Genomic DNA, 57,020 nt, shown 5'->3' with positions numbered 1-57,020 from the left:
CGCCGGCATCTCCGGCGGGCTGGCTGCGATTGTCGTCCGAGCGTGCATGGACAACCAGAGCGCGGCCGCGAATCGCCGTCCTCTTGTCGTCGAGGGAGACGAAGCTGTTGAAAATCTGCGCACGCAGCACACCGTCCGCACTCACATATTGGTTGGGCATGTCACCGGCATGCGGCCCGTGTGCGGCAAGAAAGCCGTGCTCGGCGCCCTCGTTTCCGTCGACGAAATGCTTGCCGGCGGATTCGAAACCGTCCGCCACGTCACATCGTCCCATTTCGTGAACGTGGAACGCCACCCATGTATCCTTGGGAAGGCCGCTGACTTCCATCTCGATCAGCACACCCTTGCCGCCGGACGTCAACGTGGCCCGTCCGGTATCCGTGCCATCCTTGCCGACGAATTCCGCCGTCGCTGTCTGCGACGATTGTTGCGCCGAGGCAGCGGCCGCCAGCCCCACCGTAGCGGCGAGCGCGAATATCACCCTGGTCATCATCGATCCTTCCTCGCTGTCGGTTTGAGGGGCAACGCGCGGTTGCCCATCTCGTTCCGCGGCAATTCCGGGAAGCCCGTTGGCCGTCAACGTCAGATCGAAATGTCCAGCCCGATGTCGAGCGTCGGCGCCGCCATGGTGACCTTCGACGTCGAGATGTAATCGACGCCGGTCTCGGCGATTGCCCGGATCGTCTCGATCCTGACATTGCCAGATGCCTCCAGCCGCGTCCGGCTCGGATCGCCGGGATAGGCGGCGGCATCCAGCCGCCAATGTCCGGCATTGAGAGCCACCGCCTCGCGCAGGAGGTCCGGACCCATGTTGTCGAGCAGGATGACGTCGGGCGCGGCCGTCAGTGCCTCGCGCATCTGTGCCAGCCCGTCTACCTCGACCTCGACCTTGACCAGGTGGCCGCAATAGGCGCGGGCCGCGCGGATGGCGCCCGCGACGCCGCCGGAGACGGCGATATGGTTGTCCTTGATCAGCACCGCGTCATCGAGGCCGTAGCGATGATTGGAGCCGCCGCCCAGGCGAACGGCGTATTTCTCCAACGCGCGAAGGCCGGGAATGGTCTTGCGGGTGCAGCAGACCTTGGCCGCCGTGTGAGCGATCTCGTCGGCGAACTTCGCCGTGTAGCTGGCAATCCCCGAGAGGTGCATGAGGAAATTGAGCGCGACCCGCTCCGCCGAAAGCACGCCTCGGGCGCGGCCCGAGATCCGGGCGAACGTGGTGCCCGGCGCGACGCGATCGCCGTCCTCAACCAACGCTTCGAAGCGGATCGAAGAATCGACGAGGCGGAAGGCCGTGCGCGCCAGTTCCAGCCCGGCGACGACGCCCGCCTCGCGCACGCTCATATTCGCCGTCGCCGTCAGATCGAGGCCGATTGTCGCCAAAGTGGTAATGTCGCCGGCTCGGCCGAGGTCTTCGAGAAGCGCCGATTTCACCTGCTCCTCGACCAGAAGGGCGGGCAGTTCCGGACGTAGGGCGACGGTCATGATCTTCTTTCCGATTTCGTCGTTGTCTCTGCGGCAATGACAGCCGGCCTCAAGCCGGCTCCGTCTCGGCTGCCTCGGCGGCGAGGCGCTCCGCCTGTGCGAGCGTCAGATAGGTGCGCCGCTGCCATTCCGGGCGTTCGGCCGGGCAATCGGCGCGGAAATGGCCGCCGCGGCTTTCGGCCCGCTGCAGGGCGGCGACCGCGATGAGCTTGGCCGTGGTGATGATATTGGCGAAGCGCAGCCGCGTATTGACCCGCTCCAGTTCGGCGATCTCGCGGATCGCGTGCAGCAGGCTTTCGCGCGTGCGCACCACGCCGACGCACTCGCTCATCAGACCGCGCAGCCGCCTGAAGGGTGGGCTGTCCTCAACGGTCACCGGATCGTCATTCTCGCCGGCATTGTCGCCCCATTCCGTGAGCTTCGGTGCGGGGAGCGTGCCCTTGATGTTTTCGGCAATCCGGGCCGCGAAGACGACCGCCTCGAGCAGGGAGTTGGAGGCAAGCCGATTGGCGCCATGGACGCCGGTCGAGGTCACCTCGCCGGCCGCCCAGAGGCCATCGATCGAGGTGCGGCCCTCCCCATCCGTCAGCACGCCGCCCATGTGGTAATGGACCGCCGGCGCGACTGGGATCGGTTGCGTCACCGGATCGATGCCGGCCGCCATGCAGGAAGCGTAGACGGTCGGGAACAGGTCCGGGAAGTCCCTGCCGACCGCCTTGGTGCAGTCGAGAAAGGCGCCGCGCCCGGCCTTCACTTCGTCAAAGACGCCGCGGGATACGACGTCACGCGGCGCGAGCTCGCCATCCGGATGGATATCGAGCATGAAGCGGCGGCCCTTCGAATTGACGAGGATCGCACCGTCGCCGCGCAGAGCCTCGGTCGCGAGCGGCGCCGGATCCTTGCCGATATTGATAGCGGTGGGGTGGAACTGCACGAATTCCGGATCGGCGATGATGGCGCCTGCCCGTGCCGCCATGCCGACGCCCTGGCCGCAGGCTTCCCAGGGATTGGTGGTGACGGCGTAAAGGTGACCGACGCCGCCGGAGCAAAGCACCACGGCGCGCGCCGGAAAGGATACGCGTGTCTTCGACTGGCCGGCATCCGGCCGCGCCACGACGCCGGAGATGAAGCGGCCCTCGCGCACCAGCTCCTCGACCACATAGCCTTCGATCACGCGGATCGACGGGGTGTTGCGCACCGCGGCGATCAACGCCTCCATGATCGCCTTGCCGGCCATGTCGCCCTTGACGCGCACGATGCGCCGCTCGGAATGCGCAGCCTCGCGCGACAGGATCAGCTTGCCCTCGAGATCCCGGTCGAAGGGCACGCCGTATTCAAGCAGGTCGTGGATGCGCGCCGGGCCTTCGGCGACCATCATCCGTGTCATCTTCTCGTCGACGATGCCGGCGCCGGCGGCGACCGTGTCGGCGACGTGTTTCTCGACGGTGTCGCCCGTGCTCATTGCCGCGGCAATGCCGCCTTGTGCCCAGGCGGAGGAGGCGCCGTGGCCGATCGGCGCGGCGGCAAGAATGGTAACGGGCCGCGGCGCCAGCTTCAGCGCGCAGAAAAGCCCGGCAAGGCCGCCGCCGACGATGACGATGTCATCGATCCCGTTAAAGGACTGCGGGCGGAAATGATCGGTCAGCATGGCTCGGTAACTCCTCCAACGGCCTGCACGGGTGCCCGGGCGCGATTACTGCTTGAGGTTCACCATGCGCTCGACTGCAAGGCGCGCGCGACCGGCGATCGCCGGATCGACCAGGACCTCTTCCGTCATGTTGAGCAGGCTGTCGAGGATCTTCGGCAGCGTGATACGCTTCATGTGCGGACAGAGGTTGCACGGCTTGACGAAATCGACGCCTTCGACTTCCGCCTGGATGTTGGACGCCATCGAGCATTCGGTGACGAGCAGCACGCGCTGTGGCCGCTTGTCCTTGACATAGTTGATCATGCCGGAGGTGGAGCCGGAGAAGTCGCAGACTTCGATCACGTCCGGATGGCACTCCGGATGGCCGATGATCTCGATGCCCGGATTGGCCTCCTTGTAGGCGAGTAGCTCGGCCGCCGTGAAGCGCTCGTGGACCTCGCAATGGCCCTTCCAGGTCAGGATCTTCTTGTTGGTCTGGCGGGCGACGTTCATCGCCAGATATTCGTCCGGAATGCAGAGCACCGTGTCGGACTCGAGGCTTTCGACAACGGCGAGCACGTTGGACGAGGTGCAGCAGATATCGGTCTCCGCCTTCACGTCGGCGGACGTGTTGACATAGGTGACGACCGGTACGCCGGGATAGCGCTGCTTAAGCAGGCGCACATCGGCGCCGGTGATCGATTCGGACAAGGAGCAGCCGGCTTTGGCGTCGGGAATCAGCACGGTCTTTTCCGGATTGAGCAGCTTCGACGTCTCGGCCATGAAGTGGACGCCGCACTGGACGATGATTTCTGCATCGACCTTGGTGGCGTCGCGGGCGAGCTGCAGCGAATCGCCGACAATGTCGGCAACGCAGTGGAAGATGTCCGGCGTCTGGTAGTTGTGCGCCAGGATGACGGCGTTACGCTCCTTCTTTAGCCGGTTTATCGCATGCACGTAGGGCGCATAGGCGGCCCACTCGAATGCAGGGATGAAATCCTTGACCTTCGCGTAGAGAGGCTCGGTCTCGCGGGCGATCGCCGACGTGAAGGCGAGGTCCGGCTTGTCGATGACGCCGAAGCGTGCCGCAGCGCTCACGAACGCCGGCGCAGCAGACGCATTCGTGCGAAGGTCAAGACTGGTCATCGGGCTCTCCTCTCTCGCCGTTTTCCGGCCTGCCAATTATGCTCAATCTGAGCATAATTGGGTCAAAACAAAAGCGGCTGAGCCGCGGCGACTGATTTAGAAAGTTTTGTGACAGATTTCAAGGCATGAATGTCGCGCCCGAGACATCTCGGGCGCGACATTCATATTCAAGCCATGGCTGGACGGGCGACGCCCCTCTCCTCGATCGGACAATGAACGATGGCCGCGAAGACGCCGAGTGCGACACCAAGCCACCAGACCGGATCATAGGACCCGAAGCGGTCGTAGAGATAGCCGCCCATCCAGACGCCGAGGAATGAGCCGATCTGGTGCGAGAGGAAGACCACGCCGCCCAAAAGGCCAAGGTGGCGCGTGCCGAACATGATCGCCACGAGCGCGTTGGTCGGCGGGACCGTCGACAGCCACAGCAGGCCCATGACTACCGAGAAGATGACGACCGATGTCGGTGACTGAGGCAAAAGCAGGAAGGCGGCAACGGCGACGGAGCGCCCAAGGTAGATCCACACCAGGAAGTAGGGCTTCGAATAGCGCTGGCTGATGAAACCGGCCGACAGCGAACCGATGATATTGAAGAAACCGATCAAAGCGAGGGCGATCACCGCATAGCGCGCATCGATGCCGATGTCGCCGAGATAGGCCGGGAAATGCGCGGTGATGAAGGCGACCTGATAGCCGCAGACGAAGAAGCCGGAGACGAGCAGCAGGTAGCTCCTGTGCCCGAAGGCTTCCTTCAAGGCCTCGCCGACGGTCTGTTTGGAAAGCGCTTCGGCGTGTCGCCCGGACGAGGCATTGCCGCGCAACGGAATGGCGAAGAGCGGTACCAGCAGCATCAGGAAGCCGAGATAGACGAGACTGTCGGACCAGCCATAGGCGGAGATCAGCCCCTGGCTCAGCGGCGCGAAGAGAAACATGCCGGCCGAACCCGCCGCCGTGCCGATGCCGAAGACGAAGGAACGATGATGGGGCGCGACGTTGCGCGCAAAGGCCGACAGCACGATACCGAAGGAACCGGAAGCGACGCCGAGACCGACCAGCACGCCGCCGCCGACATGCAGCCAGATCGGCGCGCTGGCGAAGGCCATGATGAAAAGGCCGCTGGAATAGAGCAGTCCCGAGAGCGCCAGCATGCGCCAGGTGCCGAACTTGTCGGCCAGCGCCCCGAAAAACGGCTGGCCGAGACCCCAGCAGAGGTTCTGGATCGCCATGGCGAGACCGAAGGTCGTCCGGTCCCAGCCGGTGTCGGCGAGCATCGGCAATTGGAAGAAGCCCATGGCCGAGCGCGGACCGAAGGTCAGCATCGCGATGATGGAGCCGGCGGCAATGATCAGCCAAGGCAGGTGGTCGGTTGAACGCGTAGCGGCTGGGGTGGCAGCAGACATGGAAAGCTCCGATTTTTTGAGGGGCCATCCTATGTCGCTCCCCAATCCGCGCAAAGCCAAATTAATTGACGGGACAATCACAGGAATTGATAGCGGACCGCCTGGCTTCAGCTCAACCGGTGCCGCGAAGTTTCATCGGCCAGCGCTCCGTACGCCGTCGCACGATGCTCGCCTCGTCGCCGATCCTGATAGTTCCCTCGCCCCTTGGCACGGCATTCCAGCCGAAGAGCACCCCCGGCACCCGGCGGTCAGCGGACATGCGCTTTTCCGCCAGCCCTTGAATCGGGTTGCCGCCGATGCGTTCGCCGGTCGTCTGGTCCTGCGTGGTCACGATGCATCGAGCGCAAGGCTTGACGAGATCGAAAGCAATGCCGGCTATCTCCAGGGTCTCCCACAGGTCCTCGGCCCAGGGATCGTCGCAATCGATGAGGATGTTCGTGCGAAAGCGCTCCATGCCGACCGGCTCCTGCCCCTTCTCGACGAGCGTGCGATTGAGGTCTGCGAGCGACCCGGTCGTGGTGATCAGCACCGGAAAGCCGTCGGCAAAGCCGACCGGCGCGGCAGTGCCGGCCCATTCGGCGCCGACGAAGCGTTCGGCCTCTTCGTCCATATGCACGAGCTTCACCGGTCGGCCGAACCAGGCCGACAGCGTTTCGTTCACGTCATCACCGGCAACGGCTGCATTCACGTCGCTCGACCAGACGCGGACATCGAGCCGGCTATCCGGATCGAAGCGCACGGACAGTTGGTTGCCGTTCATCTTCAGGTGCAAGCCGCCTTCGATATGCGTCGCGTCGACCTGGGCAAGCACCTGCAATTCGCGTTGGGTGATGAAATGGCCATCGGGCTCGACCAGCATGAACCGTCGGTCGCCCGCCAGCCCGTCGAGATTGACCGTTACCGCCGTCTGCGGCACGGCGCGACCGCTTTTCAGGGGATGGATATTGAGACCGGTGACTTTCATCGCGTCTTTCCAAGTTCAGAGATCGATTCAGGCGGTTCGCGAGCTGATTCATCGCGCGGCCGCAACTTACTGAAAATCGGTCTAAATTTCATCGAGCAGCATGGCAAGCACGCTGCGAAGCCGGCTTTGCCGCTCCAGGGCATAGCGACGCCCCGCCGAAGTCTGGAAACCGTCTGCGAGGCGGAAGAGTTTCGTCTCGAAATGGTCGATTGCAAAGGCCTTATCGTCGAGCGGTCTGTCCTCTGCGAGGGGATCGAGTGGATCGTAGAGGCCGCTTCCCATGCGGCCGGCGATGTAGAAGCAGCGGGCGGCGCCGACCATGCCGATCGCGTCAAGCCGATCGGCATCCTGCAGGATTTTCGCCTCGAGCGTCTCGGGCGCGATATCGGCCGAGAAGCTGTGGGTCAGAATGGCATGGGCAACGGCCGAGATTTCCAGCGTGCGCCAGCCGAGGCCGTCGAGAATTTGCCATGCCTTTTCGGCGGCGAGCCGCGATGCGCCAGCCCGCAAAGGTGAGTTCTTCTCGACGGCGACGCAATCGTGCAGCAGGACGGCGGCCGCGAGTTGCCGGCTGTCGCCGCCCTCCTCCGCCTGTATGCGGGCCGCATTCTTCCAGACGCGGATGAGGTGCGCGGCGTCGTGGGACCCATCGTCGCTGGAGAAGGCATGCGGCAGGAGCTGGCCGGCAAGCTCCTCGTGCGGCGCGAAGGCGGCAGCCAAGGCGGCGAGGCGCGTCATGCCCTGCTTGCCCCCTCGCCCATATTGTCGGTCGCAGTCGAAACTGCGGCCGGGGGATCAGCCGCACCGTTGCCGCTGCTGGAAAGTATCCTTTGGTAGAAGAGCCCGATGCCGATCAGCACGCCGCCGAGGCCGATGAAGGAGAGTGCCCGCAGGAAGCCCTCGAGATTCGACATGTCGACGAGAAAGACCTTGAGCACGGCAATGAAGACCAGCACGGCCGAGGCGATGCGGATGCTCTTCGTGTTGAAGCGTGAGCCGACAACGAGCAGCAGAACGCCAAGCACCAGCCAGACCACCGAATAGGTGTAGGTCTCTCCCTGCAGGAAGCCTTTCCAGTCGGCCACGCTTTCGCCCTGCCAGAAGCGGCGCACGCTCAAGGTGGCCCAGGCGAAGGCAAGCACGGCGCCGCTGACGGCAAGCGCCACCACATAGGGCTGCGGACGCCGGTCGCGGGCATACCAGGCAAGGCCGGCATAGCCGATGGCGGGCAGCAGATAGCCGATGAAGAGGAGGTCGAAGAACGGGATTCTGCCGAGCAGCTCGCCGCTGAAATAGGGGTTAAGCCCGACGAGATGCGCCGAGAGCACCGACAGCATCGAGAGCACGCCGAGTACCATCCCGCCGTAGCGGAACACCGGGCTTGGCGATCTGCCGTCGAGCGTCATGAAGATGCCGGAAGCGCCGATCGCAAGCAGCGTGTAGATCGCCTGCTCGCCAAGGCTCGGAACGGAGCTGTCGAGAACGCCGCCATTCATCGCATGGCGCACCAGGATCGCGAGCGTCAGCAGCACGAAGAGACTCGCGAGCGCCTGCAAAAGGTTGCGCAGGCGCAAATCCGCGGAAGCGCGCAGGAAATAGGCGCAGCCGACGAGCAGCAGTGCCGGAATGCCGTAGCCCGGCAGGAGTGCATTGAAGACCGGCGTCGTTCCAAGGCTGCCGGGGCCGACGATGGTCGGCTCCCAGGCGATCCGCGCCAGTACGACGATGGCGGCGGCAACGGTCACCCAGGGCAGGACCGGCCAGGTGCGGAGACGCGTCGCAAAGGTGTAGCCGGCGCCGAGGAACGCGATTGCAAGCGTCGTCACCAGCCCGTCCGTCCACGCATGCAGGCCGATGACGAAGAGTCCGAGGGAACCCAAGGCGAGCAGCCCGATTGCGAGATCGAGTTCGCGTCCCTCGGCGTTGCGGCGGGAGAGCCATTCGACGAGGCCGAGGAGGAACAGGCTGCCCGCAAAGGCGGAAAGCCCATGCGGCAGGTCGAATGCGAAATTGCCGGTCATAAGGAACGACATTCCGATGAGAGTGCCGGGCACGACGGCAGCGATGCCGGCCCAAAGAATGGCAAATTGCCGATGCTCCGCGAGGCGCGAAAGCACCGCCGAGGCGAGCAGCAGGAAGAGCGCCGCGAGCACCATCGCCGTCAGCATGGCAGCCCGCCCCGGAACGACGATCTCCGGCGACGCCAATGTCGGGTCGAGATAGGCAAGGACGCCGCTGAGTGCGGTCAGCGTCCACGTCCCGACGACGGCAGCAAGAGACGCGAGCAACGCCGGATAGGCCGCAGTGGCCCGCAGGGCGCCGATGCCGGCGAGACCCGCGGTGACGACGACGAATTCGGCGATCGGGAATCGCGCCGCCTCGACCGCCGGGCTGATAAAGAGAAGCGCAAGGAGTGCCGCCACGATTGCCGCCGACAGCGAGATCGCCGCATGGGGCGGCGTGAAGAGCGTCTCCCAAGGGCCCCGAGCCGCGGCTGGCGATGCGATTGTTTCCGCCGTTGCACCGCTCGCGCGCTCGACGCCGCCGGGCCAGATCAAACCGACGCCGACGACCATCACCAAGAGCGCGGCGGCGACCGGCGGGGCCTCGAAAGGCGCGGCCAACGCGATATAGGCCAGTCCCCAAAGGCCGAGGCCGGCATTTGCGAGCGTCGGCACGATCGTCCAGCGGCGCAGGCGCGAGGCGGCAAGCGTCGCGAGCCAGGCGACCGAGAGAAACGCGAACAGCACCCACGGCCGCGGCTCGCCGCTGGAGACGAAGAGAGGGGTCAGCAACGACGCAAGCAGACCAAGACCGGCAAGCGCCTGGCCATGCAGCAGCGAGAGACCGACTGTCGCCAGCGAAATCAGCGCCAGCAGCGCGAAGGCCGGCGCCGTCCCAATGTAGCCGTAGATGCCATGCGCCGCATAGACGACGCCGAACAGCGTAACGGCGCCGGCTGCGGTCAGCACGCCGGGAATCATCGCATTGCGGAACCGGTCGGAAATCGTCGGCACCGCCCGGCGCCGGATCACTTCACCGGCGGCCCCGAGCACAAGGCCGAAGACCGCAGCGAGCGTGAGCCGGACCGTCGGGCTCAAAAGCCCGGCCTCGATCGAGTACTGCACCAGGAAAAAGCCGCCGAGCGCCAGCGCAAGTCCGCCGACCCAGACAGGCCAGCGTCCGCCGATACGGCTCTCGAGGCTCTCCGCAGACCGCGCGGCTGCGGGTTCGGCAGTCGCTACAACGGGAGACTCGCTGCCTATCTCGGCGCCCGCCGGGGCACTGCCGAAAATCTGCGCCCCCTCGCGCGCCTGCGACCACGGCCCCTGCACCGCCTCTTCGCCGACCTCTGGCACAGTCGCTGCCTCGCCCTCTGTTGGCGCAGATGCCGCAGGATCGGACACGACCTCTTCAGGGGCCTGCGTCGCGAGTCGGGCGATCTCCGCCTTCAGGCTCTCGATTTCGGCGTCCAGTCGGTCTGCGGTCCTGCGGCCGCCGAGAAAGGCGGCAAGCGCCAGGACAAAGGCAACCAAGGCGATAAGCTCAAGCATGGGTCCCCCGACACCACGACGACTCGTGAACGATTCGCACAAGTTATCGCGGAATGCCAGCGGAGACATCCCGCTTGAACTTCCCCTTCCTCGCAACCGGAGGTTCTTTGCGGTAAATGTCTTTCGGGGGAGAAGAGCAGCAAGCTCTTCATCGAACTGTCGCAGAACTGTCATGGGCTAGCTGATAGAGCGAGGATGGACGCCGACCACAGGCGGCGCTTCGATCGTTCAAATGGGGAGTGACCATGGACAAGCATCTCGGCTCGACGGAAGAAACCGAATTCAAGACGCTGACGGAACAGAGGGAGGAGCTGGAAGATATCGGCCAGAACTGTTCCACTAACCCGACCATGGGCGACATCATCAACCGTCGCTTCTCGCGTCGGTCGTTCCTTGGCGGATCCCTTGCGGTTGCCGCCATTTCGACGACGGTCAGCCCGCTTGCGCTGCTTTCGGCCGATGAAGCTCGCGCCGAGAGCGCGTCCCGCTTCGACTTCAAGGAGATCGAGGCCGGCGTCGACGAGAAGCATCACGTCGCTGAAGGCTACGACGCCGACATCCTGTTGCGTTGGGGCGACAAGATCTTCGCTGACAGCCCCGAATTCGATCCGCTCAAGCAGACCGCCGAAGCGCAGGGCCGCCAGTTCGGCTACAACAACGACTATGTCGGCTTCATCCCGCTGGACGGGAGCCCAGACCATGGCCTGCTGGTCGTCAACCATGAATACACCAACGCCGAGATCATGTTCCCGAACTTCGCCCGCGTCGAAAAGGTGACGGAGGACGGCAAGGAAGAGGACAAGGTCGTTCTCGGCGAATACACCAAGGAACTGGTCGACATCGAAATGGCCGCCCATGGCGGCACGGTCGTCGAGATCCGCAAGGTTGACGGCAAGTGGCAGCCGGTTCTCGACGGCAAGTACAACCGCCGCATCACGGCAAATACCGAAATGCAGCTCTCCGGTCCGGTGGCCGGCCATGACCGCGTCAAGACCGTAGCCGACCCGACCGGCAGGAAAGTCTTCGGCACCATCAACAATTGCGCCGGCGGCGTCACCGCCTGGGGCACCTACATGATGGCCGAGGAAAACTTCAACGGCTATTTCGGCGGCGAGCTCGCCGAGGATCATCCGGAATTCAAGCAGCTGAAGCGTCTCGGCGCGCCCGGCAGCCAATATGAGTGGTCGAAGTTCTACGAGCGCTTCGACGTATCGAAGGATCCGAACGAGGCCAACCGCTTCGGCTGGGTCGTCGAGGTCGATCCGCTCGACCCGACCTCGGTGCCGAAGAAGCGCACCGCCGTCGGCCGTTTCAAGCATGAGGGCTGCGAATCGATCGTCAACAAGGATGGCCGCGTCGTTCTCTATAGCGGCGACGACGAGCGTTACGACTATGTCTACAAGTTCGTGACGAAGGGCACCTACAATCCGAACGACCGCGCCGCCAACATGGACCTCTTCGACGAAGGCACGCTCTACGTAGCGAAATTCGACGAGGACGGCACGGTCACCTGGATGCCGATCATCCATGGCGAGGGCCCGCTGACGACCGAGAACGGCTTTGCCTCGCAGGCCGACGTCCTGATCAACACCCGGCTTGCCGCCGATGCGCTCGGCGCCACCAAGATGGACCGGCCGGAAGACATCCAGCCCAACGCGAAGACCGGCAAGGTCTATGCCATGCTGACTAACAACACCAAGCGAAAGGAGGAAGAGGCGGACGCTGCCAATCCGCGCGCCAAGAACGCCTTCGGCCACATTGTCGAGATCTCCGAAACGGATGGCGATTTCGCTTCGACGAAATCCAAATGGGACATCCTGCTGAAATGCGGCGACCCGAGCGTTGCGGAAGTCGGTGCTTCCTTCTCGACGGCGACGACGAAGAACGGCTGGTTCGGCATGCCGGACAATTGCGCGATCGACTCGGACGGCCGCCTGTGGGTATCGACCGACGGCAATAACGAGAAAGAGACGGGCCGCACCGATGGCGTCTGGGCGATCGAAACCGAAGGCGAAGGACGCGGCACATCGAAGCTGTTCTTCCGGGTTCCGGTCGGCGCGGAAATGTGCGGCCCAAGCTTCAACCCGACGAGCGACACCTTCTTCCTCGCCGTTCAGCACCCGGGCGATGCCGGCCTTGCCACTTACGAGAAGCCGGCAACGCGCTGGCCCGACTTCCGCGACGACATGCCGGTGCGCCCGGCAGTGGTCGCCGTGACCAAGCAGGGCGGCGGCAAGATCGCCTGATGCATGCCGCCCGAAAGTGCTCAGCGGTTTCGGGACAACGACATGCATAGAGCAAAGACCTGAAGCGCGTTGCACGGCTCCGTCCAAAGCGACGCGCTCTAAGGCCGAATTGCCGGTTCGGGTGCCGCATTGAACGTGCGGCACCTGTTTCGCATCTCATGCTGCCGGGGGCGGGACCGGCTTCAGCGCCTTCAGTGTCGCATGGACGAAACCGTCTCGCGCCGAGGAAACGTCGACGCCGCGCGGTTCATAGACGTGGCGATTGAGGAAATAGGCCGTCAGGCGAAAGGCCGCGGCGAGGCTGTCGTAATCGGCCGCGCTGTCCCCTCCCGAGAGGAAATCCGGAAGCGCAAGCATGCGCTCCGCATAGGGTGCGCCGGCCGCACGGCTGACGGCGCGACCCGTTTTCGGCGACACGTAGACAAGTTCGGCCCGGCCGCCGGTCGCAGCACATTCGGAAAGATCGAGGCCGAAGCCGAGATCGTTCAGGACCGCCAGTTCAAAGCGCACGAACAATTCGCCGGCGTCGGCCGGGTCCTCGAGGTGGTCAACGATCACGGCGAGCGCCTCGTAAAGATGGGGATGCGGATCGCGCTCCGGCAGCAGCCGCAGCAGGGCGCCAAGCGCCTGGATGCCGTAGACCGAGGTCGCCGCCTCCATCAGTCTGGCGGCGCGCAGTTCGAGCGGCTCGATGCGGAACTCGCCGAGATGTTCGTCGAGCCTGGCTCGCCAGGTGACTTCCACCGAATTGCCCGGCTGCAGCACCGGCTGCATCGTTCGCGAGCGGCCGGAGCGCACGAGCCCAAGATGCCGCCCATGCGCGGACGTCATGACCTCGGCGATAACAGAGCTTTCGCCGTGCCGCCGGATGCCGAGAATGATGGCCTGATCGCTCCATTGCATGGAAAAGGCATACACCCGCTGCGGAAAGCGGATCAAGCGAAGATGGCGCGTAAATCGGGCCGCGCCTCTGGGCCACCCAGACCAGCGACCGTCGCCCTTTCCGGGACCTGTTCGCCGCACTACAATTCTATCATTGTCCAGCCGAATCGCGGCCAGCCTTCCTGTACGAAGCGGCTGCCGTCCCCACGGACAACCACCAGGAGTGTTTGGAGTATGTGTGTTTCCCACCTCGTCCAGCCTCTCACGCTCCTCCTTGTTCTGGCCGCGCTGGCGGGCTGTGCGACGAGTACCGCGCAGCCGCCCCGGCCGCGGGGACCGGATCCCTATTTCACGGCGATGTACGGACCGCAGCCGGACGAGGCGTTCCCCTTGCCTGCCACCGACATAAGCAAGGTCGATCCGCGCTTCCTGCGGCAGCAGGTGCCCTACGTCACCCACGAGCCGCCGGGCACGATCGTCATCGACACGCCGGACCGATACCTCTATCTCGTGCAGGGCGGCGGCATGGCGCTGCGCTACGGGATCGGCGTCGGCAAGGCGGGGCTGGAATTTGCCGGCGAGGCGCGCATCGGCCGCAAGGCCCAATGGCCCCGCTGGATACCGACCTCGGACATGGTCGCCCGCGAGCCGGAACGCTATGGCCCGCTTGCCGACGGCATGGATCCGGGCCCGACCAATCCGCTTGGGCCACGAGCGCTCTATCTCTATCAGGATGGCAAGGACACGCTGTTCCGGATTCACGGCACGACCGAGGCCTGGTCGATCGGCAACGCCGTTTCGAGCGGCTGTATCCGGATGTTCAACCCGGACATCATCGATCTCTATAACCGCGTGCAGGAAGGCACCCGAGTGGTGGTGATCCAGGCGCAGTCGCCGATGGAACCGGCCATGCCGCCGGTCGATGCTCCTCCCATGCAGACGCCCGCCGAAGAGGCACCGCTGGCATTCTGAGACGCTACCAGGCGTCCGGCTCGCGCACGAGATGGACGATATTGGCCGAATTCATCACCCAGCCGCCGCGAAAGGCCTCGCCCAGATCCTCGACCGCATCGCAGCGCACCGCGCCGTTCGCGACGAGATGGCTCAAGGCCGCTACGTGATCGTCGGTGAACAGTTCCAGCCAGACTTCAGCCTGGCTCAAATGCGGCATCTCGTCGATCCAAAGCCGATTCGGCCCGAGTATGAAGCCCTTGGCCGGCAGTTTCTCGTCGAATGGCGGCAGACCGACGACGTCCCGGTAGAAGGCCAGCACGGCCTCGTATTCATGGCTCGGCACCTTCATAGCGATGTTGATGCCGCCCTTCATCTCCACTGACATCACGCGATCCCCTACACCTGCGGCTCGAGCGCCGGCTTGCCGGAGAGCTCGCTGACATAATAGCCCTCTCGGAGGTTGATGCCGTACTCGACCCAGGCCTTCATGCAGGCGAGCATCTGCGACCATCCCTCGCAGTTAAGATACGAGCTCTTCTGCCCCTGCTGGTTTTCGCGCCAGCCGCTTTCGGCAATGGTCACCATGGTGGCTCCGTCCTCGAGCGGCTGGAATCGCATTTCGACTCGCGTCTGGTATGGGGACTCTTCCTTCGCAACCATTGCGCCCCAGCGGAAGACGATCCGTTCATGGGGCTCGACCACCTCCACCTCGACCGGGACTTCGCCCCACCAGGTCACCGTGGCGCCGGCGACCAGCGGACCGCTGACGCCGCCGAGCGTCACGAAATAGCGGCTGAGCTTGTCGGGATTGACGACCGCGTCGAAGACCTCCTCGACGGGACGGGCAATGCGCCCGTTCACACGAAATTCGAAAGCCATGACGACCTCCTCTCGATTGTCTTCGGGCATAATATGTTATAAAAATATAACATGTCAATTGATTCGAAGGACGACGCGGTTTTCAAGGCCCTGGCCAATGGCCGGCGCCGTCAGATTCTCGATGCGCTGAAGGAGGCGCCCCGCACGACAGGCATGCTGTGCGAGCGATTTTCCGATCTCGACCGCTGCACCGTGATGCAGCACCTGAAAGTGCTGGAGGAGGCAAATCTCGTTCTGACCAGGCGCGAAGGGCGGGAACGATGGAACCATTTGAATGCCCTGCCAATCCGAGCCATTCACGACCGCTGGATCAGCCAGTATTCCGGCCATGCGATGTCCGTGCTCACGGCCCTGCAGCAGCAACTCGACGGTGAGCCGGAGTGACGGTTTCGTCTTTCCATTGCCCGGCTTTCTTCGTATGAACGATCGAGTTCAAGAAGACCGGGGGCATTTCCGTGCGTTACCTCATTACCGGCACCGCGGGCTTCATCGGCTTTCATGTCGCCAAGCGGCTGATCGACGATGGGCATTTCGTTGTCGGCTTCGACGGCATGACGCCCTATTACGACGTGACGCTCAAGGAGCGCCGTCACGCCATCCTGGAGCGCTCCAACGGCTTCAAGGCCGTGACCGCGATGCTCGAGGACCGCTCCGCGCTCGACCGCGCCGCAGAGCTTGCGGAACCGGAGGTCATTATCCATTTGGCCGCGCAGGCGGGCGTTCGCTACAGCCTTGAAAATCCGAAGGCCTATGTGGACGCCAACCTTCTCGGGTCCTGGAACGTGCTCGAGCTTGCCAGGGCGATCGGCCCGAAGCATTTGATGCTGGCATCGACCTCGTCGATCTACGGCGCCAATGAGAAGATACCCTTTGCCGAGGCCGATCGGACCGACGAGCCGATGACGCTCTATGCGGCGACGAAGAAATCGATGGAGGTGATGGCTCACAGCTACGCCCATCTCTATAAGGTGCCGACCACCGCCTTCCGGTTCTTCACCGTCTATGGTCCCTGGGGCAGGCCCGATATGGCGCTCTTCAAATTCGTCGATGCCATCCTTAACGGCCGGCCGATCGATATCTATGGAGAGGGCCGGATGAGCCGTGACTTCACCTATATCGACGACCTGGTCGAAGGCATCCTGCGGCTTTCCCACGTGGCGCCCTGCGAAGCCAATCGCGTCGGCCCGGAACTGGCGCAGGACACGCTTTCCCGACAGGCGCCGTTTCGCGTCGTCAATGTCGGCGGCGGCCAGCCGGTGGAGCTGATGACCTTCGTCGAGACTGTCGAGAAGGCCGTCGGCAGGCCGGCTATGCGCAACATGCTGCCGATGCAGATGGGCGACGTGCCGCGGACCTACGCCTCACCGGATCTGCTCGAGGCGCTGACCGGCTTCAAGCCGACCATCGACGTCGAGGAAGGCGTCGCTCGTTTCGTCGAGTGGTATGAGCAATATTATCGCCCTGCAGCGGCCCACGCCTGAGGACAACCGAGCGATTCGTCGCCTTGGAAAACGCCCCTGTCATTTGCAGGTCGAAAAACGGTCCTATTTGCCTATCAATGGATGCGTAGCTCCCAAGGCTCGATAAGGACTCAACAACAAAGGAAGAGCGGATGAAGATTACGATGATTGGCGCCGGCTATGTCGGCCTCGTTTCCGGCGTTTGTTTCGCGGATTTCGGCCACGACGTCGTCTGCCTCGACAAGGACGAGAGCAAGATCGCGGCGCTTAAGAAGGGCGAGATCCCGATCTTCGAGCCGGGGCTCGACCATCTGGTCGCCAGCAACGTCGCTGCAGGGCGCCTGCACTTCACCACCGACCTCGCGCCCGCCGTTTCCGGCAGCGACGTCATCTTCATCGCCGTCGGCACGCCGTCGCGCCGCGGCGACGGCCACGCGGACCTCTCCTATGTCCATGCCGCCGCACGCGAGATCGCTGCCAATCTCAATGGCTTTACCGTCGTCGTCACCAAGTCGACCGTCCCGGTCGGCACCGGCGACGAAGTCGAACGCATTATCCGCGAAACCAATCCGGAGGCGGACTTTGCCGTCGTGTCCAATCCGGAGTTCCTGCGTGAGGGCGCGGCGATCGATGATTTCAAGCGGCCTGACCGAATCGTCATCGGCCTTGCGGATGACGACCAGCGCGCCCGCGACGTGATGACCGAAGTCTATCGCCCGCTGTATCTGAACCAGGCACCGCTGGTCTTCACCTCGCGCCGCACCTCGGAACTGATCAAATATGCCGGCAACGCCTTCCTGGCGATGAAGATCACCTTCATCAACGAGATGGCCGACCTTTGCGAAAAGGTGGGCGCCAATGTCCAGGACGTCGCCCGCGGCATCGGGCTCGACGGACGGATCGGCGCCAAGTTCCTGCACGCCGGCCCCGGCTACGGCGGCTCGTGCTTCCCCAAGGACACCCTGGCGCTCGTCAAGACCGCACAGGACCACGACAGTCCGGTACGGCTGGTCGAAACCACCGTCGCGATCAACGATAACCGCAAGCGGGCCATGGGACGCAAGGTGATCACTGCGGTCGGCGGCGACGTGCGCGGCCGCAAGATCGCCGTGCTCGGCCTCACCTTCAAGCCGAACACCGACGACATGCGCGACAGCCCGGCGATCGCCATCGTCCAGACGCTGCAGGATGCGGGCGCCCAGGTCACGGGCTACGATCCGGAGGGTATGGACAACGCGCGCAAGGTCATCGAGGGTCTGGACTATGCGAGCGACCCCTATGATGCGGCGGCGGAAGCGGATGCCCTAGTGATCGTCACCGAGTGGAACGAGTTCCGGGCGCTTGACTTCAAGCGGCTGAAACGGACGATGAGCACGCCGCTGCTCGTCGATCTGCGCAACATCTACCGCAAGGACGAGATCGCCCGGCACGGCTTCACCTATGCCAGCGTCGGCCGGCCGGACTGATCGGCGAAGAGACTGAAACGGGGGCGGGAGAAAGATATGCATCTCCTGCTCCCGCTCTTGCGGTCCGGGTCTGGAAAGGTGGTTCGGGATTGGGATTTCGCGCGTTGGCGCGCGCGCCATCACGGATGGCGGAAACAAGGTCGGCCGCTGAAAGTTATCTGGCTCCTAGGCCTTCGGGCCAACGGGAATAATCGTCTCCCAGCTCTTGCCGGCCAAGATCACGCAGCTTCGGCCTGACACGTCGGTTATGACCAGGGTCCACGTGCCGTTGTCGGCGGCGTAGAGTTCCATTACTGCCTGCTGATTGACCATTCCGAATGCGGCCTGCTTCTCGGAATATTGCTTGGCGAGGAACTCAATCACCTGCGCGCGTTCGGCGCAATTCACGACGCCCTGCGCGCCTGCTGTCTGGGGATATACGGTTAACGCCGCCGCCAAGAGGACGGCTTGCGGAAAGACGCGGATTGCATTGCATGCCACGATGCACCTCCTTCGCCGGAATTCCCGGCGGAAGAGGGTTTTTCCGCTGACCTGTTCCGCCGAAGTCCGGCATTCCTATGGTCGGCATCAGCCACGAAGAACATCGCGTCACCGCCGATGAGCACGTAACGATCCTTGATGCCGCGCCGTTCCACGCAGGGCTATTTTTTCTTCATCGCCTCCATCAGCGCCGCGCCGAAGGCGCCCTGAGCAGGTACCTGCGATTTCTGCGGCCGCGCAGCCGAATTGCGGTTGATGGCGCTCGATGACGGCCCCTTCGCCTCCCGTCCGGTTTCGGCGCCGCCGTCCTTGCGCATGCTGAGCCCGATGCGTTTGCGCGCCACATCGATTTCAGTGACGCGAACCCGCACCACGTCGCCGGCCTTCACCACCTCATGCGGGTCCTTGACGAAGCGATCGGCAAGCTGCGAGACGTGGACGAGCCCGTCCTGGTGCACGCCGATGTCGACGAAGGCGCCGAAGGCCGCGACATTGGTCACCGTCCCTTCGAGCTGCATGCCGACCTTCAAATCCGTGATGTCGTCGACCCCCTCGGCGAAGGTCGCCGTCTTGAAGCTCGGGCGCGGATCGCGGCCCGGCTTCTCCAGTTCGGACAGAATGTCCTTCACCGTCGGCAGACCGAATCGTTCGTCGACGAAGCTGCGCGGATCGAGTTTCTTCAGCGCCGCACTGTCACCCATCAGCGAGCGCACGTCCCGGCCGCAGGCAGCGACGATCTTCTTGGCCACGCCATAGGCCTCCGGGTGCACGGCCGAGGCGTCGAGCGGCTCGGAACCGTTGGTAATCCGCAGGAAGCCGGCGCATTGCTCGAAGGTGCGGGCACCGAGACGCGGCACCTTGAGGAGTTGCTGCCGATTTGCGAAGGCGCCCATCGCATCGCGATGCGCCACGATCGCTTCGGCCGACGACTTGCCCAGGCCGGAAACGCGCGCCAGCAAGGGTGCCGATGCGGTGTTGAGATCGACACCGACGGCGTTCACCGCATCCTCGACGACGGCGTCCAAAGAACGGCTGAGGTGCGACTGGTCGACGTCGTGCTGATACTGGCCAACGCCGATCGATTTCGGTTCGATCTTGACCAGTTCGGCGAGCGGGTCCTGCAGCCGGCGGGCGATCGACACGGCCCCGCGCAGCGAAACGTCAAGGTTGGGAAATTCCGCCGCCGCCGTCTCCGAAGCGGAATAGACGGAGGCGCCCGCCTCGGAAACGATCACCTTGGTGGGCTTCGGCGCCGGCATCTGGGCGAGCATATCGGCGACGAGCTTCTCCGTTTCGCGGCTGCCGGTGCCGTTGCCGATGGCAATCAGTTCGACCTTGTGCTTGCGGACGAGCGCCGCGAGTTCGGCCTGCGTACCGCGAATGTCGTTCTTCGGAGGGAACGGGTAGACTGTCGTCGTATCGAGCAGCTTGCCGGTGCCATCGACGACCGCGACCTTGACGCCGGTCCGGATGCCGGGATCGAGACCCATGGTCGGCCGCGAGCCGGCCGGTGCCGCAAGCAACAGGTCCTTGAGGTTGCGCGCGAAGACGCGGATCGCTTCCTCCTCGGCGCGTTCGCGCAGTTCGCGCATGAGGTCCAGCGACAGAGAAAGAGACAGCTTGACGCGCCAGGTCCAGCCGATCACCTCCAGCAGCCATTTGTCCCCGGGCAGGTGCCCGCCGACCTCATAGGCGGCAGCGATCATGCGCTCGACCGGCTTTTGCGGAGATGCGGCCTCCTGGTCGACGACGATGTCGACCGAAAGGACTTCTTCGTTCCAGCCGCGCAGCATCGCCAGCGCGCGGTGGCCGGGTGCCGTTGCCCAGCGTTCCGAGTGATCGAAATAATCGGAGAACTTCGCCCCCGCCTCCTGCTTGCCCTCGACGACCTTCGCCCGCAGGAACGCCGCCTCGCGCATGTGATTGCGCAAGCGGCCCAGCAGGTCGGCGTTCTCGGTCATGCCTTCGGCGATAATGTCGCGGGCCCCGTCGAGCGCCGCCTTCACGTCCGGCACTTCGGCGGAAAGGAAGGCCCCCGCCCGGTCGGCCGGCGCGATCGAGCGATCGGCAAGGATCGCCTCGGCGAGCGGCCCGAGGCCGCGCTCCCGGGCAATCTCCGCCTTGGTCCGCCGTTTCGGCTTGTAGGGCAGGTAGATGTCTTCGAGTTCCGCTTTGGTTACGGCGGCGGCGATCTTGCCTTCCAGCTCGTCGGTGAGCTTGCCCTGGCCACGGATCGACTCGAGAATGGACGACCGGCGCGCTTCGAGCTCCCGCAGATAGGTGAGCCGTTCCGCGAGCGTGCGCAATTGGGTGTCGTCGAGACCGCCGGTGACCTCCTTGCGGTAGCGGGCGATGAAGGGCACCGTCGCCCCGGCATCGAGGAGTTCGACGGCGGCGCCAACCTGGGCGGCAGTCGCCTTGATCTCGCTTGCGATGATGGCGGCGATGGGTTTTGCGGTCATGTCTGCGTTCCGTCTGATGTTTCCAAGCCGGACCATACTGACGCAGACCATGAAGGCCAAGTGAGGGCGGTTGAGCGCTCGTTCGCACTCCACAGAAGATGGCAGCGCCGAACATCCAGCAGGCGAAGCGGAATGCCCCCTCCTCGTGTTTAACCCGAGGACTACCCCTCTCCCCGCCCGCGGGGACAGGGAAGTCTAAGACGGCGCCGCGCGTCCCTTCTCCCCGCCTGCGGGGAGAAGGTGGCCGGCAGGCCGGATGAGGGGCAGAAAAACACCGCGCGCCCCGCTACACCGCGACGAGCTCCAGCCGCGAGCGGGTTTTCTCGAACTCCAGCAATTCGCGCTCCTTCGCTTCGATGTAATCGCGCGAGACCGGCACGGCCCCCAGCGACGGCGAGAGCTGAAGCTGGAAGATGAAGTGCTTGTCGTAGAGGAAGGCGGTTTCGGAGGCGGCGAGATAGAACTCCCACATCCGGAAGAAGCGCTCGTCATAGAGCTTCACCGCTTCCTCGCGCCGCGCAACGAAGCGCTCGCGCCAGGCGCGGAGCGTCCAGGCATAGTGCAGCGGCAGGATCTCGATGTCCTTGACAAGCAGGCGCGTGCTCTCGACCGGCGGCAGGACCTCGGAAAGCGCCGGGATGTAGCCGCCGGGGAAGATATACTTTTCGATCCAGGGATTGGTCGCCCAGGGCTTGTAGACCTGGCCGATCGAATGAAGCAGCATGACGCCGTCGGATTTCAGCAATTCCTTCATCTTGCGGAAGAAATTGCCGTAGTTGCCGATGCCCACATGTTCGAACATGCCGACGGAGACGATCCGGTCGAATTGCCGCCCCTGCAGGGTACGGTAGTCCTGCAATTCGAACCGCACGCGATCGGACAGCCCGCGTCTGGCGGCGCGTTCGCGCGAGACCTTCAGTTGCTCCTCGCTGAGCGTGATGCCGGTGACTTCGACGCCCGTCGCTTCGGCGAGGTACATAGCCAAGCCGCCCCAGCCGGAACCGACCTCCAGCACCCGCTGGCCCGGTTCGAGCAGCAGCTTCGCGGCTATATGGCGCTTCTTCGCGCGCTGCGCCTCGTCGAGCGAAATGCCCGGCGGATGGAAATAGGCGCAGGAATATTGCCAGTCCTCGTCGAGGAAGAGGTTGAATAGCTTGCCGTCGAGATCGTAGTGATGGGCGACATTGTAGCGGTTGCGGTTGACCGGCAGCCGGCTTTTTAGCTGCTGACGAAATACGTGCCCGAGGGCGACGATGGAATTGAGGAAGGTCGCCGCTTTTTCCACACCGTTGCTCTTGATGATCGACAGGACGTCGAAGATATCGCCCTCTTCGATGACAACACGGCCGTCCATGTACATTTCGCCGAATTTTAGGCCGGGGTCGTACAATATGGCCTTTTCCGCCTCAGCGTCCGTTATATGCATGGCCGCGGGCTTCCCCGTGCCATCCCCAAGAACAACTTTCTTTCCCGATGAAAAAATGACCGTCAGAGTTCCCTTCTGGACAAGACGGCGAAGCAACTTCAACAATGCTGCATTCATTTCCAACCTCAGCGCCAGACCTATACGGGCATATCCGTTCTTCCGCATGGAGCGGGCGGTTCGGTTGGCCTCCGGAAAGTGCGCGCGCCGGGACGGCGCCGATTGAGTCCGGAAGCAGCGAGAACCGGCTCGGGCGAGCCTCACGGCCTCCGGCGGGCTGGCGCCGTGCAAAAGCACGGGGCTGCAACCGGGATGTCGTCAGGCCAGCCTCTTGAGGCTCCTATCCATCAGAACTTACATTAACTTAGCGGCGTTCGGCGGTTAATCAATGGGGTTGTGCTGTGGCCCCTCAAGGCTTTGCTTCCTTAGTACATCGGGAGAAAATATAACGCCTGCCGGAGCGCATCGCCGGCGAGCAACCCGCTACGTGCCGAAAACCCCGAGGCCGGCAAGACGGGATCGATCATGCGGGCGATCGAAGTCGATCGCCGGGCCCGCCGGCACGATCCCGGCGGGATTGATGTGCTGGATACCGTAATATCCGCGCTTTATATCGTCGATCCGGACCGTTTCACGGATTCCCGGCCACTGATAGAGCTCGCGCAGGTAGTTGGAGAGGCAGGGATAATCCTCGATCCGGCGGATATTGCATTTGAAGGCGCCGTGATAGGCGACGTCGAAACGGACGAGGGTTACGAAGAGGCGAATGTCCGCCTCGGTCAGATATTCACCGGCGAGATATCGGTTCACGTCGAGATGTCGCTCGAGTTCATCGAGCATGCCGAATAGGCTTACGACGGCCTGGTCATAGGCGGCCTGAGTCTTGGCAAATCCGGCCCGGTAGACGCCGTTGTTGACACACGCGTAGATCGGCTCGTTCCAGCGATCGATGGCGGTGCGGAGCGCCGCGGGGTAGAGATCGAGGCGGTTGCCGGTCAAGCGGTCGAAGGCCGAGTTCAGAATGCGAAGGATATCGGCCGACTCGTTGTTGACGATCCGGCCTTCCTGCATGTCCCAGAGCACGGGGACGGAGACCTTCCCGGAATAGCCCGGGTCGCTCGCCGTATAAAGCTGGTGATGATAGCGGACGCGCCCCACGCGGGTGCCCGCATCCACAGGTTCGTCATAGATCCACCCGTCCTCGCCGAGCACGGGATTTGCGGCCGTAAGCCCGACGATCTCCTGAAGTCCCTTGAGGTTGCGCATCGCGATCGTCCGGGATGCCCATGGGCAGAGATAGGAGACAAACAGCCGGTAGCGCCCCGCTTCCGCGGCGAATGACGGCTGGCCGTCCGGCCCGGATCGTCCGTCAGTGGTGATCCAATAGCGGAAGCGGGTCGGCTCGCGATGGAACGCGCCGTCCTTCATCTCGCTTGCGGCGACATCATTCTTGACCCATTTTCCCTGGACGAGCTGCGGCACCTAAGTTCTCCTGCGGCATTGCATTGGGCGGTTCGGGAGCCTACCTCCCATAGGGCCTGCTGCCGGTCAATCACGCGCGGAGGTGACGGTTTGTTCGCAATCCGCATAACGGGGAGCGTGGCAGCGCAAGTGCAGGAGCGCCGCTGTGCCGAGCAGAGCGCGGTGCGAGAGGAGGATTCACGATGAGGAAACTCGCCGTCATCGCCGTCGTCGCGGTCATCATCGTCGCCATCATCTGGCTCCTCAACACATCCTATCTGGTGGCACCGCCGGCCGGAGCCGCGAAGGTTCTCGCCCATCGCGGCATTCATCAGGTCTTCAGTCTGGACGAGGTGGGCAACGACACCTGCACGGCTGAGCGTATCGAACCGCCGCGCCATGCCTATCTCGAGAACACGATCGCCTCCATGCGCGCAGCACTCGACAGCGGCGCCGAGGTGATCGAACTGGATGTCCACCTGACTCCCGACCGCCAGTTCGCCGTCTTCCACGATTGGACGCTCGACTGCCGCACAAATGGAGCGGGCGTTACGGAAGAGACGCCGATGTCCAAGCTGAAGACGCTCGATATCGGTTACGGCTACACGGCGGACGGCGGGAAGACCTTTCCCTTCCGCGGCCAGGGAGAAGGCCAGATGCCGACGCTGGGGGAAGTTTTCACCGCCCTGCCCCACGGCCGGTTCCTGATCAACTTCAAGAGCGAGCGGCGCGAGGAAGGTGCGACCCTTGCCGTCATGCTGCGGTTTCACCCGGAGTGGCGCAAATTGATCTTCGGGGTTTACGGAGGCAGAGCGCCGACGCAGGAGACCCTGCGGCTGGTCGGCGGGCTGAGGGGCTACGACCGGCAATCCACCATGGCCTGCCTTGGCCGCTATGCCGCCTATGGCTGGACCGGGATCGTGCCGGAGGCCTGCCGCGATACGCTGATCGTCGTACCCGCCAACTACGCGCCTTTTCTGTGGGGCTGGCCTTACCGGTTTGCTGCCCGAATGCAGGCCGCCGGAAGCGAGATCATCCTGCTCGGGCCCCATCACGGCGGCGACTTCACATCCGGAATCGACAGCGCCGAACAGCTCGCCCTCGTTCCGGAGAATTTTTCCGGCTACGTCTGGACCAATCGGGCCGAGACGATCGGACCGCTTCTGAACAAGAGGCTCGCCGCCTCGAATGACCAAAAATAGCCGCTACGTTGAGCGCTTATCGCGGAAAATCGAGTCCCATCTCGCGGAAACGCTCCGGATCGTCGCCCCAGTTCTCGCGCACCTTGACGAACAGAAAGAGGTGCACGGGCTGTTCCAGGATCTCGGAAATTTCCTTGCGGGCCGCGGTCGAGATCGCCTTGATCGCCTCCCCGCCCTTGCCGAGCGCGATCTTCTTCTGACTGTCGCGCTCGACATAGATCACCTGTTCGATGCGCACCGACCCGTCCTTGCGCTCTTCCCATTTCTCCGTCTCGACGTGGGACGCGTAAGGGAGTTCCTGATGTAGGCGGAGGAACAGCTTCTCGCGGGTGATCTCGGCCGCGAGCTGGCGCATCGGCAGATCGGAGATCTGGTCCTCCGGATAGTACCATGGCCCCTCCGGCAATGCGGCCGCAAGGTAGTCCATAAGGTCGCCGCAGCCGGAGCCGGTCAGCGCGGAAATCATGAAGGTACGCTCGAAGGGAACGACTTCGTTAGCGGCGGCCGCAAGCTTCAAGAGGTCCTCCGGGCGAACCCGGTCGATCTTGTTAAGGACCAGGATCTTCGCTTGGGGAACATCCTTCAGGCCCTCGAGGATCGTTTCGGCGTCGCCCTTCAGCCCGCGCTCGCTGTCGATCAGCAGCATGATCAGGTCGGCATCCTTGGCGCCGCCCCAGGCCGTCGTCACCATGGCCCGATCCAGCCGGCGGCGCGGCTTGAAGATGCCGGGTGTGTCCATGAAGACGATCTGGGTCCTGTCATGGATGGCAATGCCGCGGATGATCGCTCGCGTCGTCTGCACCTTGTGGCTGACGATCGATACCTTCGCGCCGACCAGATGGTTCACCAAGGTCGACTTTCCTGCATTCGTCGCGCCGATCAGCGCCACGAAGCCCGAGCGGGTCGCCGTGCTGCCGGCGCCCGTGTCCTGTTGCTTGTCCGTCATAGCTTCCGTCAATTTCCGGCAGACCGTTTCTGCCAAACACCTTCGCGTTCCAACAATCGCATGGCAGCGATCTGCTCGGCCCCGCGCTTCGAGCGATCGGTCCCCGTTTCCGGCCCGATCCCGTCGACCTCTACGGTCACGGTGAAGCGCGGATCGTGGTCGGGACCGGAGCGATCATCCGTCCTGTATCTCGGCGCCACCCCGAACTTGGCGTGCGCCCATTCCTGCAATTCCGTCTTGGCGTCCCGGCGGGCACCGTCAGCGCTTGCTGCGCGATCGGTCCAGTGCCGCAGCACGAAGCGACGCGCCGCCTCCAGCCCGCCATCGAGATAGATCGCGGCGATCAGCGACTCTACCACATCGGCCCGCACATTCATCATGTGCTTGCCGGTGATCTTCTTCACGTCGGAGCCGGTGCGAATGAATTCGTGCAGCGACAGCTCGTCGGCAACCCGGGCGCAGCTCTCGGCGCTGACGAGTTGGTTCAAGCGAACCGACAGCTCGCCCTCATTGGCGTCGAGGAACGTCTGGAACAGGAGTTCGGCGACGCAAAGTCCGAGGACGCGGTCGCCGAGGAATTCAAGCCGCTGATAGTTGCTCGCGCGCGCATTGCGGGCGCTGGAATGCGTCAGCGCGCGGTCGAGGCGTTCCTTCTCGGCGAACTGATAACCGATCGCGGTCTCGAGCCTTGCCCGATCCTCCGCGCTCAGCGACCGTCCCTTCATCATTCGACGACCTTGAACAGCCGGTCGTAACGCAGATTCGCCGGCCAATTCCAGATTTTCAGGAAGGACGTGTCGTTGCCGAGAGAGAAGAAGATCATGCTGGCACGACCGACCAGGTTTTCCGCCGGCACGAAACCGACGTCGAAGCGGCTGTCGGAGGAATTGTCCCTGTTGTCGCCCATCATGAAGTAATGGCCTTCCGGCACCAGGAATTCGCGGGTGTTGTCTCCGCTGGAATCCGGGAACTGGTCAAGCGTGTCATAGGTCACACCCGTGTCCATCGTCTCGCGGTAGACGGGCACGTCGCCGCCGGTGTCATAGTTGTCGTCTGCCCGGAAGGTTCCGTCCGGGACCCGATCGACCGGCTTGCCGTTGACATGGAGGACACCGTTCCTGACCTGAATGCGGTCCCCCGGCAGGCCCACGACACGCTTGATATAGTCGATGTCCGGATTGGGCGGAAAGCGGAACACGACGATATCGCCGCGCGTCGGCTCGCTTGCAAAGATCCGGCCGCTGAAAAGATCCGGCGAAAAGGGCAGCGAGTATTTCGAATAGCCGTAGGCGAACTTGTTGACGAAGATATAGTCGCCGACGAGCAAAGTCGGCATCATCGAGCCGGACGGAATCGTGAAGGGCTGGAAGAAAACGGTGCGAATGACCAAAGCCAAGAGCAGCGCCTGAACAATGACCTTCACATTCTCCCAGAGGGCGCTCTGGTGCGTTTCTGTCTTTTCTTCCACGCTCAGTTCTTCCTTGTCGTCCTGCCGCGCAACCGCACATTCATGTGTTCACCGGGCCAGGTCGCTTCAAGCGATTGCCGGAGCGGCGCTATCCCGGCAGTGCTCTAAACCGTTCCCTCGGCGGGGGCAACCGGCAGCGCCTCGATAATCACGAAAGCTTGTGCAAGCGGGAAGTCGTCGGTGATCGTCAGATGAATGGCGGCGCGGTGCCCAATGGGCAGCATCTCCTGAAGGCGGGCCGCCGCACCGCCGGTCAGTTGCATCGTCGGCTTGCCGCCCGGCATATTGACCACACCCATGTCCTTCCAGAAAACCCCTTGCGCGAGGCCGGTGCCCAACGCCTTCGAACAGGCCTCCTTGGCGGCGAAGCGCTTGGCATAGGAGGCCGCGCGGTTCTTGCGCGCATCCGATTTGGCGATCTCGATGTCGGTGAAGCAACGGTTGACGAAGCGCTCGCCAAATCGTTCGAGCGAGCTTTCGATGCGGCGAATATCGATGAGATCGCTGCCGATGCCGATGATCATGACGGGTATCCGGCTTTCTGCAGCCGCTCCCGCCGCCGGACCTGGAATATCCGGGCGGTCTGGAAGGCAAGCGGGTAAAAGATCAAGGCCCCGGCGAGCGCGAGGGCCAGCGAGCCGACGAGCACGGGCTTGAGCACGGGCCCCCAGAGTTCGGCAAGCTGCATTTGCTCGATCAATCGGGCGATCTCCGCCGAGCCGACGCCCGGACCGGCCTGCGGTCCCGTGAGCGCAACGCCGATCTCGTAGGAAACGGTCAGGATCACCGGAATGGTGATCGGATTGGCGAGTGCAGTGGTGATGACCGCTGCGACGAGATTGCCGGAGAAGATCCAGGCGAGAATGACTGCCAGAACTATATGCAGGCCGAACAAAGGCGTGCATGCGGCGGCTGCGCCAGCGGCTACGCCGACGGCAATCGAATGGGGAGAAGAATTCAGGCGGAGTATGCGCAGGGCGATATAACGCGGACCGCGCGAGAGCCCCTTGCGCGGCCAGAAGAAAGCGCGAAGGCGTTCCGAAATCGTGACCGGTTCTCTGCGCCTAAATAGCATTCTGTCGTCGCATCTTGTAACCGCCGATCGGCGCCCCTGTGATGGGCGCAAGATAGGCGTCAGACCCGCAAGGCGCAAGGTTGACGGGCGATGGGTGGAGTGCCCCTTAGAGCCATTCAGCATATGCATAGCTTGAAAACAGGCTTCCCGCATCGACAGACGGTGGTCCAAGCCGCTCCGCCACCCGGATCGATGGGATCCGGAAAACGCGTCAGCATGGGGTCACCTGCGGATCAGAAATCCTTGCGGAACAGACCGCGGTCGATCTGACGCTGACGGTATTCGAGGTCGATGCGGTCGATCGAGCCGTTCAGATAGGCGATTTCGCGCTCTTCGATGGTGGGGATGTGCAGGGCACGGGTGATTTTCTTCAACTGCTTGAACATGGCAAACCTCTTCGTTTACCTCCCGATCGAATAAGTAGTTTAGCGATCGGTGTTCTACCAGCGCCATGATCAACCGGCAGCCATGCACGCAGCGCATGACCTGCCGATTTTATGCCTCGCATTGCTCGCCAAGGAGGCAAGAAGCGGAGGCCTAATCGAAAAGCCGCTTGACCAGAGAAATGCTCGGCAACTCCTTGAGCTGCGTCATCAGGTGATTGAGTTGACGCAGGTCCCAGACCTCCAGATCGAACTGCAACTCGCTGAAATCGGCGGCAACCCGCCCCATGGAAAGCGAGCGGATATTGACGTCGCTGGTGGCGATCGCCTGGGCGATCTCTGCCAGCGTGCCAGGTTCGTTGAGGGCGCTTACGGCGATCCGCGCCATGAAACGGTTATTGTTGGCCTCGTCGAGGTCCCAGCGAACGTCGATCCAGCGCTCCGGCTCCTCGTCGAATTTCTGCAGAATCGGTGACTGGATGGGGTAGATGGTGATGCCCCTGTCCCGATCCATGATGCCAACGATGCGATCGCCGGGGACGGCCCCGGCGGGACTGAAATGCACCTCGGCATTGCCGGAAAGGCCGCGGATCGGCAGCGCTTCCGGGCCCTCCACCTGCCCCGCCGCGGCTGCCTCCTTCGACCGCTCCGGCAACTTGAAAACCATGCCGGCGGCGCTGCGCATGTTGAACCAGCCGTCATCGGCACTCGGCTTGACGGTTACCCGTTCGTCCTGGTGATCGGGGAAGACGGCGCGCAGCACGTCGAGCGAGGAGAGCTCGCCTCGGCCGACGGCGGCGATCGCATCCTCGACTTCCTTCTGGCCGAGCCGGTGCAGCACCGGCTTCAGCCCTTCGCGCGAGAAGGTCTTGCCGGCCCGTTCGAATGTGCGCTCCAGGATGCGGTAGCCGAGACCCGCATATTGCTTGCGGATGGCGGCACGAGTGGCGCGCCGGATCGCCGCGCGTGCCTTGCCGGTGACGACGATCTCCTCCCAGGCGGGTGGCGGCACCTGGATGCCGGAACGGATGATCTCCACCTCGTCGCCATTGTTGAGGCGGGTGACGAGCGGCATGATGCGGCCGTTGATCTTGGCACCCACGCAGGTGTCGCCGATATTGGTGTGCACGGCATAGGCGAAATCGATCGGGGTCGCGCCGCGCGGCAGCGCGATCAACTGCCCCTTGGGCGTGAAGCAGAAGACCTGGTCCTGGAAGAGCTCGAGCTTTGTGTGCTCGAGAAATTCCTCGGGATTGTCACCCTCGGCAAGCGATTCGATCGTGCGCCGCAGCCAGGCATAGGCGTTCGACGTCGGAGACCGTGTCGGATCGCCCGTGAGGGCGTCGCGATCCTTGTAGAGCGCATGGGCGGCAATGCCGTACTCGGCGATCTCATGCATGCGCCTAGTGCGGATCTGCAGCTCGATGCGCTGGCGCGAAGGCCCGATGATCGTCGTGTGGATCGACTGGTAATCGTTCTGCTTCGGCGTCGAAACATAGTCTTTGAAGCGGCCGGGAACGACGCGCCAGCGGGTATGCACAATGCCGAGCGCCCGATAGCAGGAGGGGATATCGTCGACCATGATGCGGAAGCCCCAGACATCCGACAGCTGCTCGAAGGAAAGCGATTTCGACTGCATCTTGCGGAAGACGGAATAGGGCTTCTTCTGACGCCCCTTCACCTGAGCATTCCGCAAGCCCTCGGCCTGAAGCAGTTCGCTCAGTTCCTCCTCGATCTTCTTGATCAAGCCTTCGTTGCGCTGGGAGAGCTCCTCCAGCCTCCTCGTGACGGTTTCATAGGCCTCCGGATTGATATGGCGGAAGGCGAGGTTCTCGAGCTCCTCGCGCATGTCCTGCATGCCCATGCGCCCGGCCAGCGGCGCATAGATGTCCATCGTCTCCTCGGAGATCCGGGCGCGTTTTTCCGCCGACATGTGGTCGAGCGTGCGCATATTGTGCAGCCGGTCGGCGAGCTTCACCAAAAGCACACGGACATCGTCCGATATCGCCAACAGCAGCTTGCGCAGGTTCTCCGCCTGCTTGGCCTTCTTGGTGACGAGGTCGAGCTTCTTGATCTTCGTCAGGCCTTCGACAAGCGCGCCGATATCCTCGCCGAAGAGTTCGTCGATCTCCTGCCGCGTCGCCGTCGTGTCCTCGATCGTGTCATGCAGCAGCGCAACGGCGATCGTCGATTCGTCGAGATGCATCTCGGTGAGGATCGCCGCCACTTCCAAGGGGTGCGAAATGTAAGGATCGCCGCTTGCCCGCTTCTGCTGCCCGTGTTTTTGCATGGCATAGACATAGGCCTTGTTCAGCAAGGCCTCGTTCACGTCGGGCTTGTATTTCTGCACGCGCTCAACGAGCTCGTATTGGCGCATCATTCGCAGGCGGCTCCATGGCAGTCAGACAAACAAAAAGTGCGCCAATCATATGAGTGGCGCACTGCTTCGAAAACACGTTTGGAACGGCTGTTCGCGAACGGATCTCAGTAGTCGTCGCTCTTTTCCGGCGGTACCAGGCCTTCGATGCCGGCCAGTAGCTCCTCTTCCGACATGCGGTCGAAGGTCAAAGCCTCCGGCTGGTCCTCGTCTTCCGCAGCCTCCGCAAAAGCGGCGGGTTCCGACTGGGCGATCGCGGCCGCGTCGGGCTCGGGCTCGTCCACTTCCACATGCTTCTGCAGGGAATGGATCAGATCTTCCTTGAGATCGCCCGGCGAAAGGGTCTCGTCGGCGATCTCGCGCAGGGCGACGACCGGATTCTTGTCGTTGTCGCGGTCGACCGTGATCGGGGCGCCCTGAGAGATCAGGCGTGCGCGGTGGCTGGCGAGCAGGACGAGTTCGAAACGGTTTTCGACCTTGTCGATGCAGTCTTCGACGGTGACGCGGGCCATGGCCTTGTCCTTTGCGAGAGCGCGGCGGCTGCCGCGGCGGGATTAACGACACGAAACCGGAACGCCGCAACAGGACGGCACTTGCAGCTCCGATTTCTGGAATTAGTCGCCCGGATACAATCAAAACAGCACAAGTTCAAGTTTTTCCTGCACCCGCCGCTCACATCATTCCCGGCCGCATGATAGAATACGACATATCCGCGATGCGGCCGAGGTCCACATATATGGATTGTATTTTGGGAGGCGCCAGCCGAAATCTCCACCAGCAATCGTAAATTGAAGTGTGGATGAACTGGAGCAACTGCTAAAACTTGCTATATGCACCGTACGCCGCTTGGATTAATGCGTGGCATAACTTACATTATTTGCAATATCAGCAATTATTAATGTAATGCGCCTATTTTCTGCGCGCCTTCTGCGGGGGCAGACGGCTATAATGCGCAGGGCATGGAAAAGGAAATTACGATGTTCGATCCTCGCGAAAAAATCGCTCTTTTCATCGACGGCGCCAATCTCTACGCCGCCTCGAAGAGCCTGGGCTTCGACATCGATTACAGAAAGCTGCTGAAGGCATTCCAGAAACGCGGTTACCTGCTGCGCGCTTACTATTACACCGCACTTATCGAAGACCAGGAATATTCCTCTATTCGCCCATTGATCGACTGGCTTGATTACAACGGCTACAAGGTCGTCACCAAACCGGCGAAGGAATTCACCGACTCGCTCGGTCGGCGTAAGATCAAGGGAAACATGGATATCGAGCTGGCGATCGACGCGATGGAGCAGTCCGAAACGGTCGATCATCTGGTGATCTTCTCGGGTGACGGCGATTTCACCACGCTTGTCGAGGCGCTGCAGCGCAAGGGACGCAAGGTCTCGGTCGTCTCGACGATGTCGACGCAGCCGCCGATGATCGCCGACGACCTGCGCCGCCAGGCCGACCACTTCATCGATTTGGCGACGCTGAGGGGCGAGATTGGCCGCGAGCCGTCCGAACGCATGGCACGCCCGCCCGAGCCCGTTTCCAACGACGCCGAGGCTTGATAGAAACAGGTTCAAGCCCGTTCGTTCCGCCCGGCCTTCCGGCGCGGGCGGGACGATGCATCGCGCCTACTGCTTGATCGCATCTCGCGCGGCCGCGGAAAGTTGCGCGGCCAGTTCAGCCGCGCTCCTTCAGCAGACGGTTCTTCTGCCGGTTCCAGTCGCGCTCCTTGGACGTCTCGCGCTTGTCGTGCAGCTTCTTGCCCTTGCCGAGCGCCAGTTCCAGTTTCGCCCGGCCCCGATCGTTGAAGTAGATCTTGAGCGGGATGAGCGACATGCCCTCGCGATTGACCGCGCCCTGCAGCCGGTTCACCTCGCGCTTCGACAACAGCAATTTGCGGCGGCGCCGGGTCTCGTGATTGAACCGATTGGCCTGGAGATATTCCGGCAGGTAGGAATTGATCAGCCAGATCTCGCCGCCCTCGTCGGTGGCGTAGGATTCCGAGATATTGGCCTTTCCCTCGCGCAACGACTTGACCTCCGTGCCGGTCAGCACAAGGCCGGCCTCGTAGGTATCGATGATCTCGTAGTTGAAGCGGGCCTTGCGGTTTTCCGCCACCACTTTCCTGACCGTACGCTCGCTGCCCTTGGGTGCCATCAGTTCATCAATCCCGCATGCCTGAGAGCCGCGTCGATCGCCGCTTCGGTCGCCGGCTCGAGCGTCGGCAGCAGCGGCGAGCGCACGGCGCGGCTCATCCGCCCGAGGCGATGAAGCGCATATTTTGCGCCGCAGAGGCCGGGCTCCAGGAAGATGGCCTTGTGAAGCGGCATCAACTGGTCCTGATATTCCAGCGCCTTGGCGTAGTCGCCGGCAAGCGTCGCCTGCTGGAACTGGGCGCAGAGGCGCGGCGCGACATTCGCCGTTACCGATATGCAGCCCACACCGCCATGCGCGTTGAAGCCGAGCGCCGTCGCATCCTCGCCGGAAAGCTGGACGAAATTCTTCCCGCAGGCCATGCGCTGCTCGGAGACGCGCTCGATCTTGCCGGTCGCATCCTTGACGCCGACGATCGTCGGATAGGCCTTCGCCAGCGCGGCCATGGTCTCGACGCTCATGTCGACGACCGAGCGGCCCGGAATGTTGTAGATCACGATCGGCAGCTTCACGCTTTCGGCAATCGCCGCATAGTGAGCGAAGAGGCCCTTCTGCGTCGGCTTGTTGTAATACGGCGTCACGACCAGGATGGCATCCGCGCCCGCCTTTTCGGCGTGCTGCGCCAACTCGACCGCCTCGGTCGTGTTGTTGGAGCCGGCGCCGGCGATAACCGGCACGCGCCGCGCGGCCGCCTCGACGCAGAGCTCCACCACCTGCTTGTGTTCGTCATGCGAAAGGGTCGGCGATTCACCCGTGGTGCCGACCGGCACAAGGCCGTGGCTCCCCTCTTTTATCTGCCATTCCACATGCGCGACGAAACTTGCCGCGTCCACCGCGCCGGTGGACGTGAACGGGGTTACGAGTGCGGGAATGGAACCCTTGAACATGCACAACTCCTGACGGCTGAGGGGGCAAGCATGCGCCCACGCTTTGGCCGCATTCGACGGTTAGAAACTGCCGCACCATAATCATGTGACATGGCTGCGGCAAGCGTCGGACGGGCGCATTTCCTAGCAGTTTTCCTGCAATTTCGACCGCGCGTCGCTCGGCAGGGGCAGCCAGGAATGCGAGGATCCGGCCTTTGCCGGCAATTGCAGCGATGACGGATGTCCGCTAACTTTTCGTTAGTGAATCCGGCAGCTAATAAATTGAGAGAAACGGGGAAGCACGGGGCTTGATGCGCGGACCACTCTTTCTGCCTGTCGCCGCCATTTCCGGCGCTGCGATGCTGACGTCCTCCGCCCTTGCGACCGAGACCCGGCTCCCCGTGCCGACAAAAAGGCCCGGTTCGCCCGCACCGGCATCGGTCGTCGCCAATGAGGTCACCGGCGCCATACGGGCCGCAATCACACCCGTCGCTTCCGATCTGAAGACGGGCCTCGATGCGCTCTCCGATCGCCAGCCGTCCGAGGCGATGGTTGTCCGCAATCGCATGCGTGCGGGAACGCTCGACCGCCATGTCCTCACCTGGGCAATCGCCGTTTCCGGGCAGAAGGACATCCCGTCCTACGAGATCGCCGAAGCGCAGCGCGAGCTTCACGGCTGGCCCGGCCTAAGGGCCTTGCGCTTCCATTCCGAGCGGGCGCTCTACCGCGAAAATCCGAGTCCGGCAGACGTGGTCGCCGCCTTCGGTTCGAGCCGGCCTGAAACGGCAGAGGGCGCGATCATTCTCGCGCGGGCACTCGTGGCCGAAGGAAAGGCTGACGCGGCGGCACACCACCTTCGTGCTTTCTGGCTGAAGGAGGCGCTGGACAAGGAGACCGAAAGCAAGATCCTTTCGGAATTCTCATCCCTGCTGACGCCTGCCGACCATCGGCGCCGCATGGAGATGCTTCTCTATCGCAGCCGTGTCGAACAGGCGCAGAGGTTCAGCGACCTGGGCAAGGCACAATCGCTCTATAGAGCCTGGGCTGCGGTGGTCCGCGGCAACGGCAAGGCGGCGGCGCTGATCGAAGCGGTCGATGCATCCTGGCGCGACAACCCGGCCTATCTCTTCCTGCGCGTCGAATATCTGCGCAAGCAGGAGAAATTCGAGGAAGCGGCGGAGCTCCTTGCCTTGGCGCCGAAGGACAGCAACGCCCTCGTCGATGCGGGCGAATGGTGGACCGAACAAAGGATCGTCAGCCGCGGCCTGCTCGACAAGGGCGATTTTCGCGGAGCCTACCGGGTTGCCGCCCATCATGCTGCGATCGATGCGACCGACATCGTGGACGCTGAGTTCCATGCTGGATGGTACGCGCTGCGCGGGCTTGAAGATCCAACGACGGCGGCGCGACACTTTCGTAAGATCCTGGCGACGTCGAACCGGCCGATTTCGGCGTCGCGGGCCTGGTATTGGCTGGGACGCGCCGCCGAGGCCGGCGGCCCTGGGAAATCGGACGAGTATTTCGCCAACGCCGCCCGCTATCCCGGCACCTTCTACGGCCAGCTCGCCGCGGCTCGGCTCGGCCGCTCAGCCCTCAACGTCGCCTATCCCTCGCCAACCCCTGAGGATCGCGCCCGGCTCGAAGATCGCGAAGCCGTTCGAGCAATCGAACGCCTGGAAGCCGCCGGCCACGGCTGGCGCGCGGAAAGCCTCTACCGCGCGCTTGCCGAGGACCTGACCGATCCAGGTGAACTCGCCATTCTCTCGGCAAGGGCGGAAAAGGCGGGTAATCATCAACTGTCCCTGCAGATCGGCAAGATCGCCTTCGGCCGCGGCATCGATGTCGCCGCCCTCGCCTTCCCCCTCGGCGTGATCCCGACGGACGCCAATATCAGCGGCGCCGGCAAGGCACTTGCCTACGCCATCGCCCGCCAGGAAAGCGCCTTCAATCCGGCCGCGGTGTCGGCCGCCAATGCCCGCGGCCTGCTGCAGCTCCTGCCGGCGACGGCGAAGGGTGTCGCCAGCCGCTACGGCCTTGCCTATTCCAAGGACCGGCTGACGAGCGACGCCGGCTACAACGCGACGCTCGGCTCGCACTATCTCGGCGAGCAGATCGACCGTTTCGGCGGCTCCTACATCCTGACGTTCATCGCCTACAATGCCGGACCCGGCCGGGTGCCGGAATGGCTGGCGCGCTACGGCGACCCGCGCGGCAAGCCGATCGACGAGGTGGTCGACTGGATCGAACGGATTCCCTTCGAGGAAACCCGCAACTATGTTCAGCGGGTGATGGAGAACTACCAGGTCTACAAATCCCGTCTCGGGCAGAAGGCGGACATCGTCGCCGACCTGAGGATGGGCCGCAATCCTTCCTGAGCCGCAGCGCCGCAGGCAGGGACAATCTCCGAAAAACCGAAGGATGGAGCCATGCGAGAGCATCCGGTGCGTGAGAAACAACTGTTTCGGGAGCACTATTTTCGCGCGAGGGACGGCCTCAGGCTCTATGGCAGACGCTACGGCAGCGAAGTCATAGGCCGTGACGCGAAGACGCCCATCGTCTGCTTGCCCGGGCTGACGCGCAACAGCCGCGATTTTCATCCTCTGGCAGCTTTCCTTGCCTCGCCCGACGGCGGTGCTTTTCCCGTTGTCACGCTGGACTATCGCGGCAGGGGACAGTCGGAGCGTGACAGCGACAAGTCCCGTTACACGATCGCCGTCGAAGCCGGGGATGTCGTCGCCGCCTGCGCCCATTTCGGCATAAGCAAGGCAACCTTCATCGGCACGTCGCGAGGCGGGCTCATCCTGCATCACCTCATCATGTCCGCCCCTGCCCTCATCGGCCGGGTCGTGCTCAACGACATCGCTCCGGTGATCGAGATCGAAGGACTGCTGAGGATCAGGGATTACCTCAATGCTCCAGCGAGCCCGCGTAGCTGGGCGGAGGCCCCAGACTTCCTCCAGCGCATCCACGGAGCAGACTTCCCCCGTCTCGGCTCACAGGACTGGCGAGAGATGGCGGATGCGATCTATCGCGACGTCGGCGGGGTTCCAATCGCGGACTTCGACCCGGCGATCGCTGCGCAACTGAAGGGCCTGACCGGCGAAGCCGTGCTGCCGTCGCTGTGGCCGCAATTCGAAGCCTTTGCAGGCATCCCGGCAATGGTCGTTCGCGGCGAGCATTCACGATTGCTGAGTGCGGCGACGGTGCAGGAAATGGCCCGGCGGCATCCCGGCCTCGTTGCGGTCACCGCGCCCGGCCAGGGCCACGCTCCGCTTTTGCACGTCGATGGCCTCAAAGACGAAATCGCCGCTTTTATTCGAAGCTGACGAATATTCCTGTGCCCCCCGGATCCCCAGGCTGGTGAGGCATGACAGGGGTCCTATTCAGTGTCGCGGCATCCCCAACCCCGCAAAGAAAAAGCCCGGCTCAAGAGCCGGGCTTCTCTCTACTGACCGAGGTCAAGTCAGATTAGAAGTCACGCTGCAGGCGGAGGAAGCCGCTGACCTGCTCTTCAGCGTCATCCGGATCCGTGTAGTTGATCGTGAAGCGCGAAGCGAGGCCTTCGGTGATCTGGTAATCAGCCGTGATACCAACGCGCCACTGATCGTCACCGGAGTCGAAGCCGCCAGCGCCATCGTTCAGGTCACCCCAGTACTGAGCGCCGGGGGTGATTGCGAACTTCTCGGTTGCGTTGAAGCGGTACGAAGCAGCAACGCTCCACTCGGAGTCAGCCCAATAAGCGTTCGGATCGGATGCCCAGATCGCAGCAGCCTGCAAGGTGCCCGGACCAATGTCTGCGGAGATCAAAGCGCGGATTGCGCCTTCTTCAACTTCGGTGTCGAAGCTGCCGAGCAGGTCGAAAGCTACGCCGCCGAGCGTAGCGGAGACGATACCTTCGACGCCAACGCCGTTAGCCTTGGTGGTAGCGCCTTCGAGTTCGTCTACAGCGATACCGGCCTGGAAGGTGCCGCCATCATAGAGGTAAGCGATCGAGTTGAACTCGGTGTTTTCGCCGATCGAGTCGGTTTCACCGTTCAGACCCTTATCCCACCAGCTGTAGAAGAAGCCGGCCTTGAGGCCGCCGAGCTGGATGTAGGCTTCATCGACGTCGATCAGGCTGTCGCCAGCATCGGTGTCGTTGTCGGCGTTGAACTCAGCAGCGAAGAAGCCGGTGAGCGTGCCGTATTCAGTGTCGCTCTTGGCGTCGAACGAGATGTAAGCGCGGGAGAAGACATCCCAGTCCGACGTGGACTGACCGTCCGCAAAGCCGTCGCCATCGTTATCGTTTTCAAGGTTGAAACGGTTGTCAGCAGCGTCACGGCCGAAGTCGCCCTGTACGCGGATGAAGCCGCCGATCTTGAGGCAGGTTTCCGTGCCCGGGATGTAGAAGTAGCCCGTGCCGAAAGCGTCGCAGACGCGGACATATTCCATGGGCTCCGGCTCGGCAGCGACGATAGCGTCGGCAGCCTGAGCGCCGGATACTGCTGCGAGAGCAGCAGCGGAGCCGAGAAGAAGGCTCTTGATGTTCATTTCTGACCTCCAGTCAAAAGTTTCAAACGGGTCTGGGTTTCTTTGCTGAAGGACAGCGTTCCCTGCCCCATCCCCAACGTTCAAGAAGTCGGACGATCAACCGCCCTTGCTTCCGGAGTTGAAAATACAAAACGGAGAGGGGCGCGCAATGTCCAACTTGTCAGATCAACTCCTTTGCGCCGCCCTTCCCTGATCCCTGTTGCTGAAACGACACAAAATCGCCCAAGACGGCCCGGGGTTCTTAACAAAGCCTTAAGAAAATCCTTTAGCCATGGGGAGTTAGCGGAGACCCGCGAGATCGTTTTTGTTTCAGAAAGAGGCAGAATGAGGCCGAAAACAGGGGCAAAACCGGGCAGCGAAGCTACGGCGCGCCGCCTTCGCACAAGTCTCGACTCGCCAGGACGGGCATCCGGGGAGCTGGAGCCGAGGCCTTTTTCGAGCGATTCCCGGAGAATCAGCGGCTGGAGATTCGCGCATGTCCGACGACTCGCGCAGAGACCCGAGGGGAAGTTAGGCTGGCCCACCCTTACGCGAGAAGTCGTCCGGCAATGGCACCATGAAGTGGCGCTTCGACGGGCGCCGAGCGAAGTGTTGATGTGAGCTCTGCCGGGACACGGTCAGCAGCTAAGTGAAGGGCTTTGTTGGAATATGGCGGAGAAGAAGTCTTTCGAATTCACCGCCCTAAGCAATTGATATATCGGTTTGCAGGAAGTGACGCCTTTCGATCAATGCCCGCAGCGGTACCCGCAAAAAACTTCAGTTCTTCCGGATGTACGAGAGCATTCGTCAGCAACAGACCGTTTTTACCGTGCCTTGATGTCCTCATGCTCCCACCGAATCGCTCACGCCAGCTTGCGAATAGAAAGAAGCGTCCGACCCGATCCGCTGGCAGATCAGGCCACGCAATCGCAGACAACGAAGCCAAGTTGTTCTCTCCATGTCCGGGTGCGGAGCAATGAGGTTTCCGATATATTTGAAGTCGAGTCGCGGCGAGGCTGGCGCAGTTCTCCGGCCACCTCACAAGTCATTGAGACGGCGTGAACTTCTCTTAATGCGCCGCGCACCAAACACAACGCCTCCAAGTAGAAGCGCTGGATAGCCAATATCGCCATACCCTCTTGCGGTCGTTCAGATCCTCTAACTGCTGCGGCGGTTGCATTGTTGGGTCTCACTCCCGGCACTTGCTGCAGATCCGCAGGGAACGGACCGGATGGCGTTTTCTCAGTTCATCGCACATTTTAATGTGAGCCAAAGTGATGTGCGAGCTCGGAGATGCGCAGGATTGGACATCGTTGTATTTCACTCGTATATCTCCGTTACCGGTTCGTCGGCTAGCGTTGGCATCCGGCGGTTCAAAAGTGGCGTGTCTGGCCTGGCGCCACTGCCGGTTCTGATGGCGGCGGAGACGATGATGCGTCTCCGCACATCCGACGTGTAGTGCCCCGCCGGATTCAGCTGGTGTGAGTCGATCCAGGCCGTGCGATTTCACTGATCTCAACTTTCCGGTCTCATGAGATCGATGTTACGCCATGTCCAGTCCATCGGATCAACGGGTTCTAGGGAATTGCTGCCGAGCTTTAAACAATCCGGTCGCGAATCCGGGGGGGGCCAGTGGGGCAGTCAAACTCTGCGGCTTTCATCCTTGGTAACTCCAGATCCGGGGCACAAGCGATGCCAGGGCGACGGTCATCGCTGCGTTGATCTTGCGTGCTGGGCAGCCGCACTTGCGGGGTTCGGGTGCTCCTCCGTCCACGCCATGAATGCCGATTGAAGCCGCGATGCCCCCCACGGGCACTCTGAAGAGGAACATCAGCCGCGTCGGACTGAAGAAACGCCTCCAGAACGCCACAGACATTGGCTCGGCGGCAGTGTCCCACCTCGCTGCCATGCACTTCGGCTCCCAGCTGTCCGTTGCCGATTTCGGTGAAAAAACCTCCCTCCCTGCGCCTTTCTTGCCGCCATCGAATACGCCGCCTTCTGTCCTCGCCAGGCTGCTCTGCGGCGAGGTTGTGGCCATCCCGGAGAGGAACATCAGCCGCGTCGGACTGACGAAACGCCTCCGGAACGCCACAGACATTGGCTCGGCGGCAGTGTCCCACCTCGCTGCCATGCACTTCGGCTCCCAGCTGTCCGTCGCCGATTTCCTTAGGGGTGAAAAAACCTCCCTGTCCTGCGCCTTTCTTGCCGCCATCGAATACGCCGCCTTCTGGTCCTCGCCAGGCGTCACTGCGTCGATGTCTGCCCGAACCTTGCGGGACGGGCGATCTGCTCTGCGGCGAGGTTGTGGCCATCCCGGAGAGGAACATCAGCCGCGTCGGATTGACGAAACGCCTCCGGAACGCCACCGACATTGGCTCGGCGGCAGTGTCCCACCTCACTGCCATGTACTTCGGCTCCCAGCTGTTCGTTGCCGATTTCCTTTAGGGGTGACAATACCTCCTCGCTCTTCGCCGACTTGAGCCTGTCGGCAGGCTTCGTGAGTTGCATCCTCGTCGCCATCAGTGCCTCCGTCTTCGGGCAGCAAGCAGGGCGTCGAGCTCAGCGCGTCCAAATCTTCCACGAGCCGGCGCCGCGGCAAGTCTTGGGTGATTGTCTTGTTCGGGGGCTCCGTTGAACCATGGCTGCTGCGTGGGTGGATTGTCGGCAAGGTTGTCTGCTTGGCCCTCATCACTATGCATCAACCTATCCGTATCTTTATCCTTATATGGCTCTGGTACTGGTATTGATGATCGATCGTTGATCGAACGATGCGCGGTTTTATTGAAATAATTGATGAATTTAGATTTCTCAGCCCGTTTTTCTTCGCGTTTCGCGACGCTTTCAGATGCTTTTCGCGAAATTTTCAGCGAGTTTTCTATCTCGACCTCGCAACGATGATTGCTGATTTGGCCCTGCGTATTGATGAAAATCTTCCGCAATTTGATCAACTCAGAGATGAGTGCACGCGCCTTCCCGATCGAGCAATTCAACTCGCCAGCCAGCCATCGTTCGTTGTTGTCGATTGGTCCGCATGCGTCATAAATCAGATCGAGAATCGTCGTGTAGGCGCCTCTCTGCTCAAGCGTGAGGCGGCGATATCCCTGCAGCGCATCGCCGTGGTAGCGCCTGTGATAAGGCATGGTTCGTCGGCTCATGCGGACCCTCCTTAGAGCAACGAAGGCTGTGCCGAAGCCCCGCTGCGACGCGTGGCAGTGACGGCGTAAATGTGTGGATCCGCTTCGGCGAAATACCGCCGGCGGAGCTGCCTGCAGACCGCGTGAACGATCTCCTTGCAGGCGGCTTTCGAGATGATGTCGCGGATCATTTCTGCGGCGTGAATACCGGCGCGGTCACAATGGAGTGTCGCCGACGTTCGGAGCGCACAATCCCTGCCCATAGCATTGCAGCAAGTTTTGCATGCCGGCTCGTCACCCCGGCAAAGATTGTGGGATGCGATCTCGTCGGGGTCGGAACATCGGGAGTGAGATATTGGGTGGCGCTTGGCACTTCCACTTCGTGCATTTCGGTCGAACATTCTATCCTCTACAACTGCGTTCGTGACCTTGCCGATGTCGGCGTCACTTCGGCGACGATTTCCTCGTCGCAGTTCAGGCGGAGTAGACAGGAAGTCGCCGCGTGATCCGCGATAAACATCGCGAGACGCATTACGGGAATGGCGATGACGGGCGTTGAACCAAGCGGGCGTGGGAATGGAAGATCACACAGCGGTTTGCGCGGAATCGCCGACTCGACCAAAATCGCGTGCATGATCGATTGCGACCATGCACTGATCAGCCTGTCGTCATATTCCCTGTCCGCCGGAATAAAAACCCTTAACGAATCGAAGTGGGCTTCGACTGTTATAAGTCACCCAACGCGGTAACGCCGCCGCACACAAAAGTCCAACACGTGAGAGTTGATTTCCAGGTCGGTAAACATGAAAACGATTTTGCTGAGCTTAAGAGGCTAAGCAGCCATGCTAGATCTTCTCCGAGGTGTCTGCTAGGCCCCATCGCTGGTCCCTGAGCTACGCATGCAGTGGGTCATGACCTTAATGATTGAGCACGGCGATCTAAGCGATTCATGCAAAGCTGGTCTGACTACCTCCTTTCGCCCGCCAGACCTCGGCCTCGACGACGTCGAGGAACCCGCAGACATCGAAAGGGGCAGTCCACATGCGCCTCGTTCCGGCAGCGGTTCCCGATGATACACTTTGCGAGCTTTGAGCACCGAACGGGAATACCGCCGATGCGCTGCGCAGAACGCTCGTAACGGTACGGCTGCTGTCGACCCACCCGCGACGCTGATGAAGGCGAATTCTCGACCCGAAGCGGTCCCCTGGAGGAAAACTCCGCCATGTCCGGTGCTGTCCCGAGAAGCGGTGCCCTGCGGCTCACGTCTGCCACTACGTTGTAATGGTCTCAGCGCCCGGTCGGGCTGATTTGGTCCGTAATGTATCGCGAGCTGCTTTCAGGAATTCCGCTACTTTTGGCAGATCACCTAATTGCTGATGATACAGGTAATAGAGGGGCACAGGAGGCCCCGACCAGTCCTGAAGGACCTGAACGAGCCGGCCGGTCGCGACGCCGTCGGCTGCAAGCACATCACTCAGCAGCCCAATGCCGAGGCCCTGACTGACCAGGCCTTCAACAAGGATGGGATCGTCAACTACGATGGCAGGAGGCCGCTCGACCGTGAATTGCCGGGTGCCATTCGACAATGTCCAGTGGACCCGCTCTCGCCGCATGCGAATCCGGTGCGCGACCAATGCGACATCCCCCAAGTCCTCGGGCGAAGACAAAGTCAGCCTGGCCCAGAAGGCCGGCGCGGCGTATAGACGCTGCTCGATCGTCCCAATCTTTCGATAAATCATGTCGCTATCGGCGGGCTGCCCCATCCGGAGCGCCACGTCCACGCTTTCACCGATCAGATCGATATTCTGATGCGTCGTCTGCACGTCGACCTGAACGTCCGGACAAAGCTCTGCATAGCGTGCCAGAATCGACGGGAGGAAGGCGCGCCCGAAGCTGAAGGACGTCGCAACCCGAAGGCGTCCGCGGACCGCTCCGTCTACTGGACGGAAGTTAGCAATGCCGCGATCAACAGTCTCCAGAGCCCCGCTGATCGAATCGAACAACTGTCTCCCGGCCTCGGTCAATGAGACGCGCCGCGTCGAGCGCAACAACAGCGCCGTGCCGAGTACGGTTTCGAGTTCCAGCAGACGCCGGCTGACCGTGCTCGGCGGAAGGTGGAGACGGTGCGCCGCTGACGAAAAGCTCTCCGTGCGGGCGACCTCGAGGAAAATCCGCAGGCTGTTGAGATCGGGAGATTGGGTGGATTTCATGCGATTCCGGAACAGTGACTTCCATGGACACAGGATAATCGACGGAGGGGCGAATTGATACCTTGATCGCATCCAAATGAGGGAGCTGATCATGACTACTCGCAGACAGACACTGGGCCTTCTCGCAGCCGCAGCTTTGCTGCCGATCGCGCCGCGCTTCGCATTTTCCGCCGCACCGCTTTCGAATGTCGCAAATGCCGGATACTACAGATTCCGCTTCGGCAACTTCGAAGTCACGGCTTTGTCGGACGGCACGATGGCGCTGCCCATGGCGAAAATCTATCAGAACGAGCCGATCGACGCGCTGCAACGCAAGCTCGACGAGAATTTTCTCGGCAAGGAGCCGCACATCTCCATCAACGCCTATCTGGTGAACGACGGCGAGCGTCTTGTTCTGATAGACGCAGGAACTGGTACCCTATTCGGGCCTGCCGCTGGCAAGCTTATCCAGCACCTCGAAACCTCGGGCTACCGGGCTGATCAGGTCGATGCGGTCATCCTGACTCATATCCATGCCGATCACTCCGGCGGCCTCACCGTAGATGGCAAGCCGCAGCTGCCGAAAGCGACCATTCACGTGGCTGATCGGGAGTACAGGTTCTGGATCGATCGCGAAGGCCTTACGTCCGTTACAGAAGAGGTAGGCAAGGATCTTCAACGCGCACATGATGCCCTCGCTCCCTACATCGCAACGGGCAAGGTTGCGCGTTTCGCCGACGACGCCGATCCCCTGCCGAACTTCGGCTCGATCCTGAGGCCCGGCCATACGCCGGGGCACAGTTCGATCGTTCTAAAGGCCAACGATGGTCAGCGGCTGGTCTTCTGGGGGGATGTGATCCACGGTGACTATGTCCAGTTCGATGAGCCCGACGTGTTCGTCACCTTCGATGTCGACGGAACTGCCGCGGCAGCAACCCGTGCGCTGGCCCTGGCAGACGCCGCTGATGGACGTTATCTCGTCGCAGGTGCTCATCTTCCGTTCCCCGGCATCGGGCACGTAGCCAGAGACACAACTCTCTACCGCTTCATCCCCTGGAACTATGTAGAGTAACGAGGCGGCCTGCGGCGCATTCGAGCCCTCAGACTTAACCACCAGGTGCATTGGCTGGTACCGGAACGTCCCGTTGGGACGTTCCATTCTAACCATGCGGAGGAACTTTGCTGCTGGTAGCCAGCGGCTGCTTCTGCCGCGCCAAGCGGTCACCCGGCAACTGCGTATTGGACTTCCGGTCCCCACCCACCTGAGACGCTGATGAAGGCGAACTCTCGACCCAATGCGGCCATTTGCCGACAGTACGTCGAAGTTCCGGTCTTGAGGCGTTGACGGACGCATCGCTGGATCGAAAACACGTTCAGTCCTGATACATTGCTCTCGATCAGCTTGAAACCACGGGCCAGATAGTATGGCGAGTTAGCGGGCGTTGCTTTAAGTGAAATGCCAGAAGCAATTACCGCTCGCAAGATGGCCGGTTCAAGCGCGAGGGAGAAGGAAGCGGGGCGCCCACCTCGACCTGAACAAGCTCCGGAAAACCCTTTCTGCAGGCAGCGAACAGGAAATGGCGCCGGCGTTTCAAGCCAACGTCATGCCGCCGTCGACATGCAACTCTATGCCATTGACGAAACTACCCGCCTCAGAGGCGAGGAAAAGAGCTGCGCGCGCGAGTTCTTCAGGCCGGCCCAGCCGCCCTGCCGGAATGAGTGACGCCATGTGCTGTTCGAATGCCGGACGCTCGGCCTCCGAAACACCGAGCTTGCCGAGAATGGCGGTGTCGACTGGTCCTGGGCTCAGGATGTTGACGCGAATCCGCCGCGGCTTGAACTCGATCGTCCAGTTCTTGGCGAATGCTGCGACTGCTGCCTTTGTACCGGCATAGACGGTATGATCCGGAAGGACCTTCGTCGCGGCCAGCGAACTCGTGACGATGATGCTGCCGCCGTCGCGAATCAGCGGCTCGATCGTCTGTACGCCGAAGAACACCCCACGCGTGTTGATGGCAAAGTGCCGGTCGTACTCTTCCGGCGTGATGTTGCCGGAAGCTGCGAGATTAATGATAGCGGCATTGGCCATGTAGATGTCCAGGCCGCCAAAGCGGTTCTTGACCGTCTCCGCGAGAGTTTGATGGTGCGCGATGTCAGCGACATCGCCAACAATGCCGATCGCGCTGTGGCCGATTTCGCCCACCGCCTCATCGACAACGTCCTGCCGTCGACCAGTGATGATGACCTGCGCCCCTTCTTCCGCAAACAGCTGCGCGGTCGCCTTGCCTATGCCACTGTTGCCACCCGTGATGACGGCGACCTTGTCTTTAAAGTGCTGCATCGCTTAACTCCATTTCCGTTGATCTTGAGATAAACGCTGGCGCCGTGAGCTGTTAGATCGATGTCGGGCACATGATTTGTGCCCCGGAGGTGCAAGTTGCCAAATCTGCTGGGCGAGACGTCAGGACTGATGGCATTTGTGCGGACTGCAGAGGCCGGCTCCTTCAGCGCCGCCGCGCGCGACTTGAATACGACGCCATCTGCGATCTCCAAAAGTGTGGCGCGGCTGGAAAGGAAAATCGGAACACGTCTCTTTTTGCGCTCCACACGCGCGCTGACCCTCACCCAGGACGGTCAGGCCTTTTTCGAACGAGTTGCGCCGCTTTTGCGCGACCTCAATTCGAGCGACGAGGTGATCATGTCGCGCACAGGCGCGGCGGGGCGCCTGCGAGTCAGCATGCCGGGCGAATTGGCGCCGCTGTTGCTACCCGCCGTGTTTACCGATTTTGCGGCTGCTCATCCCGAATTGCATCTCGACGTTGGACTGACAGATCGGTTCGTGAACCTGATCAAAGAGGACTACGACGTCGTGCTGCGCGTGGGCTATCCCACGCAGGGCGACCTGATGGTACGCCATCTGGCAGATCTGCCATTGGTCGTAGTTGCATCGCCGTTTTTTCTCCGCAGGTGGGGCAGTCAGGCGTCCGCAGAAGCTCTCGCAGGTTTGCCGTTCGCTCGGTTCGCATTGGACGGCATGGTGGCACCGGTGCGTTTGGGCGATGGAACCAGCTTTATCCCTAGCGGTCGCGTCGACTGCGACTCAGGATTTGCGATGATCCAAGCGGCGCAAAGCGGACTTGGTGCGGCTTACCTTTTACGATGCTTGGTGGCAGCAGAATTGAAGTCCGGCACGCTTGTAGATCTCGCGCCAATGGTCGCCCTTCCCAAACTCCCCTTCAATGCCCTGCACGCTTTCGGGCGCACCCCGCCCTTGCGGGTGAGACTGTTCTGCGACTTCGTCGCTGAAGCAGCGAAAGCGATCGCAATAATGTGAGTCGCGACCGTGAGGCGTTTCGGGATGAGGCCTGCCTGTGTAAAGCTCGGTGAATTCAAGCACTGCCTCTTCAGCAGTAGAATCGACGGCGTCTTACCCGTCGTGGTCCGCCCCTTGCGTCCACGTGGCATGCGTCTTCTCCCAGTCGCCAGTGCGCTACAAGACCAACGACTATTCGGTCCCGGGCGCCTGGGTCATCAGGACGTCTGGGTCGAGGGCTATGTCACCGGCGCGCTGCTCGATCGCCTCACCCACCACGTCAATTCTCAAAATGAACGGCGACAGCTATCGCTTCGCTCAAAGTCGCGCCCGACAGGCCCGCCAAAACCGGTAGGAAAAATTACCTCGCGCGCAGGAGGACCCTGCTGGGGCTAGGCCCTCCCGGCGTTCCCCTGCGCGCCAAACCTGGCCTCGTTTTACGCACCAACAGTCGAGTTTAGCTCGCGTTGACACCGGCGGTGCCTGTCGTCATAGTTGCGGCCAAACCCCTCTGCGTCTCCAGCAATCACGAGCCCAGGCGAGCACCAGTCATGAGCAAGCCCAACTTGCATGATCGTTCGGGTCCGTCGGCCGCGGCGCAAAAGAGCAACATATCGAATGTCAAGGGGCGTGCAGCCGATGCGGAGATGGCCCGCGCGCTCGGGACCACACCATTTCGCATGGCATTGGATCCCTCCGGTGGCGGGATCGCCCACTGGAAACATGACCCATTGCACGACGTCGTCGAGCCCATGAGTGATCACGTCATCATGGCTTACAACGGCGTGGTACAGCGCATGGAGCGGCGATCAGGAAGATCGGCTTCGCCTGGAACGTTTCGTCGTGGGGTTGTGGTCATCATTCCGGCCGGATCAAGCTCCCGGTGGGATATTCCGAAACCTGTCGATGTTGTTCAGCTCTATCTTCCTCCCGCAATGCTGAAGCGCGTCGCGGACGAAGCCGATACCGCGACCCCGACCAATCTCCTCGACCGAACGGCGCATCCCGACCCCATTACATCCCGATTGCTCTTGGGCGCGGTCGATGCCCTGGACGGCAATGGGCCCCTGGATACACTGTTCAGGCAACAGCTGACAGAGCTCCTTGCCACGCGCCTCCTGGTCGCGCACGTCGGCTCGCCAACCACCCAGCAGCCAGTCGTCGGTGGCCTGTCGCCGACGGTGCTGCGCCGCGCCATCGAACGCTTACGCTCGGATAGCGATACGGACGTCTCTCTTGCTGCTCTCGCTTCGGATGCCGGCCTGTCGCGCTTCCATTTCTGCCGTTCCTTCAAGGAAACCACCGGGCTTTCGCCGCATGCCTGGCTGCGCCAATACCGGCTCGATCAGGCCATGGACATGCTGCGTGACCCCGATATGTCGGTCGCATCGGTTGCCGCTGCGCTCGGCTATGCCTCGCAAACAGCGTTCGCTGCGGCGTTCAGGCAGTTGACCGGCGAGACCCCGAGCGAATGGCGACAGCAATCGCGCTAAGCAGGAATTGCTCTTCAGTCAGGTCAATCGCTCAGGGGCAGCCAGCCATCTGGCAACACTCCACGAGCGATTTCGGAGTACCTCGCGGCGGAAAGTGGGTCTTCGTTCAGTTAAAAGACCAGCCACGTCACGAAGGGCCTCATAACCGCGGTCAGCCAGCAGCGCTGGCTTCGAACGCCGGCCTGTCGCGCTTCCAACTCTGCCGCGCTTTCAAGGAGAGCACCGGCTCTCGCAGCGCCAGCTGGCCCCAGCCGGACGATGCTGCGCGACACCGACGAATCGGTCGTCTCGATTGCCGCGGCGCCTAGCTACTCCTCTCGGACTGCCGTCGCGGCCGCATTCAGGAAGCTGACCGGCGCAACCCTGGGCGATTGGCGGAGACGCAGTGTTAGCAGCAATCACTCTATAGCGGCGGCAATCGCTCTGGGGCGGCCGCAAGTCAAGTTCGATAGATTCATCATGGCGACACACCAGCAATGAGCGTGTCGCCGATCTCTGAACACCTCGCCGGCATCGACCGCGCTTTCACGCGGAAGCGCAGTCGGCGCAGGATCGAGCGCCAACATCGAACGCAGGAGTTTTCAAAGATGAACCAGATGACCCCCAACACACAGCAGCAGGCAAACATGAGCTTGGACAACACCTCTCCCTCCGGTAAATCGCGACCGGATGAGTTGGTTCCGTCGCGCTACGCGGTGCAGGTCGGCGAGATTGAAGTGCTGGTAATCAGCGACGGGGTGCTGCCGCTCCCAACCCAGATGTTGGGACACAACGCCGACCCGGCCGCCCGGGCGGCCTGGCTGAAGGACATGTTCCTGCCGCAAGACGCTTTCGACTGGGCGCTGAACGTGGTCGTGGTGCGGAGCGGCGACCAGACCATACTCATCGATGCTGGGCTGGGGATGGACCCCGACTTGAACTTGCCGCGGGCCGGGCAGTTGATCAAGCGACTGGAAGCCGCCGGCATCGATCTTGCATCGGTGACGGACGTGGTGCTGACCCACATGCACATGGACCACATTGGCGGACTGCTCGTCGACGGGGTGAAGGAGCAACTGCGTCCGGACCTGCGGATCCACGTGGCCGCCGCTGAGGTCAAGTTCTGGGAGACGCCCGATTTCTCCCACGTCTCCATGCCGCCCGGCTTCCCGGACGCGCTTAGGTCGGCCGCCAAACGGTTCGCAAAGGAGTACCAGAGCCAGCTGCGGCTGTTCGATGATGAATACGAGGTGGCGCCGGGCGTGGTCGTCTCTCGCACCGGCGGCCACACGCCCGGGCACAGCGTGGTCCGCGTGGCATCCGGCGGCGACCGGCTGATGTTCGCCGGCGACGCCGTGTTCGCGGTCGGGTTCGAACACCCCGACTGGCACAACGGCTTCGAACATGACCCCGAAGAGGCGGCCCGTGTTCGGGTCCGTCTTCTGTGCGAACTGGCCGAGACCGGCGGACAGCTGGTGGCCACTCACCTGCCGTTCCCGTCCGTCGGCCGGGTGGCGGTCGACGGCGACGACTTTCGTTGGGTCGCGGCCTTCTGGGACTACTGACCCCTTGTTCGGTCAGGGGCCGAACTGGGGGCGTATCCTTCCAGTTCGGCCGACACGTCTATGGCCTCGACAGGACCGGCCCACCGCGCAACCCCCTACTGGAACGAATGAACAATGCGGCGCGCCGAGCGCCCGCGAATGGAGAAGCTCATGAAAATCGTCATCATCGGCGGAACCGGCCTGATCGGTTCAAAGACAGCCGACCGCCTTCGCAAGCAAGGCCATGAAGTCATTGCCGCCGCTCCGAACACCGGCGTCAACACGATCACCGCCGAAGGTCTCGCCGAGGCGCTCACCGGCGCCTCCGTCGTTATCGACCTCGCAAACTCGCCGTCCTTCGAGGACAAGGCAGTGCTCGAATTCTTCGAGACATCGGGCCGCAATCTGATGGCGGCGGAAAAGGCCGCCGGTGTAAAGCATCACATCGCGCTTTCGATCGTCGGCGTCGACCGGCTGCCTGACAGCGGCTACATGCGGGCCAAGGTCGCCCAGGAAAAGATCATCCGGGGAGCCGGCATTCCCTATACGATCATCCATTCGACTCAGTTCCTGGAATTCCTCAGCGGCATCGCCCAGTCCGGCACGGTCGGCGACACGGTGTATCTGTCGCCAGCCTACGTCCAGCCCATCGCCTCGGACGATGTGGCCGACAACGTGGCCGCCGTTGCGACGGCCGCGCCGATCAATGGCATTGTGGAGGTCTCGGGGCCGGAGCGTGTCCGGCTGAACGAACTCGTTGCTCGCTACCTGAAAGCAATGGGCGATGCTCGCAAGGTCGAGGCAGATCCGGAGGCTCGCTACTTCGGCGCCAAACTGGAAGATGGCTCGCTCGTCTCCGACAACAATCCCCGCATCGGCCGCATCACCTTCGAGCGGTGGTTCGCAACCGTAGCGCGGAAATGACCGAGCACCGGTGCGTCGCATCAGGCGGCGCACCTTCCGACCTCACGAAAGGAGTTTCGACATGATCAAGCCAATTTTTGCCGCTTTTGCCACGACGGCCCTCTTGTCCGCTGCCGCCGCTGCCCACGACGCCGGCGATAAGGATGCTACGGTCACGCTGGTTTACGAGCACGAATTGCCGAATGTTCCGGGCAAGAGCATGAAAGGTGTTCTCGTTAAATATGGTCCCGGCGGCTTCTCCTCGGCCCACACGCATCCGGACTCGGCCTTCATCTACGCGACCGTCCTGGAGGGCGCCATCCGCAGCCAGGTCAACGACGGTCCCGTCAAGACCTACAAGGCGGGCGAGAGCTTCTCTGAAATGCCGGGAGACCGTCACGGCGTCAGCGAGAATGCCAGCGAGACCGACCCGGCGAAGCTGCTGGCGGTCTTCGTCGTCGACACCGATCAGGTGGACCTGACCTTTCCGATCAAGAACTAGGCGAAAGGGCCAGCTGCCGTCGGCGGCATCCGGCCCTTCGCGATCGTTAAAAATCATTGCTGGTGAGCCCTGCACGCAGCGGACGCTCACCACCAACAATTCGCTAAAGGACCAAGGCAATGGCATATGTTACCACCAAAGACGGCGTCGACATCTTCTGCAAGGACTGGGGTCCGAAGGGCGCACGGCCGATTATGTTCCATCATGGTTGGCCGCTGAGCTCGGACGACTGGGATGCTCAGATGCTCTTCTTCCTCTCCAAGGGTTATCGAGTCATCGCCCATGATCGCCGCGGCCATGGCCGCTCTTCCCAGGTTGCCGAGGGCCATGACATGGACCATTACGCCGCCGACGCCTTTGCCGTCGTCGAGGCGCTGGACCTGAAAAACATCGTCCATATCGGCCATTCCACCGGCGGCGGTGAAGTTGCGCGTTATGTCGCAAAGCACGGCGAGCCCGCAGGCCGTGTTGCCAAGGCCGTTCTGGTCTCCGCCGTTCCGCCGCTGATGCTCAAGACCGAAGCCAATCCGGAAGGTCTGCCGATCGAAGTGTTCGACGGTTTCCGTGCCGCGCTTGCTGCAAACCGCGCCCAGTTCTTCCGCGACGTCCCCGCCGGTCCCTTCTACGGCTTCAACCGCGGAGGCGCCACGGTCCAGGAAGGGGTGGTCCAGAACTGGTGGCGTCAGGCCATGATGGGCAGCGCCAAGGCTCATTACGACGGCATCAAAGCCTTCTCGGAAACCGATCAGACCGAGGACCTGAAGGCCATCACCATTCCGACACTGGTGCTGCACGGTGAGGACGACCAGATCGTGCCCGTCGCGAACGCCGCGCTGAAGTCCGCCAAGCTTCTGAAGAATGGCACCTTGAAGACCTATCCGAACTTCCCGCACGGCATGCTGACCATCAATGCCGATGCGCTGAACGCCGATCTACTGGCCTTCGTCCAAGCTTGACGTCAGTCAGGGGCGAGTTGCGGCAATCAAATGCCGCAGCTCATTTCCAAGGAAACTGTTCGCCTGGACATCTGCAACGATCCCATCTGGCTGACCGGGGTGGTCGCGCCTGTGCTGAGGCGTGCGACCGGGCGCCATCTCGGCTCAGCGATCCGCGTCGCCATCGCTCATCAAGAGCGGCAACGATGACGGGCGGCCAAAACCTCTGGAGTAGATAACATGAGGCTCGTTATTGTAGGCGCCGGCTTCGCCGGTATGTACGCCGCTCTTTCCGCAGCTCGCCTGCGCGACATCGAAGACGTTTCGCCCGAAGACCTCGAGATTGCGCTGGTAGCTCCTCAGCCGATGTTGGTGATCCGCCCTCGACTTTATGAGCCGAAGCCCGAGACCCTTACCGCGCCTCTGAAGGAGGTGCTTGACGCCGTCGATGTGGTCTACGTGCAAGGAAGCGTCGAAGCCGTCGACACCAAAGCCCGCGCCGTGGACGTCGTCAATGCCAAGGGGGAGCGCAAGTCCCTTTCCTATCATCGCCTGGTGATCGCAACCGGTAGCCGGCTGTTCCGCCCAAATATTCCCGGCCTCGCAGAACATGGCTTCAGCGTCGACAATCTCGATGACGCAATCGCCCTCGACCGCCACCTGCACAAGCTTGCGACTATGCCCGCCTCAAAGGCACGCGACACCGTCGTTATTGCAGGCGCCGGCTTTACAGGAATCGAGACGGCAACGGAGATGCCTTCACGCCTGCGGACCATCTTCAACAGAAACGCCAAGCCGCGCGTCATCATCGTCGATCGTGGCCCTGCAGTCGCCCCGGACATGGGTGAACATCCTCGCCCTGTCATTGAAGATGCGCTGCGCCACGTCGGCGTTGAGACGCGGCTCAATGCCGGCGTCGCATCGCTGGACAAATCCGGCGTCACGCTGAGCACCGGCGAGCGCATCGAAGCCGCGACCGTGATATGGGCGGCAGGCCTTCGCGCCAATCCGCTGACGACGAAAATTCCCGCCGCCCGTGACTATTTTGACCGGCTGCTCGTCGACAAGTGCTTGCGCGTGCCGACCGTGCCTGGCGTCTTCGCCACCGGCGACGCGGCGCGCGCCGCATGCGATGACATCGGCAACTATGTGCTGATGTCGTGCCAGCACGCCACCCGCATGGGCGCCTTCGCGGGCAACAACGCAGCCGCCGAACTGCTAGGTGTGCCGACCCGGTGCTATCACCAGAAGGCCTACGTCACCTGCCTCGACCTCGGCGAAGCCGGCGCAATCTTCACCCGCGGCTGGGACCGCAAAGTGGAGATGGTCGGTGAGGGCGCCAAGAAGACTAAGCAGGAAATCAACACGGTGTGGATATATCCGCCGAAGGCCGAGCGTGCCGCGGCGCTGGCTTCAGCTGATCCGGAGCGTGTGACGGATCTGTAAGCACCCCACGCGATAAGAACTGCGCCCTGCGCAAGGGCGCAACTTGCAATGTCTGCTTGTGCGCAAAGTGGCTCTTCCGGCGAATTGCTTTGATCTTCCGGTCTCCACCCGTGCGACGTAATCTGAACCCGAAAGATCGACCCTTACGACATTCCTCGACGAAATGTGATCGGGGAGTAATGCTGCGAATAGCAGACACTCCCGGATAGCCAGAACCGGTCCATCTCCGAATTGGAGATGGTCGCGGAGGCGGCACTAAGCTATTCTTCCCTGGTTCGGAGTGTGTGGCCATGAATACCGGGCAGCACCAGGGGCAGAGGTGATGTTACCCCACGAAGAACGCCGACTGGCGGCAATCTTCGTTGCCGATGTGGTTGGCTACTCGCGCCTTGTAGAGCTTGACGAGAAAGCAACGCTCGCGGCATCAAAGATCTGCGTCAGGCCTTGTTCGAGTCCTTGCTGACGGAGCACCATGGCCGCCTCGTCAAGCTGACCGGCGACGGCCTGATCGCCGAGTTCGGTTCCGTCGTTGATGCTGTTGCCTGCGCAGCTGAAATTCAGAAGCAACTGCCTGACCGGCAGGTGGAGATACCGGCTGAGCGCCGGATTATCTTACGCATCGGCATCAACCTGGGCGACGTTCTGGTCGATGGCGACGACCTGCTGGGGGACGGCGTTAACGTGGCAGCCCGCTTGGAACAGGCCTGCCCGCCGGGCGGCGTCCTGATCTCCGGAACAGCCCACGACCAGCTCCCGGGCAAGCTGGATTGTGGCTTCGAGTACGCGGGCGAACAGCGCCTGAAGAACATTGCGCGGCCTGTGAGGGCCTACCGGATGGTGCTCGATAGCGCTCATGACGCCGCAACGGTCGCTTGGCCTTCGGTCGATAAGCCTGCGGTGGCGGTGCTGCCCTTCGAGAACATGAGCGGCGATCCCGAGCAGGTCTATTTCAGCGACGGCATCACCGAAGACATCATCACGGAACTCTCGCGCTTCCACGAGCTCATGGTGATTGCACGCAACTCATCCTTTTCGTTCCGCGGGAAAAGCATGGACGTGCGCGAGATCGGCCGCTTGCTCGGGGCCCGATACCTGGTCGAGGGCAGCGTCCGTCGGGCTGGAGGTCGCGTGCGTATCACGGCCCAGCTCGTGGATGCTGCCACCGGAGCGCATTTCTGGGTGGAGCGATACGACCGCGCCCTCGAGGACGTGTTCGCCGTCCAGGAGGAGATTTCTCAGAGCATCGTCGCGACGGTGGCCCAGCGGATCATCCAGGACAGCGAGGTTGCGGGCCGACGACGTCAGCCCGAAGACATCCGTGCGTATGACCTATTCCTCCAGGGGAACCGCCTTTCCGACGTGTTCACGCCGGAGGCCCAGGCGAGGGCGCAGGCACTTTTCGAGGGGGCGCTCCAGATCGACCGGGGCTTTGCCCGAGCCCATACGGGCCTGGCCTGGGTTTACCTCAACCGTTCGGTCGAGGACAGCGTCGGGGTGCCGCGCGAGAAGGACGAGAACCGGATTGCGGCGCTGCGCCAGGCCGAAGAAGCGCTGGAGAAGGATCCCAACGATCCGCGGGTGCACTCCACGCTCGGGTACATGTGCCTGATGTGGCGCGACTTCGACCGGGCCGAGCGGCACATGGACCTTGCACGGGCCATGAACCCGAATGATCCATTGATCCAGATCTTTTGGGCCTGGATGCAGTCGTGTCTGGGAAAGCCGGAGCGGGCTTTGCCCGCGGCCGAGATCGCCTTCCGGCTAAATCCATGTCATCCCAGCTGGTACAATTATTATCTCTCGCACATCCTGTTCCGGCTGGGGCGGGATAGGGAAGCGGCCGACCTCTTGGAGCGGCTCATAATGGACGCGCCGGCGCGGCGGCACCCGCGCTACATGGCTTTGCGTGCGGCAGCCTGCGGTCATTTGGGGCGCATCGAGGAGGCGCAGCGATGTGCCAGGATCTCCATTGAGTCGGTCAGCAAGTGTTGGCACGGCGATCCGGCGGCGGGTCCGCGGGAATATGTGGATTGGCTCGTGGACGTCTTGTACCTGCGGCGGGATGAGGACGCGGAGCGGCTGCGCGAGGGCTTGCGGCGTGCCGGGTTGCCGGCCTGAGGATCACTCTCCGTCCGCTCTTTGCAGCAAACAGGTCATTCCGCCAGCCATCCCATTGGGCGGGGTTCCACCCATCTCGGCCTTTTGCTCCGGATCGATCATTTCCGCGCAGTGCACTGACATCGCAAGAATGCGACAGCGGCCGAAAGCGGGAGACGGCGCATGTTCACCAGGGGAGCTAAATCCTCCACGTCTAGTTCACAGATGGAAGGAGAATGATCATGAAAACCTGGTTCATCACCGGCGCCTCCCGCGGCTTTGGCGCAAGGGTCGCGCAACTCGCGCTCGAACAGGGCGACAATGTCGTGGCCACTGCACGGAACGCCGCTGGTGTCACCGACAGGCTGGGCCAGCATTCGAACCTGCTGGCGCTGCCGCTCGATGTCACCGACGAGGAGCAGGCCCGCGCGACGGCGGCGCGCGCCGTAGAGCGGTTCGGCCGCATTGATGTGCTGCTGAACAATGCCGGCTTCGGCCTGCTCGGGGCTGTCGAGGAAGCCACGGCTGAGGAGGTCGAGCGCCTCTATCGCACGAATGTGTTCGGCCTGCTCGGCGTCACCCGTGCGGTGCTGCCTTACATGCGTGCGCAACGCTCCGGACG

The 57,020-nt window shown here is 62.5% G+C and carries 51 protein-coding genes and 1 pseudogene (2 of these 52 running past the window's edge); 21 read left to right on the top strand and 31 right to left on the bottom strand.

The features are described from left to right. The 8 genes from NXT3_RS05820 to NXT3_RS05785 all read right to left on the bottom strand — a co-directional run. Window positions 1-493 carry the 5' portion of a superoxide dismutase family protein gene (locus tag NXT3_RS05820; protein WP_104838949.1) on the bottom strand. 29 nt of this gene lie to the left of the window's left edge, so only the first 493 of its 522 coding nucleotides appear in the window; the start codon lies at window positions 491-493; the stop codon falls past the left edge of the window. Between the two features lie 89 nt (window positions 494-582). Beyond that, complete coding sequence (gene nadC / locus NXT3_RS05815; protein WP_097539368.1) at window positions 583-1,485, bottom strand: carboxylating nicotinate-nucleotide diphosphorylase; 903 nt, start codon at window positions 1,483-1,485, stop codon at window positions 583-585. A 49-nt stretch (window positions 1,486-1,534) separates the two neighbouring features. Next, entirely contained in the window at window positions 1,535-3,133 is a 1,599-nt protein-coding gene (locus NXT3_RS05810; RefSeq protein WP_097526529.1) for an L-aspartate oxidase, read from the bottom strand. 45 nt (window positions 3,134-3,178) lie between these two features. Next, window positions 3,179-4,258, bottom strand: a complete 1,080-nt coding sequence (gene nadA, locus NXT3_RS05805; RefSeq protein WP_104838948.1) for a quinolinate synthase NadA — start codon at window positions 4,256-4,258, stop codon at window positions 3,179-3,181. A gap of 167 nt (window positions 4,259-4,425) precedes the next feature. Continuing rightward, the gene (locus tag NXT3_RS05800) at window positions 4,426-5,658 is read right to left on the bottom strand and encodes an MFS transporter (protein ID WP_104838947.1); all 1,233 of its coding nucleotides are present in this window, start codon (window positions 5,656-5,658) and stop codon (window positions 4,426-4,428) included. 112 nt (window positions 5,659-5,770) lie between these two features. Beyond that, window positions 5,771-6,622 carry an MOSC domain-containing protein gene (locus tag NXT3_RS05795; RefSeq protein ID WP_104838946.1) on the bottom strand — a complete coding sequence of 284 codons (852 nt, stop codon included), beginning with the start codon at window positions 6,620-6,622 and terminating at the stop codon, window positions 5,771-5,773. A gap of 81 nt (window positions 6,623-6,703) precedes the next feature. After that, window positions 6,704-7,360 carry an HD domain-containing protein gene (locus NXT3_RS05790; RefSeq protein WP_104838945.1) on the bottom strand — a complete coding sequence of 219 codons (657 nt, stop codon included), beginning with the start codon at window positions 7,358-7,360 and terminating at the stop codon, window positions 6,704-6,706. Further along, window positions 7,357-10,176: a DUF2339 domain-containing protein gene (locus NXT3_RS05785; RefSeq protein ID WP_104838944.1), complete on the bottom strand. Its 2,820-nt coding sequence runs from the start codon at window positions 10,174-10,176 to the stop codon at window positions 7,357-7,359. The genes NXT3_RS05790 and NXT3_RS05785 overlap by 4 nt, the downstream gene beginning before the upstream one ends. A gap of 245 nt (window positions 10,177-10,421) precedes the next feature. On the opposite strand from NXT3_RS05785, the gene NXT3_RS05780 reads away from it, so the two are divergent. After that, the gene (locus NXT3_RS05780) at window positions 10,422-12,422 is read left to right on the top strand and encodes a PhoX family protein (protein WP_097526534.1); all 2,001 of its coding nucleotides are present in this window, start codon (window positions 10,422-10,424) and stop codon (window positions 12,420-12,422) included. Window positions 12,423-12,578: 156 nt separating this feature from the next. On the opposite strand, the gene recO is transcribed toward NXT3_RS05780, so the two are convergent. Then, on the bottom strand, window positions 12,579-13,325 hold the full coding sequence (gene recO, locus NXT3_RS05775; protein WP_199773328.1) for a DNA repair protein RecO: 747 nt from the start codon (window positions 13,323-13,325) through the stop codon (window positions 12,579-12,581). 213 nt (window positions 13,326-13,538) lie between these two features. Here recO and NXT3_RS05770 point away from each other — a divergent pair, with 213 nt between their 5' ends. Beyond that, on the top strand, window positions 13,539-14,276 hold the full coding sequence (locus tag NXT3_RS05770; RefSeq protein WP_104838942.1) for a L,D-transpeptidase: 738 nt from the start codon (window positions 13,539-13,541) through the stop codon (window positions 14,274-14,276). Window positions 14,277-14,280: 4 nt separating this feature from the next. Here NXT3_RS05770 and NXT3_RS05765 read toward each other — a convergent pair whose 3' ends face one another. Together NXT3_RS05765 and NXT3_RS05760 are read right to left on the bottom strand one after the other, a co-directional pair. Beyond that, window positions 14,281-14,643 carry a hypothetical protein gene (locus NXT3_RS05765; protein WP_104838941.1) on the bottom strand — a complete coding sequence of 121 codons (363 nt, stop codon included), beginning with the start codon at window positions 14,641-14,643 and terminating at the stop codon, window positions 14,281-14,283. 11 nt (window positions 14,644-14,654) lie between these two features. Next, on the bottom strand, window positions 14,655-15,137 hold the full coding sequence (locus NXT3_RS05760; RefSeq protein ID WP_097526536.1) for an SRPBCC domain-containing protein: 483 nt from the start codon (window positions 15,135-15,137) through the stop codon (window positions 14,655-14,657). 51 nt (window positions 15,138-15,188) lie between these two features. On the opposite strand from NXT3_RS05760, the gene NXT3_RS05755 reads away from it, so the two are divergent. The 3 genes from NXT3_RS05755 to rkpK all read left to right on the top strand — a co-directional run bounded on the left by NXT3_RS05755 (window position 15,189) and on the right by rkpK (window position 18,063). After that, window positions 15,189-15,521, top strand: a complete 333-nt coding sequence (locus NXT3_RS05755; RefSeq protein WP_037413707.1) for an ArsR/SmtB family transcription factor — start codon at window positions 15,189-15,191, stop codon at window positions 15,519-15,521. Between the two features lie 71 nt (window positions 15,522-15,592). Next, entirely contained in the window at window positions 15,593-16,618 is a 1,026-nt protein-coding gene (locus tag NXT3_RS05750; RefSeq protein WP_037413706.1) for an NAD-dependent epimerase, read from the top strand. Window positions 16,619-16,749: 131 nt separating this feature from the next. Then, window positions 16,750-18,063: a UDP-glucose 6-dehydrogenase gene (rkpK, locus tag NXT3_RS05745; protein ID WP_037413704.1), complete on the top strand. Its 1,314-nt coding sequence runs from the start codon at window positions 16,750-16,752 to the stop codon at window positions 18,061-18,063. Between the two features lie 165 nt (window positions 18,064-18,228). Here the strand turns inward: rkpK and NXT3_RS05740 are convergent, their stop codons facing one another. From NXT3_RS05740 to NXT3_RS05725, 4 genes are all read right to left on the bottom strand, one after another. Then, window positions 18,229-18,543, bottom strand: a complete 315-nt coding sequence (locus tag NXT3_RS05740; protein WP_097526538.1) for a hypothetical protein — start codon at window positions 18,541-18,543, stop codon at window positions 18,229-18,231. Window positions 18,544-18,704: 161 nt separating this feature from the next. After that, window positions 18,705-21,005, bottom strand: a complete 2,301-nt coding sequence (locus tag NXT3_RS05735; protein WP_104838940.1) for a Tex family protein — start codon at window positions 21,003-21,005, stop codon at window positions 18,705-18,707. Between the two features lie 286 nt (window positions 21,006-21,291). Beyond that, window positions 21,292-22,548 (bottom strand): cyclopropane fatty acid synthase, encoded by a 1,257-nt coding sequence (locus NXT3_RS05730; RefSeq protein ID WP_104838939.1) that lies wholly within the window; start codon window positions 22,546-22,548, stop codon window positions 21,292-21,294. 363 nt (window positions 22,549-22,911) lie between these two features. After that, a complete protein-coding gene (locus NXT3_RS05725; protein ID WP_104838938.1) occupies window positions 22,912-23,910 on the bottom strand; it encodes a glutathione S-transferase family protein in 999 nt (332 codons plus the stop codon). A gap of 182 nt (window positions 23,911-24,092) precedes the next feature. Between NXT3_RS05725 and NXT3_RS05720 the strand changes: the two genes are divergently transcribed. Next, window positions 24,093-25,091, top strand: a complete 999-nt coding sequence (locus tag NXT3_RS05720) for a glycerophosphodiester phosphodiesterase family protein (protein ID WP_097526541.1) — start codon at window positions 24,093-24,095, stop codon at window positions 25,089-25,091. A 16-nt stretch (window positions 25,092-25,107) separates the two neighbouring features. On the opposite strand, the gene era is transcribed toward NXT3_RS05720, so the two are convergent. The 8 genes from era to rpoZ all read right to left on the bottom strand — a co-directional run bounded on the left by era (window position 25,108) and on the right by rpoZ (window position 31,852). Further along, the gene (era, locus tag NXT3_RS05715) at window positions 25,108-26,037 is read right to left on the bottom strand and encodes a GTPase Era (RefSeq protein WP_104838937.1); all 930 of its coding nucleotides are present in this window, start codon (window positions 26,035-26,037) and stop codon (window positions 25,108-25,110) included. An 8-nt stretch (window positions 26,038-26,045) separates the two neighbouring features. Beyond that, window positions 26,046-26,762 carry a ribonuclease III gene (gene rnc / locus NXT3_RS05710; RefSeq protein ID WP_097526570.1) on the bottom strand — a complete coding sequence of 239 codons (717 nt, stop codon included), beginning with the start codon at window positions 26,760-26,762 and terminating at the stop codon, window positions 26,046-26,048. Beyond that, window positions 26,762-27,505, bottom strand: coding sequence for a signal peptidase I (lepB, locus tag NXT3_RS05705; RefSeq protein WP_104838936.1), 744 nt, complete (start codon window positions 27,503-27,505; stop codon window positions 26,762-26,764). The genes rnc and lepB overlap by 1 nt, the downstream gene beginning before the upstream one ends. Window positions 27,506-27,609: 104 nt before the next feature. Beyond that, entirely contained in the window at window positions 27,610-28,029 is a 420-nt protein-coding gene (acpS, locus tag NXT3_RS05700) for a holo-ACP synthase (protein ID WP_037413683.1), read from the bottom strand. Then, window positions 28,026-28,580 (bottom strand): DUF2062 domain-containing protein, encoded by a 555-nt coding sequence (locus tag NXT3_RS05695; RefSeq protein WP_199773327.1) that lies wholly within the window; start codon window positions 28,578-28,580, stop codon window positions 28,026-28,028. Before NXT3_RS05695 ends, acpS begins: the two co-directional genes overlap by 4 nt. Window positions 28,581-28,813: 233 nt before the next feature. After that, complete coding sequence (locus NXT3_RS05690; RefSeq protein ID WP_064506643.1) at window positions 28,814-28,966, bottom strand: DUF3563 family protein; 153 nt, start codon at window positions 28,964-28,966, stop codon at window positions 28,814-28,816. Window positions 28,967-29,117: 151 nt separating this feature from the next. Beyond that, window positions 29,118-31,343: a RelA/SpoT family protein gene (locus tag NXT3_RS05685; protein WP_037413676.1), complete on the bottom strand. Its 2,226-nt coding sequence runs from the start codon at window positions 31,341-31,343 to the stop codon at window positions 29,118-29,120. 104 nt (window positions 31,344-31,447) lie between these two features. After that, window positions 31,448-31,852, bottom strand: a complete 405-nt coding sequence (gene rpoZ, locus NXT3_RS05680) for a DNA-directed RNA polymerase subunit omega (RefSeq protein ID WP_037413674.1) — start codon at window positions 31,850-31,852, stop codon at window positions 31,448-31,450. A 465-nt stretch (window positions 31,853-32,317) separates the two neighbouring features. Between rpoZ and NXT3_RS05675 the strand changes: the two genes are divergently transcribed. Next, on the top strand, window positions 32,318-32,896 hold the full coding sequence (locus NXT3_RS05675) for a LabA-like NYN domain-containing protein (protein ID WP_037413672.1): 579 nt from the start codon (window positions 32,318-32,320) through the stop codon (window positions 32,894-32,896). 115 nt (window positions 32,897-33,011) lie between these two features. Here the strand turns inward: NXT3_RS05675 and smpB are convergent, their stop codons facing one another. Beyond that, window positions 33,012-33,491: an SsrA-binding protein SmpB gene (gene smpB / locus NXT3_RS05670; protein WP_104838935.1), complete on the bottom strand. Its 480-nt coding sequence runs from the start codon at window positions 33,489-33,491 to the stop codon at window positions 33,012-33,014. Beyond that, on the bottom strand, window positions 33,491-34,375 hold the full coding sequence (gene dapA, locus NXT3_RS05665) for a 4-hydroxy-tetrahydrodipicolinate synthase (protein ID WP_097526543.1): 885 nt from the start codon (window positions 34,373-34,375) through the stop codon (window positions 33,491-33,493). Before dapA ends, smpB begins: the two co-directional genes overlap by 1 nt. Before the next feature lie 290 nt (window positions 34,376-34,665). On the opposite strand from dapA, the gene NXT3_RS05660 reads away from it, so the two are divergent. Continuing rightward, window positions 34,666-36,729, top strand: a complete 2,064-nt coding sequence (locus NXT3_RS05660; RefSeq protein WP_104838934.1) for a lytic transglycosylase domain-containing protein — start codon at window positions 34,666-34,668, stop codon at window positions 36,727-36,729. A gap of 51 nt (window positions 36,730-36,780) precedes the next feature. After that, a complete protein-coding gene (locus tag NXT3_RS05655) occupies window positions 36,781-37,680 on the top strand; it encodes an alpha/beta fold hydrolase (RefSeq protein ID WP_104838933.1) in 900 nt (299 codons plus the stop codon). Window positions 37,681-37,822: 142 nt separating this feature from the next. On the opposite strand, the gene NXT3_RS05650 is transcribed toward NXT3_RS05655, so the two are convergent. The 5 genes from NXT3_RS05650 to NXT3_RS05630 all read right to left on the bottom strand — a co-directional run bounded on the left by NXT3_RS05650 (window position 37,823) and on the right by NXT3_RS05630 (window position 44,207). After that, a complete protein-coding gene (locus tag NXT3_RS05650; RefSeq protein WP_097526546.1) occupies window positions 37,823-38,884 on the bottom strand; it encodes a porin in 1,062 nt (353 codons plus the stop codon). A gap of 1,636 nt (window positions 38,885-40,520) precedes the next feature. Next, a complete protein-coding gene (locus NXT3_RS05645; protein ID WP_158665317.1) occupies window positions 40,521-41,075 on the bottom strand; it encodes a hypothetical protein in 555 nt (184 codons plus the stop codon). A gap of 32 nt (window positions 41,076-41,107) precedes the next feature. Next, the gene (locus NXT3_RS05640) at window positions 41,108-41,383 is read right to left on the bottom strand and encodes a hypothetical protein (RefSeq protein ID WP_104838931.1); all 276 of its coding nucleotides are present in this window, start codon (window positions 41,381-41,383) and stop codon (window positions 41,108-41,110) included. Further along, the gene (locus tag NXT3_RS05635) at window positions 41,383-42,018 is read right to left on the bottom strand and encodes a DUF1376 domain-containing protein (protein ID WP_104838930.1); all 636 of its coding nucleotides are present in this window, start codon (window positions 42,016-42,018) and stop codon (window positions 41,383-41,385) included. The genes NXT3_RS05640 and NXT3_RS05635 overlap by 1 nt, the downstream gene beginning before the upstream one ends. Window positions 42,019-43,268: 1,250 nt before the next feature. Further along, window positions 43,269-44,207, bottom strand: coding sequence for a LysR family transcriptional regulator (locus NXT3_RS05630; RefSeq protein WP_158665316.1), 939 nt, complete (start codon window positions 44,205-44,207; stop codon window positions 43,269-43,271). Between the two features lie 76 nt (window positions 44,208-44,283). Here NXT3_RS05630 and NXT3_RS05625 point away from each other — a divergent pair, with 76 nt between their 5' ends. Further along, the gene (locus NXT3_RS05625) at window positions 44,284-45,258 is read left to right on the top strand and encodes an MBL fold metallo-hydrolase (RefSeq protein WP_234828081.1); all 975 of its coding nucleotides are present in this window, start codon (window positions 44,284-44,286) and stop codon (window positions 45,256-45,258) included. Window positions 45,259-45,777: 519 nt separating this feature from the next. Here the strand turns inward: NXT3_RS05625 and NXT3_RS05615 are convergent. Further along, window positions 45,778-46,527, bottom strand: coding sequence for an SDR family NAD(P)-dependent oxidoreductase (locus NXT3_RS05615; protein WP_097528026.1), 750 nt, complete (start codon window positions 46,525-46,527; stop codon window positions 45,778-45,780). A 96-nt stretch (window positions 46,528-46,623) separates the two neighbouring features. Between NXT3_RS05615 and NXT3_RS05610 the strand changes: the two genes are divergently transcribed. The 11 genes and pseudogenes from NXT3_RS05610 to NXT3_RS05565 all read left to right on the top strand — a co-directional run. Further along, the gene (locus NXT3_RS05610) at window positions 46,624-47,520 is read left to right on the top strand and encodes a LysR family transcriptional regulator (RefSeq protein ID WP_104838928.1); all 897 of its coding nucleotides are present in this window, start codon (window positions 46,624-46,626) and stop codon (window positions 47,518-47,520) included. Between the two features lie 530 nt (window positions 47,521-48,050). Next, entirely contained in the window at window positions 48,051-48,992 is a 942-nt protein-coding gene (locus tag NXT3_RS05605; protein ID WP_104838927.1) for a helix-turn-helix domain-containing protein, read from the top strand. 158 nt (window positions 48,993-49,150) lie between these two features. After that, window positions 49,151-49,376, top strand: a pseudogene (locus tag NXT3_RS32275) (helix-turn-helix domain-containing protein); the annotation flags it as partial. A gap of 203 nt (window positions 49,377-49,579) precedes the next feature. Then, a complete protein-coding gene (locus NXT3_RS05595; protein ID WP_104839941.1) occupies window positions 49,580-50,536 on the top strand; it encodes an MBL fold metallo-hydrolase in 957 nt (318 codons plus the stop codon). 150 nt (window positions 50,537-50,686) lie between these two features. Continuing rightward, window positions 50,687-51,439, top strand: coding sequence for an SDR family oxidoreductase (locus tag NXT3_RS05590; RefSeq protein WP_104839940.1), 753 nt, complete (start codon window positions 50,687-50,689; stop codon window positions 51,437-51,439). Window positions 51,440-51,500: 61 nt separating this feature from the next. Further along, on the top strand, window positions 51,501-51,920 hold the full coding sequence (locus tag NXT3_RS05585) for a cupin domain-containing protein (RefSeq protein ID WP_097528030.1): 420 nt from the start codon (window positions 51,501-51,503) through the stop codon (window positions 51,918-51,920). A 119-nt stretch (window positions 51,921-52,039) separates the two neighbouring features. Further along, a complete protein-coding gene (locus NXT3_RS05580; RefSeq protein ID WP_097528031.1) occupies window positions 52,040-52,876 on the top strand; it encodes an alpha/beta fold hydrolase in 837 nt (278 codons plus the stop codon). Between the two features lie 30 nt (window positions 52,877-52,906). Next, window positions 52,907-53,065, top strand: coding sequence for a hypothetical protein (locus NXT3_RS31585; RefSeq protein WP_158255710.1), 159 nt, complete (start codon window positions 52,907-52,909; stop codon window positions 53,063-53,065). Window positions 53,066-53,095: 30 nt separating this feature from the next. Beyond that, window positions 53,096-54,301: an NAD(P)/FAD-dependent oxidoreductase gene (locus NXT3_RS05575; protein WP_097528032.1), complete on the top strand. Its 1,206-nt coding sequence runs from the start codon at window positions 53,096-53,098 to the stop codon at window positions 54,299-54,301. A gap of 444 nt (window positions 54,302-54,745) precedes the next feature. Beyond that, window positions 54,746-56,419, top strand: coding sequence for an adenylate/guanylate cyclase domain-containing protein (locus NXT3_RS05570; protein ID WP_337442168.1), 1,674 nt, complete (start codon window positions 54,746-54,748; stop codon window positions 56,417-56,419). A gap of 221 nt (window positions 56,420-56,640) precedes the next feature. Then, window positions 56,641-57,020 carry the start of an oxidoreductase gene (locus NXT3_RS05565; protein ID WP_097528036.1) on the top strand. Its footprint extends 451 nt past the window's final position, so only the first 380 of its 831 coding nucleotides appear in the window; the start codon lies at window positions 56,641-56,643; its stop codon lies beyond the right edge, outside the window.

Origin of the sequence: Sinorhizobium fredii (assembly GCF_002944405.1) — a bacterium.
In the GTDB taxonomy this organism is placed as follows: Bacteria; Pseudomonadota; Alphaproteobacteria; order Rhizobiales; family Rhizobiaceae; genus Sinorhizobium; species Sinorhizobium fredii_C.
Note: the sequence above shows the minus strand (reverse complement) of the source record. Positions and strands in the feature narration are given on the sequence as shown.

Excerpts from the sequence above, each read along its gene's own strand:
- nadC (WP_097539368.1), bottom strand. The coding sequence starts at position 1,485 with ATGACCGTCGCCCTACGTCCGGAACTGCCCGCCCTTCTGGTCGAGGAG.
- NXT3_RS05810 (WP_097526529.1), bottom strand. The coding sequence starts at position 3,133 with ATGCTGACCGATCATTTCCGCCCGCAGTCCTTTAACGGGATCGATGAC.
- nadA (WP_104838948.1), bottom strand. The coding sequence starts at position 4,258 with ATGACCAGTCTTGACCTTCGCACGAATGCGTCTGCTGCGCCGGCGTTC.
- NXT3_RS05800 (WP_104838947.1), bottom strand. The coding sequence starts at position 5,658 with ATGTCTGCTGCCACCCCAGCCGCTACGCGTTCAACCGACCACCTGCCT.
- NXT3_RS05795 (WP_104838946.1), bottom strand. The coding sequence starts at position 6,622 with ATGAAAGTCACCGGTCTCAATATCCATCCCCTGAAAAGCGGTCGCGCC.
- NXT3_RS05790 (WP_104838945.1), bottom strand. The coding sequence starts at position 7,360 with ATGACGCGCCTCGCCGCCTTGGCTGCCGCCTTCGCGCCGCACGAGGAG.
- NXT3_RS05785 (WP_104838944.1), bottom strand. The coding sequence starts at position 10,176 with ATGCTTGAGCTTATCGCCTTGGTTGCCTTTGTCCTGGCGCTTGCCGCC.
- NXT3_RS05780 (WP_097526534.1), top strand. The coding sequence starts at position 10,422 with ATGGACAAGCATCTCGGCTCGACGGAAGAAACCGAATTCAAGACGCTG.
- recO (WP_199773328.1), bottom strand. The coding sequence starts at position 13,325 with ATGCAATGGAGCGATCAGGCCATCATTCTCGGCATCCGGCGGCACGGC.
- NXT3_RS05770 (WP_104838942.1), top strand. The coding sequence starts at position 13,539 with ATGTGTGTTTCCCACCTCGTCCAGCCTCTCACGCTCCTCCTTGTTCTG.
- NXT3_RS05765 (WP_104838941.1), bottom strand. The coding sequence starts at position 14,643 with ATGTCAGTGGAGATGAAGGGCGGCATCAACATCGCTATGAAGGTGCCG.
- NXT3_RS05760 (WP_097526536.1), bottom strand. The coding sequence starts at position 15,137 with ATGGCTTTCGAATTTCGTGTGAACGGGCGCATTGCCCGTCCCGTCGAG.
- NXT3_RS05755 (WP_037413707.1), top strand. The coding sequence starts at position 15,189 with ATGTCAATTGATTCGAAGGACGACGCGGTTTTCAAGGCCCTGGCCAAT.
- rkpK (WP_037413704.1), top strand. The coding sequence starts at position 16,750 with ATGAAGATTACGATGATTGGCGCCGGCTATGTCGGCCTCGTTTCCGGC.
- NXT3_RS05735 (WP_104838940.1), bottom strand. The coding sequence starts at position 21,005 with ATGACCGCAAAACCCATCGCCGCCATCATCGCAAGCGAGATCAAGGCG.
- NXT3_RS05730 (WP_104838939.1), bottom strand. The coding sequence starts at position 22,548 with ATGAATGCAGCATTGTTGAAGTTGCTTCGCCGTCTTGTCCAGAAGGGA.
- NXT3_RS05720 (WP_097526541.1), top strand. The coding sequence starts at position 24,093 with ATGAGGAAACTCGCCGTCATCGCCGTCGTCGCGGTCATCATCGTCGCC.
- era (WP_104838937.1), bottom strand. The coding sequence starts at position 26,037 with ATGACGGACAAGCAACAGGACACGGGCGCCGGCAGCACGGCGACCCGC.
- rnc (WP_097526570.1), bottom strand. The coding sequence starts at position 26,762 with ATGAAGGGACGGTCGCTGAGCGCGGAGGATCGGGCAAGGCTCGAGACC.
- acpS (WP_037413683.1), bottom strand. The coding sequence starts at position 28,029 with ATGATCATCGGCATCGGCAGCGATCTCATCGATATTCGCCGCATCGAA.
- NXT3_RS05695 (WP_199773327.1), bottom strand. The coding sequence starts at position 28,580 with ATGCTATTTAGGCGCAGAGAACCGGTCACGATTTCGGAACGCCTTCGC.
- NXT3_RS05690 (WP_064506643.1), bottom strand. The coding sequence starts at position 28,966 with ATGTTCAAGCAGTTGAAGAAAATCACCCGTGCCCTGCACATCCCCACC.
- NXT3_RS05685 (WP_037413676.1), bottom strand. The coding sequence starts at position 31,343 with ATGATGCGCCAATACGAGCTCGTTGAGCGCGTGCAGAAATACAAGCCC.
- rpoZ (WP_037413674.1), bottom strand. The coding sequence starts at position 31,852 with ATGGCCCGCGTCACCGTCGAAGACTGCATCGACAAGGTCGAAAACCGT.
- NXT3_RS05675 (WP_037413672.1), top strand. The coding sequence starts at position 32,318 with ATGTTCGATCCTCGCGAAAAAATCGCTCTTTTCATCGACGGCGCCAAT.
- smpB (WP_104838935.1), bottom strand. The coding sequence starts at position 33,491 with ATGGCACCCAAGGGCAGCGAGCGTACGGTCAGGAAAGTGGTGGCGGAA.
- dapA (WP_097526543.1), bottom strand. The coding sequence starts at position 34,375 with ATGTTCAAGGGTTCCATTCCCGCACTCGTAACCCCGTTCACGTCCACC.
- NXT3_RS05660 (WP_104838934.1), top strand. The coding sequence starts at position 34,666 with ATGCGCGGACCACTCTTTCTGCCTGTCGCCGCCATTTCCGGCGCTGCG.
- NXT3_RS05655 (WP_104838933.1), top strand. The coding sequence starts at position 36,781 with ATGCGAGAGCATCCGGTGCGTGAGAAACAACTGTTTCGGGAGCACTAT.
- NXT3_RS05650 (WP_097526546.1), bottom strand. The coding sequence starts at position 38,884 with ATGAACATCAAGAGCCTTCTTCTCGGCTCCGCTGCTGCTCTCGCAGCA.
- NXT3_RS05645 (WP_158665317.1), bottom strand. The coding sequence starts at position 41,075 with ATGGCGGCAAGAAAGGCGCAGGACAGGGAGGTTTTTTCACCCCTAAGG.
- NXT3_RS05640 (WP_104838931.1), bottom strand. The coding sequence starts at position 41,383 with ATGGCGACGAGGATGCAACTCACGAAGCCTGCCGACAGGCTCAAGTCG.
- NXT3_RS05635 (WP_104838930.1), bottom strand. The coding sequence starts at position 42,018 with ATGAGCCGACGAACCATGCCTTATCACAGGCGCTACCACGGCGATGCG.
- NXT3_RS05630 (WP_158665316.1), bottom strand. The coding sequence starts at position 44,207 with ATGAAATCCACCCAATCTCCCGATCTCAACAGCCTGCGGATTTTCCTC.
- NXT3_RS05625 (WP_234828081.1), top strand. The coding sequence starts at position 44,284 with ATGAGGGAGCTGATCATGACTACTCGCAGACAGACACTGGGCCTTCTC.
- NXT3_RS05615 (WP_097528026.1), bottom strand. The coding sequence starts at position 46,527 with ATGCAGCACTTTAAAGACAAGGTCGCCGTCATCACGGGTGGCAACAGT.
- NXT3_RS05605 (WP_104838927.1), top strand. The coding sequence starts at position 48,051 with ATGAGCAAGCCCAACTTGCATGATCGTTCGGGTCCGTCGGCCGCGGCG.
- NXT3_RS05595 (WP_104839941.1), top strand. The coding sequence starts at position 49,580 with ATGAACCAGATGACCCCCAACACACAGCAGCAGGCAAACATGAGCTTG.
- NXT3_RS05590 (WP_104839940.1), top strand. The coding sequence starts at position 50,687 with ATGAAAATCGTCATCATCGGCGGAACCGGCCTGATCGGTTCAAAGACA.
- NXT3_RS05585 (WP_097528030.1), top strand. The coding sequence starts at position 51,501 with ATGATCAAGCCAATTTTTGCCGCTTTTGCCACGACGGCCCTCTTGTCC.
- NXT3_RS05580 (WP_097528031.1), top strand. The coding sequence starts at position 52,040 with ATGGCATATGTTACCACCAAAGACGGCGTCGACATCTTCTGCAAGGAC.
- NXT3_RS31585 (WP_158255710.1), top strand. The coding sequence starts at position 52,907 with ATGCCGCAGCTCATTTCCAAGGAAACTGTTCGCCTGGACATCTGCAAC.
- NXT3_RS05575 (WP_097528032.1), top strand. The coding sequence starts at position 53,096 with ATGAGGCTCGTTATTGTAGGCGCCGGCTTCGCCGGTATGTACGCCGCT.